The following is a 57,671-nucleotide window of genomic DNA, read 5'->3' as shown; positions in this document are numbered from 1 at the left end:
TGAAGCCGCCGGTGCCCCAGCCGCAATTGACGTAAAGCCCGGGAACCGGCGTCTTCGACTGGATCGCCGAACGGTCCGGCGTATTGTCGACGATGCCGCCCCATTGCCGCATCATCTTGACGCGCCGGAACATCGGGAAAAGTTCGCAGATGGCATCGAGCGTATGGGTGATGATCTGCAGCCCGCCGGTCTGCGAGTAGGAATTGTACTGGTCGGTACCGGCGCCGATGACGAGCTCTCCCTTGTCGGACTGGGAGATATAGGCATGCACCGTGTTCGACATGACGACGCACGGGAAGATCGGTTTCAGCGGCTCGGAAACCAGCGCTTGCAGCGGGCTCGATTGCAGTGGCACACGCACATCAGCCATCTTCATGACCGTCGTCGTATGGCCGGCCGCCGACACGCCGATTTTTCTGGCGCCGATGAAGCCGCGCGAGGTCTCGACACCGGTCACCCGTCCGTCAGGACCGCGACGGATGCCCGTCACTTCGCAATTCTGGATAATATGGACCCCGCGGTCGGATGCCGCCCGCGCATAACCCCAGGCAACCGCGTCGTGACGCGCCGTGCCGCCGCGCCGCTGCAGTGCTGCGCCGTTGATCGGGTAACGCGCGCTGGCCGAGATGTCGAGCGGCGGGCAGTAGGCTTTCGCCTGTTCCGGCGTCAGCCATTCGTTGTCGATGCCATAGAGCCGGTTGGCATGGATGTGCCGCTTGAAGGACTGCTGGTCGTGAATATTGTGCGAGAGCATCATCACGCCACGCGGCGAATACATCACATTATAGTTGAGCTCCTGAGAAAGCCCTTCCCAGAGCTTCATCGAGTGCTCGTAGATGTGCATGCTCTCTTCATAGAGATAGTTCGAGCGGATGATCGTGGTGTTGCGCCCGGTATTGCCTCCGCCGAGCCAGCCTTTCTCGATCACCGCCACATTGGTGATGCCGTGCTCTTTGGCAAGATAATAGGCGGCTCCGAGACCATGGCCGCCGGCGCCGATGATGACGACGTCGTACTCGGCGCGCGGCTCGGGTGAAGTCCACTGCTTCTCCCAGCCTCTGTGGCCACGCAGGGCCTCCCGCGCCACGGCAAAAACCGAATATTTCCGCATCCGCCTACTTCTCCTTCGGGAAAGGGCTGTTCTCCGCGCCAATACAAATCGCAAATCCAAATGCGGCACAACGGTTCTTTTGCGACGCGCGAGAGCCCTGCTTTTGACACTGAACGACATGACGTCGAAAACTGCACGGTTTTCGACCGGCGCCATGCTCGGCCTGCGGATCTCGGGCGATTACCCCTCGCAAGGGGAACGCAAAAGCCCGTGCGCAGGCTCGACCGCCGATCCCGCGTAGCCCAACTGGGCGAGAAGACAAGCAGTTACTAAAATGTTAATTCTCCCTAGGTTCCGGGGTACGTGTATCATGTCGGGTCGGCGTTCATTCATCGCGGCGCTTTCCATCGCGCTCGCCAGTGCGCAGCCCGCGCCCGCCGCCGAGCCAGTCGGCCAGGCCGTCGTCATCAAGACCGAAGTGACAGGACAAGACGGCCCGATCGAGGTCAACACGAGTGTTCACCGCGACGAGCGCATCCGGACATCGCAATCCGGCCTCGGCCAGTTCCTGTTTCGCGACGGCACCAAGCTGGCCGTCGGCTGGGGTTCTTCGGTCGTCATCGACAAATATGTCTTCGACGATTCACAATCCGTGAGGAAACTCACCATTAGGGCCGCGAAGGGAACCTTCCGCTGGGTCAGCGGCAATTCGCAATCCTCCGCCTACCAGATCCTCACGCCCGCGGGCACGATCGGCGTGCGCGGCACCGCATTCGATTTCTATGTCGATCGGGACGGCACCACCGCCGTCGTGCTGCTGAACGGCGCCGCCAGCTTCTGTGGCCCGGGCGGCTGCCGGCAGCTGCAGCAGCACTGCGATTGCGTCATTGCCAAGCCGAACGGCAACATGACGGCGACCCGCCCCGCCGATCGCCGCGTTCTCGCGGCGCTCGGAAATCAGCGCGCCCTGCCCTTCCTTTCCGGCAACCAGCAGCTTTCGGGCCGTCTCGGCCTGCTCGGCGGCTGCAACATGGCTTCGGCCGCGCCGGAAAGAAGCGACAGACCTGCGCCAAATCAGGCCCCCACACCCAGCCCGCCGAGGCAGGACCCGCCGCAAGAACGCGCCGAGCCGCAGAAGGAACGGTCCGACAAGCCTGACAGACCGCATCACGACAAGCCGGATAAACCCGACAGGGATGACGGGCATGATAAGCCGGACGGCCACGGAGACCACGATCATCACGACAGCCCGGGCGGCCACGACGATGGTGACCATGGTAACTACGGAGACCGCGGGGATGACGGGGGTCGCGACCACAATCACGACCATGATGGAGATCATCATCGCGGCGGAGACCATGATGGCGATCGAGGCGGAAACCACGACCGCGACAGGGACCGGAATTTCGGTCACAATCGCTAAGACCGTCAATCGGCGGCGCTCTTTTCGACCTCGTCCGGCACTTCCCGGAAATGATCGGTCCTGCCCGATATTCGCTGGTAGAATTCCGCCAGACCGCCGATCACCTGTGCCGCCCTGAGCTTTGCCGTAGCGACAAGCTTCCTGCTGTTCCGCGAATGCGAATGCAGGGCCTGCGTCAGTTGCCGGTGAACGACCTCAAGTGCCGCGAAATCAGGGGATGCCGCGACACGCTCGTCGCCGACGACGGCAAGGATCTGCGTTCGGTTGCTCTTGCCCTTGAGCGGCAGGGCGCCGGCCTCGATCAGCGCCATTCCCTGCACCGACCGCGCCGTGCTGTCGGATATCAGGATATCAAAACCGACTTCCTTGCAGCATGACTCGATGCGTGCTGCGACATTGACGGCATCGCCGACCGCCGAATAGTTGAAGCGGGTCTTGGCGCCCATATTGCCGACGCAGGCAAGACCGGTATGGATGCCAATGCCGATGCCGACCTGCTGCCCCGGCCCGAAGCCGAAGCCGAAGGCGTCGCTGGCGTTCAGCTCGGCCAGCGTCTCACGCATGGCAAGCGCTGCGCGAACGGCCTTGCTTTCATGATCCGCCACATCGACGGGCGCGTTCCAGAACGCCATGATCGAATCGCCGATGAACTTGTCGAGCGTGCCTTCATTGGCCACCACATGACGGCTCAGCGCATCGAGCAAGGTATTCAGGAAGGCGACGACATCGGTCGGCGCCAGCCGCTCGCTGATCTCGGTAAAGCTTCTGACATCGACGAACATGACCGTCAGCTCGCGGTCGTCTCCGCCGAGGCGCAATGCATCGGGGTTATGTTCGATGCGGTGGAGCAGCGACGGGGAGAGATAATGGCCGAAGGCGCGCCGCACCTCGCGCCGCTCCCGGTCGATCACCAGGATGCGGAACGAAGTTGCGGCAAAATGCGTAATCGATCCGCTGATGATCGGAGCCAGCGGATCGAAGAGAAGCCCCGCATAGAGAAACGAGAACCAGGATGCCACAAGCGCCATGGCCGTGATCAACAGTCCGCAGATCAGAGCGACGGCAGGGCTGACAAAGGTCGTCACCACCACAAGCAGGCACCCGAGCACGGCGATCGTTAGGATCTCCAGCCCGTCCGCCCAGTCGGGCCGCGAGAGAAAGTGGCCGGAGAGGATCTGCTCAACGGCCTGCGCATGCAGCGAAACGCCGGGAACGTTCTCCCCAAGCGCCGTGACGCGGATGTCCTGCAGGCCGGTCGCCGATGTCCCGACGAAAACGATGCTGCCGTCGATGGCCGCCGCCACCTCGGGAGAGGCTCCTCCGCCTGCAAGCACCTGCCGGGCGGATATATACCGCTCTGCCCGGTCAGGGCTGACATAGAGCCAGAGCTCGCCGGCCGCCGTCAGCGGTACGACGAAATCCCCGATCTTTACCGATGTCATGATGCCGGCGCGATCGGGCGCGCCTGACAGAACATAGGTCGATACCCCCTGGGCGACGCGCAGCGCCTCGACCGCGAGATTCGGATAGAGCTGCTTGCCGTCGGTCAGGAACAAGGGAACCGCCCGCACCACCGGCGAGGGATTGCCGGGATTGAGGCTGATATGACCGAGCCCCGCCGCATTGGCCTCCAATTGCGGCCGCAGCGGCGTCGAAGCGCCGAGATAGGGCGGAGCCGAGACCGGGCTTTCGCCGGTAAAGGCGAATCCCGCCTTCACCGGCGGCCGGTAATTACCCTCATTGGAAAGGCCGAAGCCGAGCACAACAGGTTTTTCGGCAATCGACCGTGCGAATATCTCGTCGTTGTCGGGCAGCGTCTCGGCAAGCGAAGGATCTATGCCTGCGACATCGCGGACGACATTGCGCGGCGACAGCCGGTCCGGCTCGGAGAAGAGAACATCGAAGGCGATGGCCGAGGCTCCCATGTCTGAAAGCCGGTTCACCAGCAGGGCCAGCCGGTCCCGCGGCCAGGGCCATTGGCCGAATTCCTGCAACGAGGCCTCGTCGATATCGATCACGCGGACCGGCATCGGCTCGAAGGTCCGGGGAACCAGCCGCTGATACTCGTCGAACGTCACGCCGCGGATCAGCTTGAAGATCCCGGGATCGCCAGCCCGCAGCATCGTGAGGAGAGCCACGATCGCCAAGCCGATAACGACACCGATTTGCTGCGCGCGCGTCATGATTTTACCGGCAGTCCCCTCCGCGGCCGGCGGGGCGATCCGCTCCTGCCGGCAGACAGGCTACGCCGCTTTCGCTTCAAACGCCATTCGCAGATAGGTCCCGATCCTCTCTTTCGGCCTGCCGTGCGACACTTCCGGTTTCGACTGGCCTTTTGCCGGGATGACAGGGCTTCGATCTTGCCGGGCACGCGGCGAAATGTTCTTGTAGCGATCGAAAGTCGGATGTTTTCCAGAGAAGAACGAGGGGTCGCCTTGATTTCCGAATCCGTCGCGCGCCGGAGCGGCTACTGGCTGATTGTCGTCGTGCTGGCAATGCTCGCAGGGCTGCCGCTTGCCGTCTGGCTGGATATCAGCGATCTCTCGGGAAATACGCTGCGGCGTCAGGCGCGCGACATGAGTTCGCTGATATCGAGCATCCGCGCCTATTATTCCGCGAATGTCGTGGGACGCGTTCTGGCCGCGCATGCCAGCGGCGCGATCGAAGGCACGGTCGTCTCCCACAATTACGCGAATATACCAGGCGCCATCCCGCTGCCGGCCACGCTTTCCCTGGAACTCGGCGACGTCATTAAAGAGCAGCAGGCCAATATCACCTACCGCTTCGTCTCCGATCTTCCCTTCAAGAGCCGCGCATCCCACGAACTCGACGACTTCGAGAGACAAGCGCTCGCAGCCCTGCGCGCCAATCCGCAGCAGACGCTGAACGACCTCACCCGCGTCGGATTGACCGATACGCTGCGCTTCATCACCCCTGTCGTCATGGGCCAGGCCTGCGTCGCCTGCCACAATACTCACCCCGAAAGCCCGAAGACCGACTGGAAAGTCGGTGATGTGCGCGGCATTCAGGAAGTCATTATCAGGCAGCCCTATGCGAGCAATGTCTTCGCCTTCAAATACCTGCTCTGCTATTTCCTTTTCGTCGCCGTCATCGGCATCAGCTTCATCGCGCTCCAGCGGCAGCAGACGCGCGCAATCCATAGCGCCAACCGGGATCTGGAAGCGGCGAACGAGTTCCTCGCCAGCGTTTCCCTGAAGATTTCGCGCTATCTCTCGCCGCAGATCTACAAGAGCATCTTCAGCGGCCAGAAGGACGTCGTCGTCCATACCGAGCGCAAGCGCCTGACGATCTTCTTCTCCGACATCAAGGATTTCACGGCGACCACCGAGCGCCTGCAACCCGAAGCCCTGACGGAGATGCTCAACGAATATCTGACGGAAATGTCGAACATTGCGCTCGAGCATGGCGGCACGGTGGACAAGTTTATCGGCGACGCGATGCTGGTCTTCTTCGGCGACCCGGAAACCAAGGGACCGGAGGAGGATGCGAAAGCATGCCTGCGCATGGCCGTCGACATGCAGCGCCGTCTCGGCGAACTCAAGGACAGATGGCGCAGGAACGGCACTGAAGAGCCTTTCGTCGTGCGCATGGGAATCAACAGCGGCTATTGCAACGTCGGCAATTTTGGCAGCAACGACCGGATGGACTATACGATCATCGGAGCGGAGGCCAATCTCGCCGCTCGTCTGCAATCGATCGCCCGGGGCGGAGAAATCGTCATCAGCTACGAGACCTATGCGCTGGTGAACGAAATCGTCGACGCCCATCCCCTGCCGCCGATCACGATGAAGGGTATACAGCGCGAAATCGTGCCTTATGCCGTCGACGGGCTGACGCTCGGCGCCGACCACAAGAGCCGCGTTCTCAGCGAGCATCTCTCCGGGCTCGACCTGCATCTGGATATGAGCCGGCTGGAGCCTGCCGACCGGCTGCGGGTCCGGACAGCGCTCAAGGAGGCGATTGCCGCGCTGGACGAAGCCCAGCCCGAAACCCCCGGATCGTAACCGGATATAGGGCGAGGTGTGATTTTTCCGGCCGCCTTCCCATATCCATCTGGACTTCCCGTACCTGATCTGCTATCCCGCATCACCAATCGCAAGGCTGCGGCCGCGCGAACGTTATTTTTTTGCCCCTGGCGCTGCGCCGCCTCAGGCATCAACCAACCAAAGGAACGTGATTCTCGTGCAGGTACTTGTCCGCGATAACAATGTCGATCAGGCTCTCCGCGCTCTCAAGAAGAAGATGCAGCGCGAAGGCATTTTCCGCGAAATGAAGATGCGCGACTACTACGAGAAGCCGTCGCAGAAGCGTGCTCGCGAAAAGGCTGAAGCTGTTCGCCGCGTTCGCAAGCTGGCCCGCAAGCGCGCCCAGCGCGAAGGTCTGGTCGCACGCTGAGCGTTGCCGTCGTTTTTTCGACGTTTTCAGATGCATTGTGGCGGGGGCGATAGGTTCGCCGCCGCCTTTTTAGTTTTGCCGCTGAAGAACGCATATCCGCAAACCGGATATGCCGCATGGGGAAAGCGAGCCCGAATGGCTGTTACCACCTTCAATCCATCCCGCGCGTCGCGCTTGCAGAAAACCGCGTTCCTGCCCGCTTTGGCGCTGGCTGCGATGTTCGGTCTCGCCGGCTGCGACACGACGTCCACCTCGGATGCCGTGATCCACATCGACAAGGCGCAGGGTTCGGAAGAGAACATTGCTTCGCTAACGGCCGTTATCAACGCCAATCCGAAAGATCCGGAAGGGTATAACGTCCGCGGTTCCGCCTATGGCCGCGCCGGCCAGTTCCGCCAGGCACTGAACGATTTCAACACGGCGTTGCAGATCAATCCGCGTTTCTTCCAGGCCTACGCCAACCGCGCCCTCGTCTATCGCAACATGGGTCAGCAGCAGCAGGCGATTGCCGATTACAACGCCGCCCTGCAGATTAATCCGAGCTATGACGTCGCCTATATCGGCCGCGGCAATGTCTATCGCATGGCCGGCCAGGACGATCCGGCCTTCAACGATTTCAGCAAGGCGATCCAGCTCGGCACCACCGATGGCCGCGCCTATCACAATCGCGGTCTGATCTACCAGAAGCGCAATCAGCAGGATAAGGCGATCGACGATTTCTCGAAGGCGATCTCGCTCGCGCCGAATTCGCCCGAACCTTATAATGGTCGCGGCATTTCCTATATCGCGATGAACGACGACGACAACGCCTTTGCCGATTTCAACCACGCGATCGAGCTCAACGGCAACATCGCCGAATCCTGGGCCAACCAGGCGCTCGTCTACGAACGCCGCGGCGACAAGGCGAAGGCCGCTCGCTCCTATCGCCACGCCGTCGGCCTCGATCCCAAATACCAGCCGGCTCGCGACGGCCTGGCTCGTGTCGGCGCCTCAGCCGGCTAAGGATATCGGAGGGCGGCCGGAGCATCAGCCGCCCACGACAGCCGCTTGCGGCAACGGCCGCCCTTTGGGGGTGCCGCTCCCGTCAATTCAATGGAATCTTCCGGCGGCGCCCTTCAAAGCATCCTCGATCCGGTGCAGTCCGGAGGCTACGGTCTTGCCGTGAAGGCAGGCCCGCCGCGTCAAAAGGCGCGCCGAAAACGACCGCCGTCCTCAGCAACATGTCATAGTATGTTGCAACCAGCTCTTGCTCCCCCTAACATAAGCCTGCTATCGGGCGTCCGAAAACCTGTCGAGGGCGGTTTGCGAGAGATGCGGATCTTTGCTTTCCCAACCGCAAGCGAAAACTGTTGCGGGCTACGCGTATGCGATATGGCGCAATAGATGAAGATCGTCGCGCTGTTCTTTCCCAAGGCCTCGATCGGCACCTATCTCGTCGCCATGGCGGTGGCGATCGCACTGCCGATCTTCGCCTTCGTGGCGCTGCTTCTGCTGCAGCTGGAGGACAACCAGCGTTCGACGCTGAAGCGCGAGACGGCGCAGGATGCGCTTGCCCTCTCACGCATCATCGACCGCCAGCTTCAGGATATGGCAACGACACTGCGGCTGCTGTCGAGCTCGCCGGAGCTGGAAAACGGCAACCTCGCGGCCTTCCACGAGCGCACGGAAACGGCCCTGCGCGACAATACGATGTTCGTCATCGCCGTCGACCGCAGCGGGCAGCAACTCCTGAACACGCGCCGGGCATTCGGCACGCCGCTCGACAAGGTGGCGAACATTCCTGCGCTCGAGTCGGCCATGGCCTCCGGCCGCATCGAGGCTTCCGACGTCTTCCGCGGGCGGATCAGCGGCGACTGGGTCTACAACGTCACCCTGCCGCGAGCCGACGATCGGGTCGCAGCCCTCATCATCACGCAGGACGCCAGGGATCTGGGCAAGCTCGTGACGACCGAGGGCCTTGCATCAGGCTGGTCGGCCGCCGTCGTTGACCAGAGCGGACACATCGTCGCCTCCACAGGCCCCACCCATCTCGAGCCCGGCACGCCCTTCGACCGGCGCATCCTGCCGGCGCTGACCGCTTCCCGCGGCGTCTTCCAGGACGAGGCGATCATGCCGCACATGTTGCTTGGTTATGCCAAGATCCCCGGCTGGTCGTGGAAGACGGTGATCTGGGGACCGATCGCCCAGGCTTCGATCCTCAGCACCTGGCGCTTCCTCATCATCGGCGGCGTCGCACTGGTGCTCGTCGCCGTGCTGGGCGCCTATGCCGTCGCAAGGCAGGTGCGCACCACCATCCGCGAGATCGCCGACATGGCAAACCGCATGGGCGAGGGCCACATTGTCTCGCCGGTCGAGACCAGCGTCATCGAGGCGAACCAGGTGGCAATCGCCCTTTCGAACGCTTCCTTCGATCGCAGCCAGACCGAGGATCGGCTGCGCTTCGTCATGCACGAACTCGTTCACCGCACCAAGAATCTCCTGACGCTCACCCAGGCAATGATGCGCCAGCTCGCCAAGCAGGCCGACAGCGTCGAGAGCTTCAGTGCCGCCGTCTCCGATCGCCTCCAGGGGCTCGTGCGCTCGATCGAGCTCCTGACCAGCGAGCAATGGGGAGGTGTGTCGCTGCGGCGGGTCGTCGACATCCATCTGCAGGCCTTCCCGCAATCACGCGAGCAGATAGAAATCAGCGGCGAAGATTTCGTGCTGAAACCGGATGCCGTACAGAATCTCGGCCTTGCCTTGCACGAACTTGCCACCAACTCGGTGAAATACGGCGCGCTCTCCGTGCCACAGGGCCGTGTCCGCTTCCAATGGCGAGATGTCAGGGAGGAAGACAAGCCGGAGGCGCTGCTTCGCTTCAGCTGGGAGGAGAGCGGCGGCCCGCCGGTCGTGGAGCCATCGCGCTCGGGCTTCGGCACAACCGTTATCAAGGCTCATGCCGCCGCTGCCTTTCGCGGCACGGTGGAGGTCGATTACCGACCCGAAGGCCTGTTGTGGGTGCTGACGGCGCAGCGCAACACGCTGGAGCGGGAGTAACTCAAGCGCGCCGCGATCCTTCAGGTTCACTTGCCGCACTTTAAGTGTTTTTCGCATGTCTTTGCGCAAAACCGCCGCACAGTTTGCGCGACATGCTTCAGGAACAATCGCCATCTGCACTCGTTTCGGACAGGTCATTCCAAAGGAGAAAGACCATGTTCAAGCAAAGTATGATCGCAGCCGTGGCCCTGGCGGCCGCAGCCTGGGTAGGCCCGGCGGGCGCGGAAGACTATGTCACGCTTGGCCGTCTCGTCTGCGGATCGGATGGCGGCCAGGGCTTGATCGTCACCTCGCAGAAGAATCTCATCTGCACCTATACGCCGGCCGCCGGCGGCGCAAAGGCGGTTTATGCCGGCAAGATCGAGAAGTTCGGCCTTGATATCGGCCAGACCGGCAAGAGCGTGATGATCTGGCAGGTGCTGGCAAAGACCGGCACGAATGTTCCGCAATTCGCCCTTGCCGGCGAATATTACGGGATCGGCGCCGATGCGAGTTTCGGCGCGGGCGCCGGCGCCAAGGTGATCGCCGGCGGCACCGACAAGGCTTTCATGCTTCAGCCGTTAAACGTCCAGGCCCAGGAAGGTCTTAACCTGGCGATCGGCGTCGAGAAGATGACGCTCGTGCCGGGCGAGATATAATAGACGCCGACCAGCACCCGATCTGAATCGAACAGCCGCCCGAGGGTGGCTGTATCTGCGTCGATCAATGCGCAATCGCCTTGTTGATATCCTCAGTCATCTTCTTCGCGTCGCCGAGCAGCATCATCGTGCCGTCCTTGTAGAACAGCGTGTTGTCGATGCCGGCATAACCCGAGCCGAGCGAGCGTTTGACGAAGAGGCAGGTCTTTGCCCGGTCGACGTCGATGATCGGCATGCCGTAGATCGGTGAGGTCTTGTCGTCGCGTGCCGCCGGATTGGTGACGTCGTTTGCGCCGATGACATAGGCGACGTCGGCCTGAGCGAATTCCGAATTGATGTCCTCGAGCTCGAAGACCTCGTCATAGGGAACATTGGCTTCCGCGAGCAGCACGTTCATGTGGCCGGGCATGCGGCCTGCGACCGGGTGGATCGCATATTTCACTTCGACGCCGTTCTTCTTGAGATTGTCGGCGAGTTCACGCAGCGCATGCTGGGCCTGGGCGACCGCCATGCCATATCCGGGCACGATGATGACCTTCGACGCATTCGCCATCAGATAGGCCGCATCCTCCGCCGAGCCGAGCTTGACCGTCCTGTCCGACGTGTCGGGTCCGCCGGACGCCGTTTCGCCGCCGAAACCGCCGAGGATGACGGAGACAAAGGAGCGGTTCATGCCCTTGCACATGATGTAGGAGAGGATCGCGCCCGAAGAACCGACGAGCGCACCGGTGATGATCAGCGCCAGATTGCCGAGCGTAAAGCCGATGCCGGCCGCAGCCCAACCGGAATAGGAATTCAGCATCGAGACGACGACGGGCATATCGGCTCCGCCGATCGGCACGATCAGCAGAACGCCGAGCGCCAGCGACAATGCCACCACCGCCCAGAAGTCGAAATGGCTTTCGGTGGCGGCAAGACCGATGATGAAGAGCACGATCAGCACCAGCAGGGTCGCATTGATCAGGTGCCGATAGGGCAGCAGGATCGGCTTGCCGGACATGCGACCGTCGAGCTTCAGGAAGGCAATGATCGATCCGGTAAAGGTCAGCGCGCCGATCGCGACGCCAAGCGCCATCTCGATGCGCGCCTCGGTGTGAATATGGCCGATTTCGCCGATGCCGAAGGAACCTGGGGTGTAGAGCGCAGACGCCGCGACCAGCACGGCGGCAAGACCGACCAGCGAATGGAAGCCCGCGACGAGCTGCGGCATCGAGGTCATGGCGATGGTGCGGGCGATATAGGCGCCGACGCTGCCGCCGATGGCAAGACCCAGAATGATCAGCACGAAGCCGCCGAAACTGGGCGTCGCCAGCACCAGCGTCGTCAGGATGGCGATCCCCATGCCGACCATGCCGTAGAGATTGCCCTTGCGGCTGGTGGCCGGATGCGACAGGCCGCGTAGCGCCAGGATAAAGAGGACGCCGGAGACGAGATAGAGGAAGGCTGCGATATTGGTCATCCGTCTCTCACCTGTCCTTCTTGCGGTACATCGCCAGCATGCGCTGCGTGACGAGGAAGCCGCCGAAGATGTTCACCGAGACGAGCACCAGGGCGACGAAACCGAAGCCTGTCGCGAGCCCGCTTGTGGAGATGCCGACCGCCAGAAGCGCGCCGACGACGATGACGGAGGAGATCGCATTGGTGACGGCCATCAGCGGCGTATGCAGAGCCGGCGTCACCGACCATACGACGTAATAGCCGACGAAGATCGACAATACGAAGATCGCGAGCTGGAAGACGAAGGGATCGATCGCTCCGCCGGTCGCGGCGCTTGCGGCTTCCGGCGCCTGCGCCGCCGCCGTGATCACGGCGGTCACGGCCTGATCGAGCTGCTCCAGCGCTTTGTCCATTGCTTCACTGGCCATCAGTTGTCTCCCTTCTTCGCGCCGCCGAAGGCGGGATGAACAACGTCGCCGGCATAGGTCAGCATCGTTGCCTTGACGAGCTCGTCGTCGAGATTGACGACGACGCTCCGGCTTTCCTTGTTGACCATGGTCTCGAGGAAGGTGACGAGGTTCTTGGCGTAGAGCGCCGAAGCGCTGGCCGCGACCCGGCCCGGCATATTGGCGAAACCGATCACCCTGACGCCATCGACATCGGCGATCTCGCCGGCGACGACGCCTTCGATATTGCCGCCGCGCTCGACCGCGAGGTCGACGGCGACCGCACCCGGCTTCATCGAGGCGAGCATGGCGCGCGAAACGAGCCGCGGCGCGGCGCGACCGGGAATGAGCGCGGTCGTGATGACGATGTCCTGCTTGGCGATATGTTCGGCCACGAGGGCTGCCTGCTTCGCCTGATAATCAGCAGACATCTCCTTGGCATAACCGCCGGCCGTTTCCGCGGCCTTGAACTCGTCGTCTTCGACGGCGATGAACTTGGCGCCAAGCGAGGCGACCTGTTCCTTGGCGGCGGGGCGGACGTCGGTGGCCGACACTGCCGCGCCGAGGCGACGCGCAGTCGCGATCGCCTGAAGGCCCGCGACGCCGGCGCCCATGACGAAGACCTTGGCGGCCGGCACGGTGCCTGCCGCCGTCATCATCATCGGCATGGCGCGGTCATAGACACCAGCCGCCTCGATGACGGCCTGGTAGCCGGCGAGATTGGCCTGGGACGAAAGCACATCCATGGACTGGGCGCGGGTGATGCGCGGCATCAGCTCCATCGCGAATGCCGAAAGCCCGGCGCTTGCCAGGGCCGCGATCGCTTCGTCATTGCCATAGGGGTCCATGACGGCGATGACCACGGCGCCGCTCTTATAGCCCGCGATCTCCGATGCGCTCGGACGGCGCACCTTCAGCACCACATCGGCGGAGATGGCATCGGCAAAACTGCCGATTCTGGCGCCCGCGGCCTCGAACTCGGCGTCCGGAATGCGTGACGGCACACCGGCGCCGGCTTCGACGACGACGTCGAAGCCAAAGCTCTTCATCTTCTTCACGGTCTCGGGAGAGGCGGCGACGCGCGTCTCCCCGTCCGTGAGTTCCCTCGCAACGAAAACAATATTGCCCAACTGCCCCCTCCTCCGGGTCAGCCAGACCGCCGCAGGCTCCCCCGCGCAGGCCAAGCACCTTATTCACAAAGCTTCGGAGAAGCTTCTCCTCCCCTCAGAGCGCCGTGCGGCCTTTCGGACGCGCAAAGGACGCTCTGACCCTCTGAATCTACGCGATCAGCGGAACAGGGCGATGCCGACGGCAAGAAGAATGATGAAGACGAAAAGGCCACCGAGAAGACCGGCGCCGCCGAAGAAACCGGCGGTCATGGCAAGCAGGAGGACGATGAGAAGCATCGAGCCGTATTTCGTGCCGGCAATGAACATGTTGTAGGTCTGCTCATGTTCCTTGTAATCCATCGGCGCGCCGGTCTCGACCGGTCCGGTATGATGTTCGGCCATAAATATCGTCTCCCTGAAATGCCTTTGCGCTGCCTGATTCCCTCGCTCGGGGCGAAGGAAATCCCTCTCGCAGGAATTACACAATGACAGGCGAAAGCGCAATGCATGAGAATGCCGCATGCGCGGGTCAAAAACACCTTCTCCCAGGCGGAAAAATTATGAGGGACGCCGACGGCTCGTCTCCGCTCGTCGTCGCCCCACAAGTGTCGTCTCTCCACCGGAAAGAGGAGAAATCACAGCGGCAGATCGGTGCCGAGTTCGCCTGGCGGCACGAAACGCGCCGTCGGAATGATGGTGAGCGGCGGCAGCGTATCGTTGGGATTGCGCGAGAACATCATGCGCTGCTCGCTGGCGCTGGAGATGAAGAAGGGATAGCGCGTCAAAAGCTTGCGCCCGACCTCGATCACATTCGTCGCCATCAGCGTCACGTCAACCCCGTAACTCTCCGCCAGTCGGCCGGGCACGATGGTATCGGCATAGAAAACCCGCTTGTAGAAGGCGGCATGCGGGGGCCGGACGGACTGAATAACGCGGTCAGCCCGGAAATACGCTGCCGCAACGATGGCGGGTCTCAGCGTCAGATAGGGAACCCATGGCATGTCGGCGGTGAGTTCGGGATCGGCCGCGAAACGCGCCGGGTCGATCAAGGTCAGCCCGGCGTCCAAAAGCTCATCCATCGCCTCGGGAAAGGCCTCTCCGGACCGGCTGACACGATGCTCCGGCGTCACATAGTGAAGTCGGATCGTACTGACCAGTTCGCCATAATAGTACAGACCGAAAATATAGGCATGGCTGTCGAAATCGACATCGTCCAATAGGCCTTCCGGGGCAAGCGACAGTGCGTCGTGGGCCTTGTAGGCCTTGTAGCGCAGCCGCTCCACGTCCTCCATGTCTTCGCTGCTTTCGACACGGCGATATTCGACGTGATCCAGAATTTCCAGAATTTTCCTACTGAAATCGCTACGCGTAAAAAGTGTGTCTGACATTCTCTCGATCCGCTCGTTAACGGATCATTAATCATACGCCAGCGACACGTAGGCAAGAAAATCTAAGAATTTGCGTTGAATTTAAATTATTAAGGTTAACGGGGCGCAAGATTTTCGGCTGGATAACCAGTCACTTGCAGGCGGCTCAGGCGACCTTGTTGCGGCGGCGCTGGACGGTGCGGCGGCCGATGCCCTCTTGCAGCAGCCTGATGTTCTGGGAAGGGACGGGCGGCGAGAAAACGTAGCCCTGTACCAGATCGGCACTGCGGTGCTTGTTGAGCAGCGTCAGCTGCTCCTCGGTCTCCACACCCTCGATGACGATCTTCAGGCCCAGTTCGCGGGCGAGATTGACGGTGCCGCGCAAGAGCTTGAGGCGGCGCGCATCCTCGACGATGTTGCGCACGAAGGAGCGGTCGATCTTGACGATATCCAGCGGCAGCGTGTCGAGATAGCTGAGGCTGGAGAAGCCGGTGCCGAAATCGTCGATGGCGATGGTGATGCCACGGGATCTGAGTTCCGCCAGGATGGCGCGCACCGCCGCCGGCTCGTCGATCAGGCAGCTCTCGGTGACTTCGAGATGCAGCCGCGCCGCGTCGAGGCCGGAATGGGCAAGCGCGTCGGCGACCACGGACAGGATGTCGGCATTGCGCAGATCCCGCGCAGAAAGGTTGACCGAGACGGCGATATGCTCCGGCCAGGTCATGCATTCGCTGCAGGCCTTGAACAGCACGAAACGGGTGATGTCGGAGATGATGCCCATATCCTCGGCGAGCCGGATGAAGACGTCGGGCGGGATCGAGCCTTTCTCCGGATGCACCCAGCGTGCCAGCGCCTCGGCGCATTCGATCCGTGCGCCGTCAGCCCGGAACATCGGCTGGAAGGCGAGATGCAGCGCCTGCGCCGAGACCGCGTCGCGCAGATCCGCCTTCAGCTTCTGCTGCTCGATATAGCGCCCGTCCATCTCGCGCTCGAAGCCTGATATGCCGCCCTTGAAGCGCGACTTGCTCTCGAACAGCGCGAGATCCGCCTTGACGCTCCATTCGTCCAGCGCAAATGCGTCACTTTCGAGGATCGCATAACCGGCGCTGAGCGAAACGAGGAAAGTCAACTCGTCGACCTCGTAGTTGCCCTGAATTGAGGCGTGCACCCGGCGAATCTCGAGGTCGAGCGAGGTTGGTTGCTTCGCATGCGGGAAGAACAGGATGAACTGGTCTCCCATCAGGCGGCCGAGGATAGCGTTGCCGGAGGCTTGCTTGATGCGGGCGGCGATCGCACAGAGCAGATGGTCGCCGGTGACATGACCGCGCATGTCGTTGACATGTTTGAACTCGTCGATATCGAGCACCATGAAGCCGAGCGGCCCGGACTTCCTCGGATGTTTGGCGAGATATTCCTGCACGAGCTGGCCGAAATATTGGCGATTCGGCAAGCCGGTCAGCGCGCCGAAGCGGACCATGTGCATGATCTTCTGTTCCGCCTTCACCCGGCTCGACACATCTTCGAAGATCAGCACGGCGCCGCCGTCGGCCCTTCGGCTGGCGGAGAATTCGAGCGACAGGCTCTCGGGAAAATGAATGAGCGTGCGCGACAGGCTGCCCTCGGCGACCTGGGTGAGCTGGCGCAGGATGAGCTCCGGCTGCGAGGCATCCATGAAGCTGTGACGCGCGCCGTAGCGCAGCACGGCGCCGAGATCGCGGTCCTTCAGCCGCTCCGGCGCACCGATCTTCAGAAGCTCGCAGGCCTTGCGGTTGATGACCTGGACGCGGTTTTCGGCATCGACCATGACGAGGCCGTGCGGCATGTTGTTGAGCGCCGTATCGAAACGGTCGGCGATGATAGTGATTTCCCGGCGCGCAATGACGTTCTCATAGAGAAACTCGCGCACGCCGTTCGCCATGGCCCGCGTCGTCAGCCAGAAAGGAATGAGAAAGATCGACAGCACGCCGCGATAGAAATCCATCGCCAGCAGGCTGCAGATGATCATCGGCAGGCAGCAGAAGAATGTCTGGAGGTCGACTGCGAAGCGCGAGCCGTAGTTGCGGCCGACGACGGAAACCATGGTCGCCATGGTGACGGAAATGCAGGCAAGCTCCGCAAAGGAATCGTGGACGACGAAGATGGCGTAGCCGCTGGCGAAGCCGAGAAGCGCGGTGGTGCAGGCTCCGCTGGCAACGAGAATGCGCTCCCAACGCTCGATTCCGGCGTGCGACAGGCTCTGCTTGTCGACACGGTCGAACTGCCGGAAGATGGCCATGCGAGCGCCGAAGACCAGAAGGAAGGCGACCGACAGCAGGATGTAGACGGAGTATTGCGTCTTGGCAGCCACGGCAAGGCACGTCGCAACGTGCACAATCACGCCGACAAGAAGCGTCATGCGATTCCCGGACAGGGAACTCACAAACGACAGATACACATCTAAAGGGACCCTGTTCGGGTTATCTGGCTTCATCCACACTTTCCCTGTGCGCGGGAATTCTAAGGCCAACCCTTTAAAAATTGATTTCAATGGAATCAAACATTTGGTCAAATTTTCTAAAACCAGAGCGTGAACCCTACATCCTACGCGAGACAATGCAGCCTACTCGCGAGATTACTGAAATAATTTATCCACGCCTGGGTTGTCCGAATATTCGGCGATCGCGCCGCCTGCCTGCTGCGCCTAAGACTATACTCCAACGCGAGGCATTTATCCTTCCAATTTCAGGGGCCGTGGTCTACATCGATTGCAAAGAGGGAAAGCTGCCGGAAACCGGCAGAACAAGAGCAAGGGGAGGCGAATGTCGGCACTTCTGGCCGCTAGCCGGCTGATCGACGCGATCAGCCGCTTCATGGGCAAACTTTCCGAATATATGGTGCTGTTTTGCTGCCTGATCAGCGCCGGAAACGCCATCGTCCGCTATGCCTTCAACTACAGTTCGAACGGCTGGCTTGAGATCCAATGGTATCTCTTCGCCTTCGTCGTCTTGCTCGGCGCTTCGCATGCGCTGCGCAACAACGAGCATGTCCGCGTCGATCTGATCTACGGCGCGGTTTCAGATAGGGCGAAGATCTGGATCGACATCATCGGCCTCATCCTCTTCCTCATCCCCGTCTGCGTCTTCCTCACCTGGCTTTGCTGGCCCTTCTTCGCGATCTCCTATCAGCAGGGGGAAATATCCGGCAATGCAGGCGGGCTGATCCGCTGGCCCGTCAAGCTGATCCTCGTCGCCGGCTTCGCGCTGCTTTCACTTCAAGGCGTTTCCGAACTGATCAAACGGATAGCAGCGTTGACCGGCACCATCCAGATCGACACGAAATACGAAAAGCCGCTGCAGTAAAGCGGACCGAGGGGAACGGATTTGTTTGATTTCGGTATCATCCCGCCGGCGATGTTCCTGGGCATGGTCATCTTCATGCTCTACGGCTTTCCGGTCGCCTTTTCGCTGGCCGCCGTCGGCCTGTTCTTCGGCATTATCGGCATCGCCACGGGCCATTTCGGTGAGGTCTTCCTGCAAGCCTTGCCGCTGCGCTTCTTTGGCATCGTTTCCAACGACCTCCTGCTTGCCATCCCCTTCTTCACTTTCATGGGAGCTATACTGGAGCGTTGCGGACTTGCCGAAGACCTGCTCGAAGGCACCGGCAAGCTCTTTGGCGCCGTTCCCGGCGGCCTCGCCTATGCCGTCATCCTCGTCGGCGCTGTGCTTGGCGCGATTACCGGCACGGTGGCTGCCTCGGTGATCACCATGGGGGTGATCTCGCTGCCGATCATGCTGCGCTACGGCTACAGTCCACGCCTTGCCACCGGCGTCATCGCCGCCTCGGGCACGATCACTCAGGTCATCCCGCCCTCGCTCGTGCTTGTCGTTCTCGCCGACCAGCTCGGCCGGTCGGTCGGCGACATGTATCTCGGCGCGATCGGCCCGTCGATCCTGCAGGTGGCGATCTTCGTGCTCTTCATCCTGGTGATGTCGATCATCCGACCGAAGTCGATGCCGCCGCTGCCGAAAGAGGTGCGAGGCGACTTCAACTGGGCGCTGCTCGTGAAGGTGCTGATGGGCATGGTGCCATCGATCGTGCTCATCTTCCTCGTGCTCGGCACGATCTTCATGGGCTTAGCGACACCCACGGAAGCAGGCGCGCTCGGCGTCGTCGGCGCCATGCTGCTCGCCGCCATGAATCGCCGCCTCACCTGGCCGCTTGTCCGCGAGGCGATGACATCGACCACCCATATCACGTCTATGGTGGTGATGATCCTGGTCGGTTCCACCTGTTTCAGCCTGGTCTTCCAGGGCATGGACGGCTCGCGCTGGATCGAGCACATGCTGTCGGGCATACCAGGGGGCCCCGTCGGTTTCCTCATCTTCGTCAACATCTTCATCTTCGTGCTCGCCTTCTTTCTCGATTTCTTCGAGATCGCCTTCATCGTCATCCCGATGCTCGCCCCGGTCGCCTCCAATCTCGGCATCGACCTGATCTGGTTCGGCGTCCTGATCTGCGTCAACATGCAGACGAGCTTCATGCATCCGCCCTTTGGCTTCGCGCTCTTCTACCTGCGCTCGATCGCCAGCAAGGACGTGAAGACCTCGGATATCTACATGGGCGCGCTCCCCTGGGTCGGCATGCAGCTCATTCTGGTCGCGATCGTGATCTTCTGGCCACAATCGGTGACCTACTGGCTGGACCACGGTCCGAAGGTGGATCCGAACTCCATCAAGATCGAAGTGCCGGGCTTCGGCGGCCAGCTCGGTCTGCCGCCCATGGGTGGCGGCAATGGCTCCCCGCAGATCCCGGGCCTTACCCTGCCGCCCCTGAACGGCCTGCCCGGAGCGCCGCCGGCACCCGCCAAATAGCGTGAAAAAGAAAATCCCCCGGACCGAAATCCGGGGGATTTGTTATCAGCGGACACGAAGCCCCGGCGAACGCCGCCGGCGAAAAGCTTAAAGCTTCCCGGCTCGCTGCTGGATCATCATGAACGTATCGAAGGTGTATTCCGACAGCTGCATCCAGAGATAGGCATCCCGCTTGAAGGCAGTCTGGTCGTCGTAGATCTTCTTGAAATACTGGTTCGTGCCGGAGATTTCGCTGTAGATGCCGGTCGCCGCCTGGAAGCAGGCTTCCATGATCTCCTGGCTGAACGGCCGCAGCGTCGCGCCTTCCGCGACGAGCTGCTTCAGCGCCGTCGGGTTCTTCATATCGTATTTCGCCAGCATGTTGGTGTTGGCGAAGGCGCAGGCGTCGGTGAGCGCTGCCTGATAGTGCTTCGGCAGGCTGCTCCACTTTTCGAGATTGAAGAAGGCATGCACTGTCGGGCCACCTTCCCACCAGCCCGGATAATAGTAGTACTTCGCCACCTTGTGGAAGCCGAGCTTCAGATCGTCATAGGGACCGACGAATTCGGCCGCATCGATCGTGCCCTTTTCGAGCGCCGGATAGATATCGCCGCCGGCGATCTGCTGCGGGATGACGCCAACCTTCTCCATGACGCGCCCGGCAAGGCCGGCGATGCGCATCTTGACGCCCTTGAGATCATCGAGCGTATTGATTTCCTTACGGAACCAACCGCCCATCTGCGCACCGGTATTGCCAGCCGGCAGCGCATACATGCCCTGTGTGGCATAGAATTCATTCATCAGCTTGTTGCCGTTGCCCTCGAAAAACCAGGCATTGGTCAGGCGGCTGTTCAGCCCGAACGGAATGGCCGTTCCGATGGCATAGGTGGGGTCCTTGCCGACGAAATAATAGGAGGTGGTGTGTGCTGCCTCGACCGTGCCGGCGGCTACCGCATCGACGGCCTGCAGGCCGGGCACGATTTCACCGGCCGCGAATGGCTGGATCGTGAAATTGCCGTCCGTCGCGGCAGCGACATGCTTGGCGATATCCTCAGCGCCGCCATAGATCGTGTCCAGGCTCTTCGGGAACGACGACGTCATGCGCCATGCGATCTTCGGATTCTCCTGCGCGATCGCAGGCGCTGCCAATGCCGTTGCGGCAACCGCTCCGGCCCCGGCGGTCCCCGCCTTCTTGAAAAACGAACGACGATCCATCAAAAACCTCCCGTATAGATGGCACTGCGCGGCCAATCTTCACCCCTACCCGCAGCGAGGGCAGAGCTAAGCATGGCCAACGCCGCGATTCAAGCTTCAGTCTATTAGCCTTTGGCATCAAGACGACAATAAGACAATACGAGCGCGCCTATCAAAATCAGCAGCTTAGCAGCAAACCGGGTGGCCATAGCGCCGCCTCCGCCGCAATTTGGTCATCGGACATAGCCAACCGTTGACTTGGCGTCCATTCTGGCGGCAAAACGACAGGCAGAAAGATTTTACCGGGGCAAACATGACGAAACCGATCGTTGCCATTCCTGCCGATATCCGCAGTTTCGACGGCGCGACCTGGCACGCCGTGCAGCATCAATATCTCAGCGCCGCGCTGAATGCGGCCGGCGTCATGGCCTTCATCATCCCCGCATTCGAGCAAGGCTACGATACCGACGCGATCCTTGATCGCGTCGACGGCCTCTTGGTTTCCGGCTCGGCCAGCAACGTCCATCCCTCGCTCTACGGTGCCGAGGCGACTGAACGGGACGGTCCCTTCGATCCCGCCCGCGACGCCACCAGCCTGCCGCTCATCCGCCGCGCCATCGACCGCGCCATCCCGCTGCTCGCCATCTGCCGCGGCATTCAGGAGCTGAACGTCGCTCTCGGCGGTTCACTCGCAACCGAGATCCAGGAGCAGCCCGGCATCTGGGACCACCGCCGGCCGGAAGGCGTCGACCGTGACGGCATGTACGCCATCCGCCAGACCGTCCACGTCAAGGAAGGTTCCTGCATCGCAGGCATTCTCGGCCCGGGCGAAGTCCTGGTGAATTCCCTGCATCGCCAAGCGATCGCCAGGACCGCGCCGCGCCTGCAGGTGGAAGCCATCGCCGAAGACGGCACGGTGGAGGCGGTCTCCGTCATCGACGCCAAGGCCTTTGCCGTCGGCGTGCAATGGCATCCGGAATATTGGGCGGAAACCGACAAGCCATCGAACAAACTGTTTGACGCCTTTGGCGACGCGGTGCGCAACCATGCCACCGGCAAGCTGCCAGCCGCCCCCGCACAGGCAATCGCCTGACCACAACGGCCGGGCGAGCCATCAGGTTCGCCCGGCCGTTGTGCAACAGCAAGTCTTCCAGAGACTTTCCCGATCAGTGGTGATCGTCGTCCTCGTCGTCATGCTCGTGCTTGAGCCAGGCGCAGAGTTCACTTGGCAGCAGTTTCTGGTAGGCGTCGTCGCTACCGACGAATTCGCCAAGATCCTTGACGCTGACGAAGCCGACATTCGGAAATTGTTCGGCCGCTTCGCGCAGGAAGTCGAAACGTTCATCGCCGATGCCGACCATAACGTAGTAGATTTGGGATTCGGCGTGTTCAGCCTTCTCCAGCAGTGCCCAGGCCGCATCCCGGTCAGCATTCTCGCCATCTGTGAGGAAATAGTTGATCGCGGGAACACCGGAACGTGTCTCCTCGCCGAATCGATCACGCCGCATGCCAAAGATCATGCCGAGCAAGCCGCCAGCAGTATCTTCCACCATCAAGCCGTAAGTCATCAGGTTCGACCGGATCACCGGGCCGTAATCGGTGCCGCCCCAGAGCACGCTTTGAAGCTCGGGATTGGTGATGATCTCGCGCGCGACATAACCTTCATAGTTTTTCGCTGTCGCCGGTGTGATCGATGCCATCCTCTCCTGATTGGAAAACACCCAGGTGTCGATACGCCCGTCATCATCGAAATAAAGAGCGACGGGAAGAATCCGCTCAAGCGCCGCCTGGACCGCGCCGGATTGAAAAAGACCCGTCATCGAGCCGGAGACATCGATGTTGAGCCCGACCTGTGCGGGAATGCGCTCGTGAATGCCCTGTTTCTGAAGGACGAAGCCGACGCGGCGAACTTCTTCCTCGGGCTTGTGCAGCTTGAATGTCGTCATAGTCATCCCTCCGGTCTGAGTTTTGCAAGAATGCGTGTGTGAATGTCGCGCAGCAGTGATCTGGCGCTTGTCTGCGCTGGCGGTTGCGCGGTCCGGGCCGCTGTCAGCGCCGCCGAATAGGCGGCATGCCAGGCCGGCAGTTCCTCATGCAGCAGGCCGTCCGCGGCGTGTCCTAGCGCGTTGACGTGCCGTGCAATTCCGGCAACGGTACGCATGCTCATGTCGATCGTCGCCTTCGTGGCCGAGAGGCTGGCGACCCTCATCTCGATTGCTTCGGCTTGCGAAGCGTAATGCGCCTGCCGCTCGCGATCGGGAAGCTGAACGCCGCCGACATAATCGACCAGGAAACGCCCCGCCAGGATATGAGCACAAAGATCGCGGTCGAGCGCCGCATAGGCTTTGCCGACCGCGCGAAGCCGCTTGGCGATCGCGACGATGTCGGGCGCAAGCGCATCGAGTTCTTTCGCCGAGGCCTGTACCTCGGGATAAAGCCGAAAAAAGAGATCGTCGGCATCGCGCGGCGCCGCCAGCGCCTTGATCGCCTTGAGGACGCCACCGCGAACGGCAAACACGCGGTCGGGGTCCAGATCGCCAAGGCGCTGGAGCAACTCGGCGCCGAGACGTCTCCCCTTCGCCAACGCCTCACTGTCGGCAAGGACGAGTTCTCTTTCGGCAAGCTTGCCGTGCTCCGTCTGCAGGCGGGCGCCGAAGCGCACCACATCGTCGAAATAATGGTCGTCGAGATTGGTCCCGTCGATGATGCGCAGCGCTGCCGCCGCAACCCCCTTTTGGCTACCCCCATGGATACGGCCTCTCCCGCACGGAGGGGTTGCGAATCCGGTTGTAAAAATCGACAGGAATGTAACCGAAGGTATCGCGCCCGGCAACATATCGCGCAGGAATTACAGTCGATTGACAGAGCCGCCATCGGCATCGAAGATCGGAACTGCGTCCGATGAATCAACTTCTATGCGCGCCTAGACCTTTTGCGGCGTCTCCGGCACCGGCGTCAGCGCCGCCCCCTTTTCGAACCAGGCAATCAGATTGTCGGCGACGAGATCGGCCATGGCATTGCGCGTCGGCACGGATGCCGAAGCGACATGCGGCAGCAGCACGGCATTCTCAGGTGTCAGCAAGCCGGCAGGAACGGTCGGCTCGTCGTAGAAGACGTCGAGGCCAGCCGCTCCGAGCGCGCCGGAAGCAAGGGCAGCACTCAAGGCTTCCTCGTCCACCGTCCAGCCGCGGCCGACATTGACGAGAATGCCGCCGGGACCGAGAGCGGCGAGAATATTGGCATCGATCGTCTTGTGTGTCTGCGGCGTCTTCGGAACGATGGCAATCAGCGTATCCACCGCTTCCGCCAGCCCCTTCAGCGTCAGATGATAATCGTAGGGCGCGTCAGCATGGCGCGAACGCGTGTGATAACTGATCTTCACCTTGAACGGCTCCAGCCGCTTGGCGATTTCGAGCCCGATGCGGCCAAGACCGTAGAGCCCGACATGGCGTCCCTTCAGCGAGAAACGCGACAGCGGATAGGCGGTGCCCGGTTTCCAGTTGCCGGCGCGCAGCCAAGCTTCGGCCCGCGGCAACTCGCGGATCGTGTTCAGGAGCAGACCCATCGCCGTGTCGGCGACCTCGTCGTTCAGAACATCGGGCGTATTGGTGACGACGATGCCCTTTTCGGCGGCACGCTTCACATCCATGCCGTCATAGCCGACGCCGAAACTGGCGATCACTTCCACATGCGGCAGCTGATCCATCCAGGCGCCGGGAAAGGCGCCCGAGACGGCGACGCCACGGATGCGGCCGGCGGTTTCGCCGTCCAGTGCAAGCAGCCTTTCCTCGCGCGCGACGGCGATAATCTCAAAACGATCCTTCAGCCTTTCGAGAACACGGTCGTGTATCTTCCCAGGAACGAGAATGGCGATGCGGGACATGGCTTTTCCTCTTGGATGGGGTCTTGATTCAAGCGCGGGGCCGATGAGGACTGGTGGACTGACGGATGCGCATTTCCGGCTTGATGAGATGCATGCCGTCAGGCTCGTGGCTGCCGGCAAGGCGATCGAGCAGCGCACGGGCGGCGAGCCGCCCCACCTCAGTCTGGCCGTTCCACACGGTCGTCAGCGCCGGAGTTGCGATCGAAGCCTCCTCGAGATCGTCATAACCGGTGACGGAAATGTCGCGTCCCGGCACCAGGCCAGCGCGCGCAATGCCGTTCATCAGACCGATGGCGACGAGATCGTTCCAGCAGACAGCCGCCGTCGGCTTCTGCGGCAGCGAGAGGAAATGGACTGCCGCTTCGAAACCGCCCTGCTTCGAGCGCGGGCCGGGGATGCGCAGGTTCGGATCGACCTCGATGCCGGCCTTGCGTAGCGCGTTGACATAGCCCTGGTAGCGGTCGCGGCCGGTGGATGTCTGGTCCGTGCCGCCGATCATGGCGATCGAGCGGTGGCCGAGGCCGATCAGATGGTTGGTGGCGAGCGAGATGCCGTAGCTGTCGTCGCCGCGATAGGTCGGCAGGTCCTGCCCTTCCATCGAACGGGCGACAAGGATCGCCGGCATGCCGTTTTCTTCCGCCAGCTGCACGTCCTCAGGTGGCGTGCCGATCGCCGGCGACATGATGACGCCGTCACCGCCGAGTTGCAGCAGCGTCTCGATGAAGGTGCGCTGCTTTTCGACATTGTCGTAGTGGTTGGAAAGGATGAAGGTATGGCGGCTGCGATCGAGTTCGCTTTCGATCGCCTTCAGGATCTCTCCGTAGAAAGGGTTCATGATGTCGTGCACGACGACGCCGATGATGCCGGAGCGCGAGGTACGCAGACTGGCGGCGCGGCGATTGTAGATATAGCCGAGCGCGCGGGCCTGTTCCTTGATCTTCTCCCTTGTGTTGCCGGCGACGAGCGGACTGTCGCGTAAGGCAAGCGACACGGTCGCCGTTGAAATGCCGAGCGTTTCGGCAATCGTCGAAAGCTTGATCTTCTGAACCACGCGTCCTCCTCCAGGCAGCATGCGAGACAGCAAGACCCTGCCGGCGAACCGACACGGCCCTTAAAATGTTTAATTAAAAGATTTAACCGCCGTAAGCAATTCGTCTTTCAACGGAAATTTCAGTCTTCGTCCGGTTCTTCGACATGAAGCGCTTCGGCCTGCAGATTGGCGTCGATCGCTTTCAGCAGGCGAACGAGATTGCGGATTTCCTTTTCGGAGAATTCCAGCGTCGCCAGCCGGTCGCAGGCTGAAGCCGCCATCTCGATTGCCTGCACGCTGCCGCGGCCGAGTTCGGTGAGATAGACCTTGGTGAGGCGCGCATCCTCCGCATCGGGCTTGCGCTCGAGGAAGCCCTGCGCCTCCATGCGGCCAATGGTCCGCGTCATCGTCGGCGCCTTGACGCCAAGCTTCTGGGCAAGGCCGCCAGCCGTCATGCCGTCGCTTTCGGCCAGCGAGAGAATGACGCCGTCCTGGCCGGCATAGAGCCCGCTTTCGAGCAGGTTGCGCGAGAGCACGGTGCGCATGGAACGAGCCGCCTGGGTGAGTGCCGGAGAAAGATCGATGAGCGTATACTCGGTCTGGTCCTTCTTCTTGGACTTGCTCTTTTTGCCGTCCTTGTGCTTCTTTCCCATAGCCATCCCTTTGATCTTTAAGCCCCGGCGCCATTGCGATATGACATTGCCCAGGATCTCGTCATAAACAAGAGGCAACCACCGGATGATGACGCCTTCGCCCCGCTTCGAAGACAGCGATCCGGCTTTTGCTCCTGATGGACGCCGCCCGATCGTCGTTCTGCCGCTCGGCGCTCATGAGCAACACGGCCCTCACCTGCCCTTCGAAACCGATACCCTGATTGCCGAAGGCATCGTCGGACGATTGAAGATGGCCCTGCCCGCCGGCCTGCCGGTCACCTTCCTGCCCGCCGAATCGGTCGGCTATTCCATAGAGCATATGGATGTTGAAGGAACGAAGACGCTTGCCTTCGACGAAGCGGTAAACCGCTGGCTCGGGATCGCCGAAGGGCTGGCGAAGCAGGGAATTCGTAAATTCGTGATGCTGAATGCTCATGGCGGCAATTCGCCTGTAATGACCATCGTCGCGACCGAGGCGCGGGTCCGCTTCGCCATGCTGGCGGTGGCGACGAGCTGGACGCGCTTCGGCGTTCCCGAAGGCGTGATCCCGCCGGAGGAAAAGGCGATCGGCATCCATGGCGGAGATATCGAGACCTCGGTGATGCTGGTGCTTCATCCCGACAAGGTTGATATGGCGAAGACGGCGAATTTCCCCTCGCGGCAGGCGGACTTCGCTGGCCGCTTCAAGCACCTGCGTGCCTACGGACCGCATGCTTTCGGCTGGAAGATGTCGGATCTCAACATGCAAGGCGTGGCAGGCAATGCCGCAGCTGCGACGGCTGAAAAGGGTGAGGCGCTCATCGCACACGCGGTGAAGGGGCTGGTGGAACTGCTGGAGGATGTCGATGCCTTCGACGTCACGCGGCTTCGGTGACGATCGACCATCCGCACCGGGTGGGCGATGTGATCTTATAACATTATAAAACCCTTTGAACTGCCGTGCCCAAGCCATTATATGAGACCAACTGTTCAAGCGGCCGATCCCAAGCCCCTCGGCCGCATGCTTCATCCTAGAGGTTCTCATGACCGACGCGATTTCCACTCAGAAGCCCATTCCCGTCACCGTGCTCACCGGTTATCTCGGCGCCGGCAAGACGACGCTGCTCAACCGCATCCTCTCCGAAAATCACGGCAAGAAATATGCGGTCATCGTCAATGAGTTCGGCGAAATCGGCATCGACAACGACCTGATCGTCGAGTCCGATGAGGAAATCTACGAGATGAACAACGGCTGCGTCTGTTGCACCGTGCGCGGCGACCTGATCCGCGTTGTCGAAGGCCTGATGCGCCGTCCCGGCCGTTTCGACGGCATCATCGTCGAAACAACAGGCCTTGCCGATCCGGTGCCGGTCGCCCAGACATTCTTCATGGATGACGACGTGCGCGCCAAGACCGAGCTCGACGCCGTCGTCGCTCTGGTGGACGCTAAGCACCTGCCGCTGCGCCTGAAGGACAGCCGCGAGGCCGAGGACCAGATCGCCTTCGCCGACGTCGTCGTCATCAACAAGAGCGACCTCGTGACTCCGGAAGAACTTGATGTCATCGAAGACATCGTCCGCGCCATCAACCCGGCCGCCCGCGTCTACAAGACCAGCCGTTCCGGCGTCGACCTCGCCCGAGTGCTCGATCAGGGCGCTTTCAACCTGGAACGTGCGCTCGAGAACGATCCGCATTTCCTGGAGCATGGCCATGACGATCATGTCTGCGGCCCGGATTGCGATCACGATCATCACCATCATGACCATGATCACGACCACCACGGCCATGACCATCATCACCACGGCGCAATGTCGGCGATCCACGATGTGACTGTGCAGTCGGTATCGCTGCGCGGCGGCGAGATGAACGCCGAACGCTTCTTCCCCTGGATCCAGAAGGTCACCCAGACGCAGGGTCCGAACATCCTCCGCCTCAAGGGCATCATCGCCTTCAAGGATGATCCCGAGCGTTATGTCGTCCAGGGCGTGCACATGATCATCGAGGGCGATCACCAGCGGCCATGGAAGGACGGCGAGAAGCATGAAAGCCGTCTCGTCTTCATCGGCCGCAATCTCGACCGCGAAAAACTCGAGGCCTCCTTCAAGGCTTGCGAGGCAGTAGCCTGATGCCAACAGTTGCACCGCTTGATCTCGACGGCCACGTTCTGGCCGTCGAATTTTTAGGTGATGTTCCCTTCTTCGCTAGCGCGGCCGGCACGTTTCACCGGCTGGACGGCGGCGTGAGGGTTTCAGAAGCCCACCAGGGCATGCTCACCGCGATCCGCGATCCCTATAGCGAAAGCCTGATTTCAGGCGGCGAGGACGGCAAGGTACTGCGCATTGCCTCAGACGGCAGCGTCAGCGAGCTCGCCACTGCCCCGCGCAAGTGGATCTCGCAGGTCGCGGCTGGCCCCCAGGGCGCCATTGCCTATTCCTACGGCAAGAGTGCGTTCGTGCGCCTTGCCGACGGCACGACCAAGGAATTTCCCGAGGAGCGCACCGTGGAAGGTCTTGCCTTCGCGCCTAAGGGCCTGCGCATTGCCGCCGCGCGCTACAACGGCGTGTCGCTGCACTGGGTCGGCATGAGCGCCAAACCGATCGATCTCGAGTGGAAGGGCGCGCATACCGGCGTCACCTTCTCGCCTGATGGCAATTTCCTCGTCACCTCGATGCAGGAAAACGCCCTGCACGGCTGGAAGCTCGATATCAAACCCGGTGCTGAAGCCCGCCACATGCGCATGACCGGCTATCCCGCCAAGGTGAAATCGCTCTCCTGGTCGGTCAAGGGCAAATGGCTCGCCTCTTCGGGCGCGCCGGCTGCCATCGTCTGGCCTTTCCAGGGCAAGGACGGGCCGATGGGCAAGGCGCCGCTTGAACTCGGCACCCGCGCCAATATCATGGCGACTTCGGTGAAGTTCCATCCGCTGGAGGACATACTCGCCATCGGCTTCATCGACGGCATGATTCTGGCCGTGCGAATCTCCGACAGTAAGGAAGCGCTGCTGCGCCGCCCCGGCAAGGGCGCGATCACGGCAATGAGCTGGAGCGGCAACGGCAAGCTGCTCGCCTTCGCCTCCGAAGCGGGCGACTGCGGCGTCATCGATATCTCGGCTTGAAGCCACCTTGCCTGGTATGGACGACGCCTTGACGGAACACGAAATCGTAGTGCTTGGCGCCGATCACATGCAGGCCGCAGCGAAGATCAGGCGTGAAGCGCTTTGGCAGCGGCTGCCCTGGCTGCCGGATCTGCATACGCCCGAGGAAGAAGAGCAGTATTGGCGGATGCATCTGCTGCCGAACTGCACGATCCTCGGCGCAGCCATCGGAACCCGTCTCGTCGGCGTCATCGCCTATGGCGACGACTGGATAGAACAGCTTTACGTTCTCCCCGATTTCCAGGCCATGGGCATCGGCTCCCTCCTTCTCGGCTGCGCCAAGGAGGAAATGGACGAGATCCGGCTCTGGACGTTCCAGCGCAATATCGGCGCACGCGCTTTCTACGAGCGGCATGGCTTTGCTGCCGAGGAAGAGACCGACGGCCTCGACAACGAGGAAAAGGAGCCTGACGTGCTCTATTATTGGCGCCGGCTTCCGGAGCTGACACTCAATCTGCAACCATCCAGCACTTAGAACATCGGATCACGCCCCAAAAGCACAGCTTGTCGGGGCTTGCCAAACGCCTTGCCGGGGCGAAACATGAACTGCGCGCAGAAATCGTCTTGCGCCGCGCCTGACGGAGGAACGGGAAATGCCGAAATCGACTGGCCTCGGTTCGGCCGAGCAACCGCCGCAGCCCCTGGGCGACGTATCCGTCTGGGTGGCAATCCGCGCCGAGGCGGCCGAGCTTGCCGCGCGTGAGCCGATATTGCAGCGGCGGCTTGCCGCGGAGGTAATGGACACCGCCGGCAACGATGAGATCATCGCCCGCGTGCTGGCCTCGCGGCTCCGCGCAGTACAGGTGGACACGGGCGACCTGTTCGATCTCATCCTGTCCACGCTGAACGACGATATTATGCGCAAGATCGAGGCCGATCTGCTGGCCGTGCGCGAACGCGATCCGGCCTGCACGACATTTCTGCACGCCCTCCTCAATCTGAAGGGCTTTCATGCGCTGCAGACGCACCGCATCGCCCACGCGCTCTGGGGCGCCGGCCGGCCGGAGATTGCCAGCTGGCTCGCCAACCTCGCGTCGCTGATCTTCGGGCCTGATATCCATCCGGCAGCAAGGATCGGCGCGTCCATCATGCTCGACCATGGCTCAGGCATCGTCATTGGCGAAACCGCGGTGATCGAGGATGAAGTGTCGATCCTGCAGAACGTTACGCTCGGCGGCACCGGCAAGGAGACCGGCGACCGCCATCCGAAGATCCGCCACGGCGTGATGATCGGCGCGGGCGCCAAGATCCTCGGCAACATCGAAATCGGCGCCTTCAGCAAAATCGCCGCCGGCAGCGTCGTGCTGAAGGCAGTTCCTCCGCATTGCACGGTCGCCGGCGTGCCTGCAGCCGTCGTGCGCATCCACCGCGCCGACGAAATCCCGGCCGAGACGATGGACCAGAATATCTAAAGTGCGTCGCGATCTTTCAGATTCGCTTGCCGCACTTTAGGTCTTTGTTTTCGCATGTCTTTAGCGCAAAACCGCTGCACACTTTTGTGCGACATGCTTTAGCCACTTTGGGATGGGGCGCCGCTTGCCCAATAAACAATCCGCGCCGCAACCACGGCAGGCCCGCCTGCCTCCATGGTCAAGCGGCGCGGACGTTGCCGGCCAAAGGGAAGGATTCCCAACCCCGGCCGGCCTGTCGGCCTTACGCATAACCTTCGCGCGCCTGAAGAGACGCGCGGCGCTTTCGCCTCAGGCTGCGCGGCGAACTGGCGCGCTCGCCAGCATGCGTCCCGAGGGAACGATCATGCCGGCCGCGCCGTCAAGCCAGCCTTCCGTGAGCTCCAGCGCAAGAAAGCGCGAGCGTTCGAACGGACCCGGCATGACAAGATGACGAGCCTTTTCGGCAAAGAAGCCGAAACGCTCGTAATAGGCTGCATCGCCGACGAGCAGGACGGCGCCGTGCCCACGATTTTTCGCTTCGAGGATTGCTGCGCGCATCAGCGCCGAGCCGATGCCCTTGCCACCGTGATGAGGCGCGACGGCGAGCGGACCGAGCAGCAGCGCGTTGATCGGCGTGCCTTCATCGTTGACGCCGGCCTCGATGTTCCAGAGCCGCACCGAGCCGATGACATGGCCGTCGCGGTCACGCGCGACGAGTGCAAGACCCTCGGCCGGAACGCGGTTGCGGCGAATCTTCTCCGACGACTTCTTGCGGCGATCCGGCCCCATGACGCGGTCGAGCAGGTTCTCGCGGGCAACGACATCCGAGGGATTTTCGGCGTCGATGATGAAAGTGGTAGGCGCAAAGAATGCGCGGACAGAATCAAGAACAGCGGCCATCTTGGCCTCCCGTACCCAATACCGTTATCAGCGGCGATGAAGGAAAATTGTGAAGTTGCCGCCCCGACTGGTTACGGGGCCGGCGGAAACGACCTTAGATGACGTAGGCCTTCAGCGGCTCGAAACCGTTGAAGGCGACCGCCGAATAGGTCGTCGTGTAGGCGCCAGTGCCTTCGATCAGGACCTCGTCGCCGATCGAAAGAGAGATCGGCAGCGGATAGAGGTTCTTCTCGTAAAGCACGTCGGCCGAATCGCAGGTCGGGCCGGCGATGACGCAGGGCTCCATCTCGTCGCCGTCGCGATCCGTGCGGATCGGGTAGCGGATGGCTTCGTCCATCGTCTCGGCGAGGCCGCCGAACTTGCCGATGTCGAGGAATACCCAGCGCGCATCGTCATTGTCCGACTTCTTCGAGATCAGCACGACTTCAGCCTTGATGACACCGGCATTGCCGACCATGCCGCGACCCGGCTCGATGATCGTCTGCGGGATCTGGTTGCCGAAATGCGTACGCAGCGCCTGGTAGATCGACTTGCCGTAAGCTTCCGCGGACGGAACGTCGCGCAGGTACTTGGTCGGGAAGCCGCCGCCCATGTTGACCATCTGCAGGTGGATGCCCTGCTTGGCAAGCGATACGAAGACGCGCTTGGCATCGGCGAGTGCGGAATCCCAGGCATCGACCTTGGTCATCTGCGAACCGACGTGGAACGAGACGCCATAGGACTGCAGGCCGAGCTGATGAGCGTAGACGAGAACGTCGACGGCCATCTGCGGCACGCAGCCAAACTTGCGCGACAGCGGCCATTCGGCGCCTTCGCCGTCCGTCAGGACGCGGCAGAAGACACGGGCGCCGGGAGCGGCGCGCGAGATCTTCTCGACTTCCTCGTGGCTGTCGACCGCAAAGAGGCTGACGCCGAGCGCATGAGCGCGAGCGACATCACGCTCCTTCTTGATCGTGTTGCCAAAGGAGATGCGGGCGGCGGTCGCACCGGCTTCGAGCGCCATTTCGATTTCGGCAACGGATGCGCAATCGAAATTGGAGCCGAGGCCTGCGAGCAGCTTCAGCACTTCGGGAGCCGGGTTGGCCTTGACGGCGTAGTAGATGGCGCTGTCCGGCATGGCGTGACGGAAGGCGTGGAAATTGTCTCTGATGACGTCGAGGTCAACCACGAGGCAGGGACCGTCGGGACGTCGGGTTGCGAGAAAGTCGCGGATGCGCTGGGTGGTCATATCGATTCCCTCTTCCAATTCCAGAGCTCCGGTATCAACCGGAGGACAAAGGGCATACGAGAACTCGCATTGGAACCAGCCGGTGGAGACCCCGGAACCATAGCAAGCGCTCGATGCGCGGATAGTGAACCAACGCCGCGGACGCGGTGTAAGTTCGGCTTTGTCTGCCATGGATTGGAGGGAGAATCCCAACCGCACTTCCGGCAATGATGGTGTGCCTCTTCAGTAACCCCCGCTGATGGAAAGCAGGGAGAGAACAAAAAGGCCCGCACCGTCGTTGCTTCAGGCGTCCTCGCATTTTCCGGTTGGCCGGAATAGCGACTGGAGGGGTTAATTCCAGGTACCTTACCGATTTCCTCACCAATTCGAGGGTTCGGCGGACACCCATGGGCACGTGCGACTTTGGGCTGAGTGGGAAATAAGAATATTCGCCTTCATAATCAAGCGTTTTTTTGATCTCGCCGCCAAAAAAATAATTGAACAAAACGTGCCGATTTGTTCAATATTCTAAAACGGCCTTTGAGGATTTCCATGGATACCTTGACCCGCATACGCGCCTTCATCGATGTCGTCGAGGCAGAAGGCTTTTCCGCCGCGGCGCGCCGCACCGGCCGCTCCAAGGCGCTGCTCTCCAAATATGTGCGCGAGCTGGAGGACGAGCTCGGCGCCCTGCTGCTCAACCGCACCACCCGGCAGTTCTCCATGACCGAAGCCGGCCACACCTATTACCGCACCGCCTCCGATATTCTGAAGGAGATCGACAACCTTGCCGATCTCGTGCGCGAGAACAACGCGCAGCTGAAGGGGCGCCTTCGCATTTCGGTGCCGCGCACCTTCGTCGATGCCGATGTCGGCCAGTCGCTGATCGATTTCGCCAAGGAGAACCCTGACCTCTCGCTGGAGATCGCCGCCGACGATCGATTCGTCGACCTGATCGAGGAGGGCTTCGACGTGGCGATCCGCGTCACCAAACTCGAAGACTCAGGCATGATCGCCCGCAAGATCTCCGATTTCCGCGTCCATATCTGCGCGACCCCTGAATTCCTCGAGCGCTATCCCAATATCGAGCACCCCAGCGATATTTCCAACGTGCCCTTCATCGTCGACACCAATGCCCGCACCCAGGCGAGCATCCGCTTCCACAATCCCGACAACACCTCGTTTTCCGTCGCCGTTTCCGGGCCGATAGAGGTGAACAGCCCGCATGCGACATTACGCGCAGCCCTTGCCGGCATCGGCATCGCCGTCGTCCCGGATTTCATCGCACGCAAGCCGATCGAAAGTGGCGAGCTTGTGACGTTGTTCAACGACTATATCCCGACCGACCGCGGTATCTATGCAGTCTATCCGCATCGGCGCTATCTTCCGGCCAAGGTGAGGATCTTCGTCGACTACCTGCACAACTGGTTCAAGAAGCATCCTTGACGCGGGTCTTTGCGCAGGGTGCGACATCGCTGCCTAACACCAGCGAATCCAAGGCGGGAGCCGGTCCCAATTCCGTCCCAATTTCTGGCAAGAAGTCACGGTCACCGAACAGGGCAGCGGGATAGATGAAACATTCGACAATACTGATGGCCGCGCTTCTGTCGCTGGTGCCGGCCGCCGCCTTTGCCCATCCGCACATCTTCGTGGAAGCGCGCCTCGAAGTCGTCGCCGGCAAGGATGGCAGCGTCGAGGAGCTGCGCAACGTCTGGCGCTTCGACGAAGTCTTCTCCTCCTCCGTCGTCATGGATTTCGACAAGAACACCGATCTGAAGCTGGAGCCGAACGAACTCGCGGAGGTCGGAAAAACGGTGAAGCAATCGCTTGCCGACTATGATTACTACATGAACCTGACGATCAACGGGAAAAACATCACCGTCCAGAAGCCCGATATCATCCATGTCGACTACAAGGACGGTCAGCTGCTGATGTTTTTTGCGGTGAAACCGGCGGAAAAGATGCCCCTCAAGGGCAGGCTCACCTTCGGCGTCTACGACCCGTCGCTTTATACCTCGATCGATTTCCCGACAGACAACGAACTTTCAATGGTTGGCGACGGTTTCAAGGCCTGCAAACATCAGGTGGTGCGGCCGGATGCCGACCAGGTGATCTCGCAAAACAAGCAGTCGTTGACGGACGCTTTCTTCAACGATCCCACAGGCACCAACATGTCCAAGCTCTTCGCCACCCGGCTGGAGGTGACATGCTGACGAATCGCCTACCCTTCACCCTTTCGGCTGCGATCCTCGCGCTCCTGACGGCGGCAAGTCTCGCCCATGCGCAATCGCCGCTCGGCATCGGCACGGCGGAGCCGAGCTTCCAGCCGACCGGCGGGCCGCTCGCACCGCTTTTGCTCTATGTGAACTACGAGCAGCAGGCTTTTTACCGGGCACTGACCGGCGCCTTGAAGGCGATGCGCCAGGACCCCTGGCAGCTGGCGTCGCTGATCGGCCTCTCCTTCGCCTACGGCGTCTTCCATGCCGCTGGCCCAGGTCACGGCAAGGCGGTCATCTCCTCCTACATGATCGCCAACGAGATCGAGCTGAAGCGCGGCGTGGTGATCTCCTTCATCTCGGCCTTCGTCCAGGGCGTGGTCGCGGTGGCGCTCGTCGGCGGCGCCTGGCTGGTGCTGCGCGGCACCGGCATCACGCTGACGGCGGCGACCCACGCGATGGAGATCGCCAGCTTCGTCATGGTCATTCTCTTCGGCGGCTGGCTGTTGTTTCGCAAACTGCGCTCGATGGTAGGCAATTTGCCGCGCCGCCGGCTGATGGCGACATCAGCCGGTCCGGTCTCCATGATGCTCGACTGGAAAGACAATGCGGCCGAACGCCAGGCCTATGCCTTCGACGGCAAGGCGCAGGCGGTGGAAGCCGGCCACACCTTCGTTCCCGGCATGGCCTGCGAGACCTGCGGCAATGCCCATGTGCCGGATCCGGCTCTGCTCGGCGGCGACAATTTCAGCGCCCGCGAAGCCTGGTCGGCCATCGCAGCCGTCGGCCTTCGCCCCTGCTCCGGCGCATTGCTTGTTATGACCTTCTCGCTGCTGAACGGGCTCTATCTCGGCGGCGTGCTTTCGGTCGCCGCCATGTCGCTCGGCACGGCGATCACCGTTTCGGTGCTTGCGACCCTTGCCGTCACCGCCAAGGGCGCTGCCGTCCGCCTCTCCGGGCGCGGCTCGACTGCCTCGGTCTGGGTCGGCAACGCCATCGAAATCCTCGGCGCCCTTCTCGTCATCCTGATGGGCGCCCTGCTGCTCGGCGCTTCGTTGCAGGGATAGGCCTACTTGCCCCTGCTTCTTTGGTAGCGCGCCCGCAGCCAGAAGACGGCGAAAAACGCCATGATCAGGCAGACGCCGACGAAGATCGCCAGCGTCGGCGAAAAATTGCCGATCCACAAAACGATGGTCGGCAGGAAATAGAGGACGAGGCCGGCGCCGAGCAGAATAATGGCGGCGGCGATCGCCTGCGAGCGGCTCTCCTGGTTCACGCGAGCCTTTCCTTTTCCAGATCGGCACGGATATCCTGCAGGCGACGCTTCTGGTCACCGGCATCGTTGAAATTCTCCGGCGAAAGCCAGGCTTCGAAGGCATCGTTGATCAACGGCCATTCAGCATCGATCATCGAAAACCAGGCGGTGTCGCGGTTGCGGCGCTTGGAGATCATGTGCTGGCGGAAAACGCCCTCGAAGCTGAAGCCATAACGGAGGGCCGTCGTCTTGCTCGCCTCGTTCTTGTTGTCGCATTTCCACTCGTAGCGGCGGTAGCCGAGCTCTTCGAAAACATGCTTGGCCATCAGATAATGCGCTTCGGTCGAAAGCGGCGACCGCTTCATCTCAGGGCCATGCGCCACCCCGCCGATTTCGACGACACCGTTTACCGGGTCGGCGCGCATGTAGTTCGCCATGCCGACAATTTTGCCGGTGGCGTTGTCACGGAAGATATGGGTGAGCCAGCCGGACTTGGTGTAGACGGTCTCCAGCCAGTTGGCGAAATCCTCGATCCCGGAGAAATCGTCCTGCGCGAAATAAAGAAGCAGCGGATTGATGCCCATGCCGCCGAGCCCGTCCCACAGCGCCTCGAGATGTTCGGCGCGCCGATAGGGCTCTATGGTGACGAAACGGCCCTTCAGCGTGACCGGCTTCGGCGCCGGGCAGCCCTTGAAATTTGCAAGATCGCGCATGTTCACTCCCCTTGTCTAGGAGTGGATAGGCCAGCCGCCCGGCAAAGGCAACCGGCCTGCTTGTTACTGTGACAAGGTAACCTTGGCGGAGGAGACCGTCGCCTCGATATGATCGACCAGCTGGTCGGCAAGGCCGAGCCGGCCGGCAAGCAGATCGAGGTAACCGCGCTCGGCGCGCGAATCCGGCTCGATGGTCAGCCGCGAAGCGGTGTAGAGCTCGACACGCTGTTCTTCCGTCGTCGCGGCGGCGACGAGCGCATCGATATCCGTCGGCGAAGCGAGCTCACGCTCGATGAAGGTGGCCGCTTCACCGCTGACATCGGCCGCCTTGATCTTGTCCATGATGAGGGCGCGTTCGGCATCGTCGATATGGCCGTCGGCCTTGGCGGCGGCGATCATTGCGCGGATTAGCACCAGCACGAATTCATTGCTGCCGGCAGGCGACTCCGGCCCGAAGCCGGATTCGGCAGGTGGCGGCAGGAGGATCGGATTGTTGGCCGATGGCGCATCCGAGGGAGCTGCGGGCGCCTGGCCTGCCTGGTAATTTTTGTAGGCCTGGTAACCGAGGCCGGCAATGGCGGCGAGGCCGCCGATCGCCAGCGCGTTTCCGGCAATGCCGCGGCCGGTCTTGGTGCCGAGAAGCACGGCCGCGATCGCGCCCGTCGCCAGCGGATTGTTCCTGGCCGTCTGCACGGCGTCACCCGCCCTGTCGCGGACCGTGCCGCCGAGACCCGGCACCTGCGAACCCAAGAACTGGTCGAGAAGCTTCTTTGCGTCGAACATTCCTCGTCATCTCCCTGTTTGAGGCTGGAGGAGAACATAGGTTTGCGACGGCTGAAATACAAATTGGAGGCTCGCCGAGAAGCTTACCCTCTATCTAAGAAATACGACATCAAGCCTTCAGCGCCGCGGCCTCTGCCGCAAGCTTGGTGATCCCTGCCCAATCGCCGGCTGCGACCAGTTCCTTCGGCGCCACCCACGAACCACCGACGCAGATGACGTTCGGCAGCGAGAGGTAATCATTGGCGTTCTTCAGCGAGATGCCGCCGGTCGGGCAGAACAGCGTGCCTGCCAGCGGCGAGGAGAGCGCTTTGAGATAGGCCGCACCGCCGGCCTGCTCGGCCGGGAAGAACTTCAGAACCTGGTAGCCTTCTTCGCGCAACGCCATGACTTCGCTGGCGGTTGCGGCGCCGGGAAGCAGCGGCACGTCGGAATCGGCTGCCGCGTCGAGCAGTTCCTGCGTCGTGCCCGGGCTGACGATGAATTTCGAGCCGGCCTCGACGGCGGCTTTCCAATGGGCGACATTGAGGATCGTGCCGGCGCCGACTTCGGCGCCCTCGACCTCGTTGGCGACGGCACGCACGGCATCGAGTGCCGCCGGCGTGCGCATGGTGATCTCGATCGCCTTCAGGCCACCTGCGACGAGCGCACGTGCCAGCAGCACGGCCGACTTCGCATCGTCGACGATAAGCACCGGAACGACGGGCTGGAGTTTCAGGATGGAAAGGAGCTTGTCTGTTTTCTCGCCCATGGCCGTACGGTTTCCTTGAAACGATTGAAATCCGGTTTCCGAATAACGCTCCGGCGTGACCTTGTCGAGATAAAACCAGACTTGCAACATGATGGGTAGGAAATGCGTGGGAATTGGGCTACCGTGCCTGGATCGTCACAAAAGGTTCACCGGTATGGCGAAAGAGATCGAGCGGAAGTTTCTCGTGCGCAGCGACGGATGGCGTTCCGCGGTGGAGACGAAGTCGAGCCTGAGACAGGGCTACATCGCCTCGATGGACGACCGTTCCGTGCGCGTGCGCATCCTCGACGGCAAGAAGGCGAGACTGACGATCAAGATCGGCCGCAGCGCCATCACCCGCGACGAATTCGAATATGACATTCCGGTCGCCGACGCCGAAGAATTGTTACAGGCCGCAATCGGCATCGTCATCGAGAAGACGCGCTACCGCGTTCCCTATGAGGGCTTCGTCTGGGAGGTCGACGTCTTTGCCGGCGAACATCGCGGATTGGTGATCGCCGAGGTGGAAATGACGTCGGAAACCGACAAGCCGGCCCTGCCCAGCTGGCTTGGCCGCGAAGTAACCGGCGATTTCCGCTATTCCAACCAGGCCCTCGCTACAGAATACGAGCACGACAGGCATGGGCTATCGCATACGGCCTGAGGCCGATTTCACCGAGGAATTCCGCATCGTTGCCACGGACCAGCTTTCCCGTGCCATCACTGTTCTCGACGAGCGACCGGATGGCGTCGACGAGGCAATCCATTCCTTCCGCAAGAACCTGAAGCGGCTGCGCTCGCTCTACCGGCTCGTCGCCCGCGAGGTGCCGGATTTCCAGAAACGTGAAAATGCAAGGCTGCGCGAGACGGCGCGGTCGCTGTCGGCAATCCGCGACGCGGCCGCACTCATCGGCACCGTGGAGTATCTGCGGCACACCGCCCGCAGCCCCGACGAGAATGAAGCGCTCGGCCGCATCATCACCGTTCTGGAAGGGCGCCGGGACTGGATTGCAGAGGCCGAACGCGGGCTGGAACAGCGGCTGAAGGAGGCCGCCGGCACGCTGAAGGAGGCGATCGCCTCGCTCGACACGATCGCCTTCGACGGCAACCACCGCAAGAATGCCCGCATGCTGGGCAAGAGCTGGCGCCGCACGAGCCTGAAGGCGAAGGCGGCGCTGATGGCCTGCCATGACGAGGGAACGGCCGAAGATTTCCATGATCTTCGCAAGCGCACCTACGACTACCGGCTCTACCATACTCTTTTGAGCGATGTCTGGCCGGGCGCCATGAAGGCCAAGCGCGATGCGGCCAAGACGCTCGTCGAGGATCTCGGCCATATCCATGATCTCGTCGTGCTCTCCGAACTCGTCGAAGCCGAACCGCAGCTCTTCACCCGCAACGACGACCTGACGCATCTGCTCGACGCCATCATCTTCCGCCAGCAGGAAGACCGTCGTCAGGCGCTCGTCAAGGCCGAAGCCGTCTTCGCCGATGACCCGGACGAGGAAGCGCAGCGCATCGAGCTTCTCTGGCTGGCGACCGGGAACTGAGAAAAGGCGCCATTGGCGAAGGCAATTGCGCGGCTCGCCGATTTTCTGTATTTCCGGCCCATGACCGACAGCCTGACACACACCAGCCCGTTCCTCGTGGCGGCGCTCTACCATTTCGTTTCCGTGCCGCGCTTTCAGAGCCTGCAAGGCCCGCTGCAGGCGCTCTGTGAGGAGAACGGCGTCAAGGGAACGCTGCTTCTGGCACATGAGGGCATCAACGGTACGATCGCGGGGCCGGATGCCGGCATTGTCGCCGTACTCTCCTTCCTGCGCGCCCAGCCGGAATTTTCAGGCCTAGAGCACAAGGAGAGCCGCGCTTCGAAAATGCCCTTCCTGCGCATGAAGGTGAAGCTGAAGAAGGAAATCGTCACCATGGGCGTTGAAGACATCGACCCCAACAAGGTTGTCGGCACCTATGTGGCGCCCAAGGACTGGAACGCGCTGATATCGGATCCCGATACGATCGTCATCGATACCCGCAACGACTACGAGACGGCGATCGGCACCTTTCGCGGCGCTCTCGACCCGAAGACGAAGACGTTCCGCGAGTTTCCCGATTGGGTGCGCCAGAATCCCGGTCTGCACAACAAGCCGAAGGTCGCCATGTACTGCACCGGCGGCATACGCTGTGAGAAGGCCACCGCCTTCATGAAGGCGCAGGGCTTCGACGAGGTCTATCATCTCAAAGGCGGCATCCTGAAATATCTGGAGGAAGTGCCGCAGGAGGAAAGCCTCTGGGATGGCGCCTGCTTCGTCTTCGACGAGCGCGTCTCCGTCGAGCACGGGCTTAGGGAAGGCGAACACAGGCTCTGCCACGCCTGCCGCAACCCGATCACCGCCGAGGAAATCACCTCGCCGCTCTACGAGGAAGGCGTTTCCTGCAGCCACTGCTATCACACGCGCACGGAAGAAGATCGGCTGCGCTACCGTCAGCGGCAGCACCAGATCGCACTCGCGAAAAAGCGCGGCCAGCGGCATATCGGCAGCTGAATCCGGATTCTTTTTGAGTCCGGCCTGCCGAAGCCCCCCGTAGCCGGTCAGGCAGCGCCGAGACGACGCCGGGCTTCTGGCTCCGCCGCCTGCCGCTCGTCCAGCATCTCCGTGATGAGATCGGCCGTCATCGGCTTTCCGAACAAATAGCCTTGCAGGCAATCGCATCCGAACAGGCGCATCGCCACCGCTTGCGCCTCGGTCTCGATGCCTTCAGCCGTGACAGGAATGTCGAGCGAGCGGGCAAGCGCCACCGTCGCCTGCAGCATCTCGCGCTGCCGTTTGTCCTCGTTGATATCAATAACCAGCGAGCGGTCGATCTTGATGCGGTCGAAGCCGAACTGTCTGAGATAACCGATCGAGGAGAAGCCGGAACCGAAGTCGTCGAGCGCCACCTTCACCCCCAGGCCCTTCAGCCGCTCGATCGACTGGCGGGTGCGCTGCGGATTCTGGATCATGTAGCCTTCGGTGATTTCGAGCGTGACGCGGCCGGCTCCGATCTCCGTCTGCTTCAGCACGTAGCGCACATAATCGGTGAAAGCAGGATTGCGGAACTGGCCGGGTGAGACGTTGACGGAGATGCCGAGGCCAGGCCATTGCTTGGCCGTCTCGCAGGCCTTGCGCAGCACGAACAGCCCGAGCGATTCGATTAGGCCGCTGGTCTCGGCGATCGGAATGAAAACTTCGGGTGAAACCGGCCCGTGGCCCGGACGATTCCAGCGCACCAGCGCCTCGACGCCGGTGAGCGCATGCGTCGTCGCATCGACCAGCGGCTGATAGGCGAGCGTCAGGTCGCCGCTTTCGATGGCGACCCTGAGGTCGATCTCCAGCGCATTGCGCTGCTCTCGATCGGTATCCATCGACGGATCGTAGAGCGTCATCCGCGCGCGGCCGGCCTCCTTGGCCTTGTACATGGCAAGGTCGGAGCGACGCACCAGTTCCTCGCGTTCGATGGCGCCCACGGGCGACATGGCAATGCCGATGCTTGCCCCGACGACGACGACGCGGCGACCGATCTCCAGCGGCTCGGCCAGAAAATCGAGGATCTGTTCGGAAAGCTGGAGAGCCGCGGCGTTTTCGCCGTCGGAAAGAAAAGCGATGGCAAATTCATCGCCGCCGATGCGGGCGAGAACCGCGCCTTGAGGAATGAGCACGGCGAGGCCGGCTGCGACCGCGCGGATCAACTGATCGCCGGTACCGTGGCCGTAACTGTCGTTGACTTCCTTGAAGCCGTCGAGGTCGAGATAGAGAAGCAGTACGTTGCGCTTGGTCTGGCGTGCCTCCACCACGAAACGGTCGACCGCGAGCCCGAGACCATCGCGATTGGAAAGGCCGCTCAACCTGTCGCGCAACGCGTCCTCGCGGGCATTGTTTTCCTCGCTCTTCAGCCGGCGGCCGGCAAGCCAGCCGATGACCAGCAGCACTATGAAGAACAGCCCGACCAGTCCGAGCGCCTGGATGACCATCGGCCGCACCTGTGCGTAGCCGACATCGCCAGGCGAACGCGAGGTCCAGACGAGTTTGGCGAGCATCGCCCCCGCAGGATCGGCGATCGGCACGAAATAATCGGCTTCGAGGGCCGGCGGCGCCAGCCTCAGCCCGCCGATGACATAGGTCTGGCCGAGCCCGGCCACCCTGTCGTCATCGAGATGGCGGGCGAAAATGAGATAGCGGTGCTGACCGGCCGGCACATCCAGCGCACCGGATTTTTTCCGCACCAATGCGACGCCGACTGCGGCAATGCCGCGCTTGGTGGCGACGAAACCGACCGCCTGGGGACGATCGGCAGGACCGGCCGACTTGACCGTGTCGAGAAGGGTCCAGAGCGACGGTTGAAAGAAATCCGCCGGCGGCTCCTCCATCGGCTGCCCGTCGCGATAGGCGAGGATCGCCTTCTTCTGATCGTCAATGACGATTGCCATATCGAAAAGCGAACTGTTGAGCGACATCTCGCCGTAGTTGCTGACCGTCCATGCCATGCCCTCGGGCGCATAGACGTTGACGGCGGCGTCGTCCCAGGCGGCGTAGTCGTCGAGTGTCGCGCCGAGCTGATCCTCGAAAGTCTTCAACGCGCCGATCGTCGTTTCGCGCGAGCGCTCGTCATCGAGAAGATTGGCATTTTCAGCCACGCGTTCGAGCGCCGTCAGCACCATGATGGTGACGACGGCGACGATGACGGCGAAGGAGAAAAGCACGCCCGTGACGGTGATGTGACGGCCTATTCCCGATCCCTTGCTCTGCGACTTTGCGACTGTCTGCATTACGGCTCCCTGACGGTCGAATTCTGCCAGTCAAGGGTTCAAAAACGTTTAAGCAACCGCCTGTTGAAGATTTTACGGCGGTCTATTTTTGCCTTTGCCGTTGATGCAAAGCTTCATTCAAGCAATGTCAGCCACTTAACGGGGATGAGGCCTAACCTGCTTTGTGGTTTCCCTTCGGGAATTGCGCCGCCAAGTCGCTGTACCACTTGCCGCTCTTCTTCACCGTGCGCACTTGTGTCCCATAATCGACATGGACGAGGCCAAAGCGCATGCGATAGCCTTCCGCCCATTCGAAATTGTCCATCAGGCTCCAGGCGAAATAACCGCGCATGGGATAACCGTCTTTGATGAGGTCGGCAACGACGTCGAGATGGTCGCCGACATAGTCGAGGCGCATCGTGTCGTCCACCTCGCCATCGACGACGTCGGTGTTGTCGCAGGCGCCGTTCTCGGTGATGTAGCATTCCGGCAGTTGGTAGCGGCGGTAGAGATCCTCGACCAGGAGCTTCAATCCCGGCGCATAGATTTCCCAGCCGATATCGGTTTTGACGTCGCTTACCGGCGGCGCTTCCAGCGTCCAGGGGAAATCGCCCTTGCGGTCGGCACCGTCGAAAACACGCTCGGGCTTGTAGTAGTTCAAACCCCACCAATCGAGCTTCTGGCTGATGAGCTTGAGGTCGCCCTCCTCGATGACAGGCATGCGGTCGCCGAGCGCCTCGACGAACTCCTTCGGATATTCGCCCTTGAAGACGGGATCGAAGAAGGCGCCATTGTGGAACTGGTGCGCCCGCTCGCCGGCGGCAAGATCGGCCGGGCTGTCGGAGCCGGGAATGATCGAGGCAGCGTTGAGCACGAGCCCGACCGGCACATTGGGGGCTTCGGAGCGGATCGCCTCGACGCCGAGGCCATGGGCGAGGTTCATGTAGTGCATGGCGTGAAGGGCGGCCTGCATGTTGCGCTCACCCGGAGCATGGATGCCGTAGAGATGGCTCAACCAGACGATGCACCAGGGCTCGTTGAAGGTGGCGACCCTATCGAGACGGTCGCCGAGGCGGTTCATGACAGTCTTGGCATAGCGCTGAAAGGCATAGGCGGTCGAGCGCGCCGTCCAGCCGCCGTCGCCGGCAAGCAGCAGAGGCAGGTCCCAATGGTAGAGCGTTGCGAAAGTCTTGATCCCACGTGCCTTGCAGCCGTCAACCAGCCGATCGTAGAAATCGAGACCGGCCTCGTTTACCGGACCGGCACCGTCAGGGATGATGCGCGGCCAGGCAATGGAAAACCGGTAAGCTTCGACACCCATGTCCTTGATGAGATCGAGGTCCTGCTCCAGCCGATTATAGTGATCGCAGGCGACATCGCCGTTGTCGCGATTGTAGACACGGCCGGGCATATTGCAGAAAGCGTCCCAGATCGACGGCTTGCGGCCATCGGCCTTGCTGGCGCCTTCGATCTGGAAGGCGGCGGTGGCCACGCCGAAGGTGAAGTCGCCAGGAAAGCGCTCTGCGAACTTTTTCGGATCGATCATCTCTAAAATCCTGTCTCTAAAGCATGTCGCGCAAAAGCGTGCCTCGGTTTTGCGACGACGACATGCGGAAAATCAAAGATCTCAAGTGTGGCAGGTGAATCTGACAGACCGCGCCACGCTTTGGGTTGAGGTCGTTATGCGGGATTTAGCCAAGCCCAAAGGCAAAGTACAGGGTGGCGGCGAGAAAAACTACAACGTTGCAGGAGGGGCCCTCCTTCCAGTCCTTCGCACGCTGATCGGCAATGTCAGCAGTCGTGACTTGCTGTCGAGACCACGATCCTTACACGGGAGATGGCTCACAAAACCCTTGCGGCCGCAGGTGCCGGACCGGTGAAAGTCGATAATTTGCTAAAGCGCGGCCACGCTGTTGCTGCCTGACCGAAAGCAAAACAAAGACGCCGAGGTGGCCTGGAGCCACCTCGGCGTTTTTCAATACGCGCCGCTCGCAGCGGGGATCGGTAAAATCAGACCTTGACCCATGCGCCGTTCTTCTTGGAAGACGCGACGCAGGCTTCGACGAAGGCGACACCTTTCACGCCATCATCGACTGTGGGGTAGATCACCGCTTTGTCGACTGTCTTGCCCTTCTTGCGGGCGTTGATCGCATGCGCGGCTTCCGTATAGATCGTCGCAAACGCCTCGAGATAACCCTCCGGATGCCCTGACGGCACACGCGTGACGCGGCCGGCAGCCGCGCCTGCGCCGGCGCCGCCGCGGGTGATCAGCCGCTTCGGCTCGCCGAAAGGCGTGTACCAGAGGTAGTTCGGATCCTTCTGGGTCCATTCCAGCCCGCCCTTAGTGCCGTAGATGCGCACCATCAGGCCGTTCTCATGGCCGGGCGCCACCTGGCTGCACCAGAGCATGCCCTTTGCCGGCTTCTCCGAGCCCTTCGCCTTGAAGCGAAGCAAGACATGGGCGTTATCATCCAGCCTGCGGCCCGGAACGAAACTGTCGAGATCGGCGGCCAGGCTGTCGAGCTCAAGGCCTGATATGAAGGAGGCGAGGTTATAGGCATGCGTGCCGATATCGCCGGTCGAGCCGCCGACGCCCGACTGCGCCGGATCGGTGCGCCAGGCGGCCTGTTTCTGGCCGGTCTGCTCGACCGCTTCCGTCAGCCAGTCCTGCGGATATTCGGCCTGGACGACTCTTATATCGCCGAGTTCGCCGTTCGCGATCATCTCACGCGCATGGCGGACCATTGGATAACCGGTATAGTTATGCGTCAGCACGAAGAGAGCGCCGCTCTCATCGGCGACCTTCTTGAGCTTCTTGGCATCAGCAAGATTGGATGTCAGCGGCTTATCGCAGATGACATGGATGCCGCGCTTCAGGAATTCCTTGGCCGCATCGTAGTGCACGTGGTTCGGCGTGACGATCGCCACCGCCTCGATGCCGTTCTTCAGCTTCGCCTCGCGGATCGCCATCTCGCGGTAGCTGGAATAGGTCCGCGACGGGTCGAGGCCGAGGTCGCGGCCGGATTGAACGGCCTTATCAGGCGTCGACGACAATGCGCCGGCCACGAGGTCGTACTGGTCGTCGATACGGGCTGCGATACGGTGTACTGCGCCGATGAACGCGCCCGCGCCGCCGCCCACCATGCCGAGCCGAATGCGCGGCTCGCGGGTCTGTTCGGATGATGCTTCGATTGCCATTCTTGTCCTCCTGGAATTCAAACTTGGTGCGGATGCGGCCCCTCATCCGGCTGCCGCCACCGACCGGGGTCGAGCCACGGGTCTCGACCCGTCCTTCGGACCCCCGCCAGCGGGGCGAAGGGATATGCCGCGATGTCTACGCCCAACTCTACGGTTGGTACGGCAAGTCCCCTCTCCCCGTCAGAACGGGAGGTTAGGGTGAGGGGCAACAAACCGGTGTGCGCTGATTAGGAAAGCCCCAGCATCCGCCGGTTCGCCGCCTGGTCCGTGCCGCTGCCGGCAAAATCGTCGAAGGCTTTCTCGGTGACGCGGATGATATGCGCGGCCACGAATTCGGCCCCTTCGCGGGCGCCGTCCTCCGGATGCTTCAGCGCGCACTCCCATTCGACCACGGCCCAGCCGTCGAAATTGTTGGCCGTCATCTTCGAGAAGACCGCGCCAAAATCGACCTGGCCGTCGCCGAGCGAGCGGAAGCGGCCGGCGCGTTCCACCCAACCCTGGTAGCCGCCGTAGACGCCCTGGCGCCCGGTCGGATTGAACTCCGCATCCTTGACGTGGAACATCTTGATGCGGTCCTTGTAGATGTCGATGTTGTCGAGATAGTCGAGGCACTGCAGGACGTAGTGCGAGGGATCGTAGAGCATGTTGGCGCGCGGATGGTTCTTCACGCGCTCCAGGAACATCTCGAAGGTGATGCCATCATGCAGGTCTTCACCCGGATGGATCTCGTAGCAGACGTCGATGCCATTTTCGTCGGCATGGTTGAGGATCGGCGTCCAGCGGCGGGCAAGTTCGTCGAAGGCGGTCTCGACGAGGCCGGCCGGACGCTGCGGCCAGGGATAGATGAAAGGCCAGGCAAGCGCGCCGGAGAAGGTCGCATGCGCCTTGAGGCCGAGGTTTTTGGATGCGGTCAGCGCCATCTTGACCTGCTCGACCGCCCATTCCTGGCGAGCTTTCGGATTGCCGCGCACCTCCGGTGCCGCAAACCCATCGAAAGCTTCGTCATAGGCCGGGTGAACGGCGACCAGCTGGCCTTGCAGATGGGTCGAAAGTTCGGTGATCTCGATGCCGTTTTCGCGGGCCGTGCCGGCGAATTCGTCGCAATAGTCCTTGGACGTGGCAGCCTTCTTCAGATTGATCAGCTGGCTCGCCCAGGTCGGCACCTGGACGCCCTTGTAACCGATATCGGCCGCCCATTTGGTAATCGCGTCCCAGGAATTGAAAGGAGCGGTATCGCCCGCGAACTGGCCAAGGAAAAGGCCGGGACCTTTGATCGTCTTCATGTCAGATTCCTCCCTGAATATCGACCGTAAACGTTTCTGAAAACTTGTAGCACGCAATTTGGCGGGCGCAAGGCGCTTCCCGCCCTTGATTCACGGATTTGGCGCCAGGCCGGATACGATGTGGCTGCGAGCTAATCATGATGGGCATTGGCGGGCAAGAAGTACGTGAAGCATTTTCAACCGCATGTCGCATGCGGGCATAAAAAATGCGCCCATCCTTTCGAATGGGCGCATCGTCCAGTCAGCGGATCAGAACGGAGAATCCGGGAAGTAGAAGTCCTTGGCATTCTCCTTGGTGACGAGCGTCGCATCGAGAATGTAGCTGCCGTGGACCGGGACCTGGTCGTAGAGCGCAGCAGCCGTCAGTTCCATCGCCGTACCGACCATTGCCGGCGGATAGAGAACGTCGACCGGGATCAGCTTGTCGCCGTCCATGACCTTCTTGACCATGTCCTTGGAGCCGGCGCCGGCGACAACATACTTGATGTCGGTGCGCTTGGCCTGCTCGATCGCCTGGAGAACGCCGACGGCCATGTCGTCATCCTGGCACCATACGACGTCGATCTTCTGGTACTTCGTCAGGTAGTCCTGCATGACCTTGAAGGCATCGTCGCGGTTCCAATTGCCGTATTGGCGGTCGAGAACCTTGACGTTCGAGCCGGCAATGCCCTTGTCGAAACCGTCCTGGCGCTGCTGGTCGATCGGGATCGGCAGACCGCGAATGACGACGACTTCAGCGTCCGGCGTGTTTTCCTTGATGTACTTGCCGGCGACTTCGCCGAGAGCCGGATTGTTGCCGGCGACATAGAGGTCGCGCACGGAGTTGTCGTTGTTGCTCGGCGCACGGTCGACGAGGGCGACGAACTTGCCCTTGCCCTTGACTTCCTTGATGGCGTTGACGAGCGGATCCGGGTCCGACGGCAGGATGACGAGCGCATCGATGCCCTGTGTCTCGAGATCCTGCACGGCGTTTGCCTGGCTGGCAGCATCCGGCGAGGTCTTGACGATAACGTTGAGGCCGGGATGTTCGGCCATCAGCAGCTTGGCGACACGTTCGGCGTGGAACACGACGCCCGAGGTCCAACCATGGTCGGCGGCCGGAATGGATACGCCGATCGTGAATTTCTTGTCCTGGGCGTAGGCGGCGCCGGCGAACGTCACTGCCGCGACCGCGAGACCCAACATCAATTTCCGCATGCTATTTCCTCCCAATGACTTCAGGGACTTTTCCATACCGGGACCGGACGCCCTGTAAACCCGGTCAAAATGCAAGCCGGTCAGATCATGATTTGCGCACCAGCGAGCGCTGGACGAACATCGCGATGATGATGATCGCACCCTGGATGGCGCCGATCAGGTATTCGCTGATGAAATTCGAAAGCAGCATGATGTTGCCGACGAGTTCGAGAATGAAAGCGCCGCAGATCGTGCCCCAGACCCGGCCGGCGCCGCCCTTGAGCGCCGTGCCGCCGACGACGACGGCGGTGATCGCCTGCAGCTCCCACAGGATGCCGGTCGTTGCCGACGTCGAGCCGAGACGCGGAACATAGAGCAGCACGGCGATCGCCACGCAGAGCCCCTGGATCACGAAGGCGATCGTCCGCACGCGGTTGACCGCGATCCCCGAATAGCGGGCAACATCGCTGTTTGATCCCACCGCGACGACATGGCGCCCGTATCGGGTGCGATAGAGGATGAAGGCCGCAACCGCCGTCACCGCCAGGATCACCACGATCGGCACCGGCACGCCGGCGATATTGCCGAAATAGGCGGGACGATAGAGCGTCTGGATATCGGGGGAGCGAAGAGTGATCGCACCGCCTTGCGACAGCCATGTCGTCAGGCCGCGATAGATGCCCATCGTGCCGAGCGTCGCGATGAAGGGCTCGATCTTGCCCACCGTGGTGATCAGACCGTTCGCCAGACCGCAGAGCGCGCCGGCGACGACCGTGAAGACGGCCGCGACCGTCAGCATCAGGGCTGGGTCTGCGATGGCCCCCGAATTCATCAGCAGGATCATCAGGCTGGCAACGAAGGCCACCATGGACCCCACCGACAGGTCGAGGTCTCCCGCCGATATCACAAAGGTCGCGCCGACCGCGATGATGGCGATGAAGGCGCTGCGCGTCGCGACATTGGCGAGGTTGGTGATGCCGATGAAGTTGGGATTGACCAGGGCTCCGACGATCAGCAGCAGGGCCAGGGCGACGAAGGGCGCAACCGCGCGCAAGTCGACATCCCGCCAGGACCGACGCCGGATTTGCCTGGTCTCCTCGTTGACGCTCATTTCCAAAACCAACCTCCCGTCCCGTCTCTGGGCATCTTATGTATCGTCCACACCTGCGGACCTGCTTGCGCTCTCAGGCGGCCGCCTTCTTCTTGAGCCCGGCGGCGTAGCGCATGATCTCCTGTTCGGAGATCTCCTCTCCCTCGAGCATGCCGACGATACGCCCCTCGCGCATCACCGCCACCCGCGTGCAGAGGCCGATGACCTCGGGCATCTCCGATGACACGACGATGATCGACCGGCCGTCCCGAGCGAGCGCCGAGATAAAATGATAGATCTGCTGCTTGGTGCCGACATCGATGCCGCGCGTCGGCTCGTCGATGATGATGATATCGGGCTCGGTTTCCATGACCTTGGCCAGCAGCAACTTCTGCTGGTTTCCGCCTGACATGCGGCCGGCGACGATATTGCTGTCGCGAACCCTGATATCGAAACGACGCTTGGCCTTCGCAAGCGCCGCCGCTTCGCTGCCCGGGCTGAGATAGCCGTGACGAGAATGTCTTCCGAGCGATTGCAGCGTCAGATTGGTCATCATGCCGGACCGCAGCAGCAGTCCCTTCGACTTGCGGTCCTTGGTCATATAGGCGAGCCCGCAGCGATTGGCAGCATGGACGTCGCCGGAGGGAACCGTTTCCCCCTTGATCACCACCTCGCCCTCGAGACGCGTCCGCAACCCGGCGATTGCCTCCATCAGCTCGGTCCGGCCGGAACCGATGAGCCCGGAGAAGCCGATGATCTCGCCCTTGCGGACCTCGAAGCTCGCATCCCTGACATAGCCGGTCGATACCGACGAAACGCTGAGGACGACTTCCTCGTCGATATCGGGCTCGACCTTGGCGGGATAGAGGCTGGAAAGCTCGCGGCCGACCATCAGCTGCGCGATCGATTCCCCGTCCAGAATGGATGTCGGCGACGTCTTGATCCACTGGCCGTCGCGCAGGACCGTAACTCGGTCGGTCAGCTCCATCACCTCGTCAAGCTTGTGGGAGACGAAGACGAAGCTGGTGCCTTGGTCGCGCAGCTTGCGAACCTGCTTGAAGAGCATGCTGATCTCTTCCCGCGACAGCACCGCGGTCGGCTCATCCATGAAGACCACGCGCGCGTCGCGGCTGATCGCCTTGGCGATCTCGACCATCTGCTTGTCGGCGATGGAAAGCGTGCTGATCAGCGCATTCTCATCGACATGCGAACCGAGCACATCGAGAGCCTTGCGTGTCTCGGAACGCATGTATTTACGGTCGAGCACACCGAAACGCGTGACCTCGCGCCCCAGGAAAAGGCTCTCCGTCACGGTCAGATGTTCGGCCAGGTTGAATTCCTGGTGGATGATGACGATGCCGAGCGCTTCCGCGGCACCATTGGGCGGCAGCACGACATGCTTGCCATCGAGCAGGATCTCGCCGGAACTCGGCTGTTCAAAGCCCGACAGCACCTTGACGAGCGTGGATTTACCGGCGCCATTTTCACCCATGAGCGCATGGATTTCGCCGGCGCGGAGATCGAAATTCACGCTGAAGAGGACCTGCACGCCGCTGAAGGATTTGCATATGCGCCTGGCGGACAGCACCACGGGTGCGGTGTCGGCAATCTCCACGGTCATTCCTGCCCTCCCCCTAGAGCGTCACGCGTCCAGCGAGACGCGCCCAGGATGCTCCATCCCTTGAACGGACGCATATTCCTCTCCGAAAACCGGTCCTGATTTTCGGGTTATGCGCCAGCGGCTCCCGTCCGCTTTGGACCTTGTGTAAACCTTTACATACTGTATGTAAAGGTTTACATCGTGGATTTACACAGATCCGTTGGAAGCCTGCCTTTGACCTCCCGACAAGTCTGTGTAGTGTCGCGGCGAAGACAGCCCCAAGGCAGAGCTCAGTGTCGAATTCCACGCCCGCTACAATCGAAGACGTCGCCCGGATCGCCGAGGTCTCCATCGCGACGGTTTCCCGGGCAATCCATATGCCCGAGAAGGTCGCCAACTCGACGCGCCTCAAGGTCAACCAGGCGATCGCCATCACCGGCTATACGACCAATGCCATGGCGCGCAGCCTGAGACTCGGCCGCTCCAACATGATCCTCGTGGTCGCGCCCGATATCGGCGACCCCAATTTCTCCAACATTCTTGTCGGGCTGGAAAACGAGGCGCGCGCCCACGGCTACGGCATCCTGATCGGCCACACCCAGAACGATGCCCAGCGGGGCCTCGAATATCTGAAGTTCTTCAATTCCAATCAGGCCGCCGGCCTGATCCTCTTCACCGGCATCCTGCCCTTCGGCCATCAGACCATGACCGCCCGGCTGCCGCCGAGCGTCGGCGTTTTCGAACCGGTGTTTAACGGCGGCATTCCCTATGTCGGTGTCGACGATACCGAGGGCGCGCGAAAGGCCGTGGACCTGCTGCTGGCCGAGGGACATCGCAAGATCGCCTTTATCGGCGATTCCCGCACCCGGCTCGCCTATACCAGGCGCCGCATGGGTTACGATGCCGGTCTGGGCGCCGCCGGCGTCCCGCCCGACACCAGGATCGTGCTCGAAGGCGACGGCACGATCGAAAGCGGACGACATGCGGTCGAGCAGCTTTTCATGCGCGACACGCTTCCAACCGCCTTCATGTGCGTCAACGACCAGACCGCGATCGGAGTCATGGTCGGGCTTGGCGCGCGAGGTTACGATATTCCGCGGGATTTCTCGGTGACGGGCTTCGACGACGTGCCGCAGGCAGTCTTCATATCGCCTTCGCTGACCACGATCCGCCAGCCCAGAACGGCGATCGGCAAGCAGGCGATGGCGCTGCTCTTGGAACTCCTGTCCGACGGCCAGCCGGCCGAGACGGAAATTCTGCTGAGGCCTGATCTGGTGGTTCGCAATTCAGTCTCCGCGCCGTCGCGCAATTGGTTGAAGCGCTGAACCGACACGGCAGTAGCCGGCCGAAAGGATAACGCCGGCGACCAATGGCCGCCGGCGCCTGTCATCAGACGTAACGGTTGACGACGTTCTCGAGCAGTTCCTGCTTGCCGGATCTCGGCTGCGGATTGACGTCCTTGGTCTCGACCCAGTTCGCAATCTCATCCAGCGAATACTCGCCGCGGAAAAGCTTCTGCGCCTCGGCCGAATCCCAGCCGGCGTAACGATCGGCGAGCGGCTGTGACAGAGCCTTGTCCTCGATCATCTTGGCAGCGGCCTTGAGACCGCGAGCGCAGCAATCCATGCCGCCGATATGACCGATCAGCAGATCCGCCGGGTCGAGCGACTGGCGACGCAGCTTCGAGTCGAAGTTGGTGCCGCCGGTCTTGAAGCCACCGCCTGCCAGAACGTGGTAGTAGGCGAGCGCCATTTCCGGAACATTGTTCGGGAACTGGTCGGTATCCCAGCCGGACTGGTAATCGTTGCGGTTCATGTCGATCGAGCCGAAGATGCCGAGCGCATTGGCAAGCGCCAGCTCGTGCTCGAAGGAATGGCCGGCAAGGATCGCATGGCCCTGCTCGATATTGACCTTCACCTCGTTTTCGAGACCGTGATTCTTGAGGAAGCCGTAGACGGTTGCGACGTCATAATCATACTGGTGCTTGGTCGGCTCCTGCGGCTTCGGCTCGATCAGGATCGTGCCCTTGTAGCCGATCTTGTGCTTGTATTCGACGACGAGGTTGAGGAAGCGGCCGAGCTGATCGAGCTCACGCTTGAGATCGGTGTTGAGCAGCGTCTCGTAGCCTTCGCGGCCGCCCCACAGCACGTAGTTCTCGCCGCCGAGCTTCTGCGTGGCGTCGATGCAGGTCTTTACCGTCGCGGCTGCGAAAGCGAAGACATCGGGATCGGGGTTGGTCGCCGCGCCCGACATGTAGCGGCGGTTGGAGAAGAGGTTCGCCGTGCCCCAGAGCAGCTTGGTGCCGGTTGCGGCCTGCTTTTCTGCGAAATAGTCGACGATCTCGTTGAGGTTCTTGGTGTTCTCGGCGAAGCTCTTGCCCTCAGGACGCACGTCGGCGTCGTGGAAGCAGTAGTAGGGCGTGCCAAGCAGCGAGAAGAATTCGAAGGCGACATCCGCCTTGAGCTTGGCAGCCTTCATCGTGTCTTCGAACCAGGGACGCAGGAAGGTCTGGCCGCCGAAGGGATCGCCGCCCGGCCAGGTGAAGGTGTGCCAATAGGCCACGGCAAAACGCAGATGGTCTTCCATGCGCTTGCCGAGGACGATCTCGTCCGGCTGGTAGTAGCGGAAGGCCAGCGGATTGGTGCTGTCGGGGCCTTCGTATTTTACTTTCTGGATATCGCCGAAAAATCCGGTGCTCATGTCACGTCTCCTTGGGTTCGTATTTCTTAACAGTTCTGAATTGTCGTATGCGCCAGAGGCGGCTCCCTCATCCGCCTACCGGCACCTTCTCCCCGCTGGGGAGAAGAAACTTGTGGCAACGTCGCGTCGCCTTCAGATACGGACGCTACGGACTCCCCCTCTCCCCTCGGGGAGAGGGTAGGGTGAGGGGGCGCCCGATCTCAATGCGCCAGCGACTTGATCGCCGGGTAGAGCGCACGATAGCGCTTGTAAGCATCCTCATAAGCGCCGCTCAGGGAAACAACCGGCTCGATCGTTCCTGCCGTCACCGGCGGCGTGCAGACCGCGATAGGATCTGCCCCCGTTGCCGCGATCAGGCCGAGGCGCGCCGCGCCGAAGGCCGCGCCGAAATCGCCGTCGGCCGGCAGATCGACCGGAACGCCGAGCGCGGTCGCGATCGAGGCCAGCCAGTAACGCGAGCGAGAACCGCCGCCGATGGCCGTGACGCGGGAGATGCCGGTGCCGGCCGAACGCAACGCTTCGAGATTGTCGCGGATCGCAAAGGCCACACCTTCGAGCACGGCCTGGGTCAGCACAACGCGGCTGCTTTCATGTTCAAGGCCGATGAAGGCGCCGCGGATGACGGCATCGTTATGCGGCGTGCGCTCGCCGGAGAGATAGGGCAGGAAGGTGACGCCGGTCGGCGCCTTCAGCGTCTCGCCGAGTTCGCCTGTGAGATCGGCGGCCGATTTGCCGGTGACGCTGGAATGCCAATTGAGTGCATCGGTGGCCGACAGGATGACGCCCATCTGATGCCAGGTGTTTGGCAGTGCATGGCAGAAGGCATGCACGGCGCTTTCCGGCTTCGGCAGGTAGGAGCCGTTGGCGGCAAAAAGTACGCCCGAAGTGCCGAGCGAAACGAAGGCAGCGCCATCGCTGACCGTGCCCATGCCGCAGGCCGAGGCCGCATTGTCGCCCGCGCCGCCGGCAACGACGACGTCGCCCGAAATACCCCATTGCGCCGCCAGTTCGGACCGGAGTTTGCCGGCCTGTTCGGTGCCCTCGACAAGCGCCGGCATCTGCTCTTCTGAAAGGCTGGTGGCGGCAAGCAATTCCGAGGACCAGGCGCGCTTGCCGGTGTCGAGCCAGGAGGTGCCGGCCGAATCCGACATTTCGGAAATATATTCACCGGTCAGCCAGAGACGCAGATAGTCCTTCGGCAGCAACACCTTGGCGACCTTTGCGAAAACATCCGGCTCATGCTTCTTGACCCAGGCGAGCTTGGGCGCCGTGAAGCCAGGGAAGACGATGTTGCCGGTGAGTGCGCGAAAGCGCGGATCGGCATCGAGCGCTGCGGCCTCGACATAGCTGCGCGTATCGTTCCAGAGGATGCAGGGACGCAGGACCTTGTCGGCAGCGTCGATGAGCGTCGCGCCATGCATCTGCCCGGAAAGGCCGATACCCCTGACCGCGGCAAACTCCTTGGGATGTTTTGCCTTGAGGCCGGCCACGGCCTCTTCCGTGGCGCGCACCCAGTCGGCCGGCTCCTGCTCCGACCAGCCGGAATGCGGGCGCGAGACGTCGAGTGAACCATTGGCAGAGCCGACGATCTTCTGATCGCCGTCGATCAGCATCGCCTTGACGCCGGAGGTTCCGAGATCGAGACCGAGATACATCTGGTATTCTCCTTTGCCGTTACGGCAGATTGTCTTTCAGGAATATGTCGAGGCGGATGCGTTCCTGCGCTTCGATGACGGCAAGCCCGTCCGCCTTGGCTTTCAGCACGCGCACCGCGCTGCGCACCTCATGTCCAGCATCCTGGTTGAGGATCGCATCGATCGTGTGGTCGAGCAGCGCCGCACGCGTATGGGCAGTCAGTTCGTGGGCAATAACGGTCAGCGTCCGGTCGACGGCCTTCTCCTTCAGCGCCCGGATGAGGCCGCGATTGCCGGCGCCGAGGCTGTAGACGCCGATGATACCGGCATTTCTCGATAGCGCATCGGCAACGAGCATATGAGCGATCTCGGGATCGTCGCGGCCTTCAAGAACCGGCAGGATCGTAAGATCTGGAAATTCCTCCGCCATCACAGAGGTAAACCCCTCCAGCCGCTCGCGATGGTCGCGCACCAGCATGGAGCCGGCAAGCACTGCGATCTCACCTTTTCGCGGCCCGAGAAACCGGCCGAGCAGGCGCGCGGCCGTGCGGCCGGCAGCGATATTGTCAACGCCGGCATAGTGATGGCGAAGCGACCCGGTGAGGTCGGAAACCAGCGTGACGATGGGAAAGCCTGCGCGCACCAGCCTGTCGACGATGGCGCGCACTTCGGGCGCATCGGTCGCAACCATCGCGATGCCGCAGGGCTTCTCCCGGGAAAGTTCTTCGAGCACTGAGACGAGGGCGGCGGGATCGAAGGCCGGCACCTCGATGGTGCGGATGTCGGTGCGCTCCGCCGGCGACCGGAGGATCGCCTGCCGGATCTCGGCATTGAGCCCGTACATGAAGGAATTGTCGCTGGCCGGCAAGATGAAGACCAGCGAATAGGTGCGCCCCTTGGCGAGATTGGCGGCGGCGACGTCCCTGATATAACCGAGCTCACGGATTGCGGCCTCGACCTTTTCCCGCGTGACATGGCGCACACCGGGACGCTGGTTGAGAACCCGGTCGACAGTCGCGAGACTGACACCCGCTGCAGCGGCGATATCGTGAACAGTTGGCCTCATCATTCCTCCTGACGAGACCATTAGCGCCAATTCTGATGTACGTAAATCAAAAAATCGAAGGAGACGGTTTCCGCGTCGTTTTTCCGGCTGTGCCGGCCCGCTTGAACCCATTCACCAAGCGGTCGCGCACGTGATGACACAACAGCCGGAAAGCGGCAAACAAAAAGGCCCTCCGGAGAGGGCCTCAGACTGCTGACAAACCCGTCGATTTTTTCGGCGGGTTTTGCTTTTTTGGCGATAGGATTCTTTGCCGGTCGTGTTGGCAGAGGGCGAAGAAGGAGGTTTCGGCTTACGCCGTGGCCGGTTT

Annotated in this window: 52 protein-coding genes (1 of these 52 running past the window's edge); 21 read left to right on the top strand and 31 right to left on the bottom strand. The window is 61.8% G+C overall.

The annotated features are described in order from the left end of the window. On the bottom strand, positions 1–1,111 hold the 5' portion of the coding sequence (locus EFD55_RS25315) for a sarcosine oxidase subunit beta family protein (protein ID WP_125848599.1). Its footprint begins 143 nt before the window's first position; 1,111 of the gene's 1,254 nt are visible here — the first part of the coding sequence; the start codon lies at positions 1,109–1,111; the stop codon falls past the left edge of the window. Between the two features lie 310 nt (positions 1,112–1,421). Between EFD55_RS25315 and EFD55_RS25310 the strand changes: the two genes are divergently transcribed. Continuing rightward, a complete protein-coding gene (locus tag EFD55_RS25310; protein WP_125848597.1) occupies positions 1,422–2,474 on the top strand; it encodes a FecR family protein in 1,053 nt (350 codons plus the stop codon). Positions 2,475–2,479: 5 nt separating this feature from the next. Here the strand turns inward: EFD55_RS25310 and EFD55_RS25305 are convergent, their stop codons facing one another. Then, entirely contained in the window at positions 2,480–4,657 is a 2,178-nt protein-coding gene (locus EFD55_RS25305; RefSeq protein WP_125848596.1) for a CHASE2 domain-containing protein, read from the bottom strand. A gap of 222 nt (positions 4,658–4,879) precedes the next feature. On the opposite strand from EFD55_RS25305, the gene EFD55_RS25300 reads away from it, so the two are divergent. The 5 genes from EFD55_RS25300 (at position 4,880) to EFD55_RS25280 (ending at position 10,564) form a co-directional block, all read left to right on the top strand. Continuing rightward, on the top strand, positions 4,880–6,499 hold the full coding sequence (locus EFD55_RS25300; RefSeq protein ID WP_125848594.1) for an adenylate/guanylate cyclase domain-containing protein: 1,620 nt from the start codon (positions 4,880–4,882) through the stop codon (positions 6,497–6,499). A 178-nt stretch (positions 6,500–6,677) separates the two neighbouring features. Further along, entirely contained in the window at positions 6,678–6,890 is a 213-nt protein-coding gene (gene rpsU, locus EFD55_RS25295; RefSeq protein WP_003585885.1) for a 30S ribosomal protein S21, read from the top strand. A gap of 135 nt (positions 6,891–7,025) precedes the next feature. Continuing rightward, positions 7,026–7,892, top strand: a complete 867-nt coding sequence (locus EFD55_RS25290) for a tetratricopeptide repeat protein (protein WP_125848592.1) — start codon at positions 7,026–7,028, stop codon at positions 7,890–7,892. Between the two features lie 381 nt (positions 7,893–8,273). After that, complete coding sequence (locus EFD55_RS25285; RefSeq protein WP_125848590.1) at positions 8,274–9,926, top strand: sensor histidine kinase; 1,653 nt, start codon at positions 8,274–8,276, stop codon at positions 9,924–9,926. A 155-nt stretch (positions 9,927–10,081) separates the two neighbouring features. Beyond that, positions 10,082–10,564, top strand: coding sequence for a DUF992 domain-containing protein (locus EFD55_RS25280; protein WP_125848588.1), 483 nt, complete (start codon positions 10,082–10,084; stop codon positions 10,562–10,564). Positions 10,565–10,628: 64 nt separating this feature from the next. On the opposite strand, the gene EFD55_RS25275 is transcribed toward EFD55_RS25280, so the two are convergent. The 6 genes from EFD55_RS25275 to EFD55_RS25250 form a co-directional block, all read right to left on the bottom strand. Further along, complete coding sequence (locus EFD55_RS25275) at positions 10,629–12,023, bottom strand: NAD(P)(+) transhydrogenase (Re/Si-specific) subunit beta (protein WP_125848586.1); 1,395 nt, start codon at positions 12,021–12,023, stop codon at positions 10,629–10,631. Positions 12,024–12,030: 7 nt separating this feature from the next. Further along, a complete protein-coding gene (locus EFD55_RS25270; protein ID WP_125848584.1) occupies positions 12,031–12,429 on the bottom strand; it encodes a proton-translocating transhydrogenase family protein in 399 nt (132 codons plus the stop codon). Further along, positions 12,429–13,577, bottom strand: a complete 1,149-nt coding sequence (locus tag EFD55_RS25265) for a Re/Si-specific NAD(P)(+) transhydrogenase subunit alpha (protein WP_125848582.1) — start codon at positions 13,575–13,577, stop codon at positions 12,429–12,431. Before EFD55_RS25265 ends, EFD55_RS25270 begins: the two co-directional genes overlap by 1 nt. 156 nt (positions 13,578–13,733) lie before the next feature. After that, entirely contained in the window at positions 13,734–13,958 is a 225-nt protein-coding gene (locus EFD55_RS25260; RefSeq protein ID WP_125848579.1) for an aa3-type cytochrome c oxidase subunit IV, read from the bottom strand. A gap of 233 nt (positions 13,959–14,191) precedes the next feature. Then, positions 14,192–14,944 (bottom strand): N-acyl amino acid synthase FeeM domain-containing protein, encoded by a 753-nt coding sequence (locus tag EFD55_RS25255; RefSeq protein WP_125848578.1) that lies wholly within the window; start codon positions 14,942–14,944, stop codon positions 14,192–14,194. 145 nt (positions 14,945–15,089) lie between these two features. Next, positions 15,090–17,393, bottom strand: coding sequence for a putative bifunctional diguanylate cyclase/phosphodiesterase (locus EFD55_RS25250; RefSeq protein ID WP_125848576.1), 2,304 nt, complete (start codon positions 17,391–17,393; stop codon positions 15,090–15,092). A gap of 328 nt (positions 17,394–17,721) precedes the next feature. Between EFD55_RS25250 and EFD55_RS25245 the strand changes: the two genes are divergently transcribed. Beyond that, positions 17,722–18,261: a TRAP transporter small permease subunit gene (locus tag EFD55_RS25245; protein ID WP_125848574.1), complete on the top strand. Its 540-nt coding sequence runs from the start codon at positions 17,722–17,724 to the stop codon at positions 18,259–18,261. A gap of 21 nt (positions 18,262–18,282) precedes the next feature. Next, on the top strand, positions 18,283–19,773 hold the full coding sequence (locus tag EFD55_RS25240) for a TRAP transporter large permease (protein WP_125848572.1): 1,491 nt from the start codon (positions 18,283–18,285) through the stop codon (positions 19,771–19,773). Positions 19,774–19,860: 87 nt separating this feature from the next. Here the strand turns inward: EFD55_RS25240 and EFD55_RS25235 are convergent, their stop codons facing one another. Further along, on the bottom strand, positions 19,861–20,967 hold the full coding sequence (locus EFD55_RS25235; protein ID WP_125848570.1) for a TRAP transporter substrate-binding protein: 1,107 nt from the start codon (positions 20,965–20,967) through the stop codon (positions 19,861–19,863). 292 nt (positions 20,968–21,259) lie between these two features. Between EFD55_RS25235 and EFD55_RS25230 the strand changes: the two genes are divergently transcribed. Continuing rightward, a complete protein-coding gene (locus EFD55_RS25230; RefSeq protein WP_125848568.1) occupies positions 21,260–22,039 on the top strand; it encodes a gamma-glutamyl-gamma-aminobutyrate hydrolase family protein in 780 nt (259 codons plus the stop codon). Positions 22,040–22,112: 73 nt separating this feature from the next. On the opposite strand, the gene EFD55_RS25225 is transcribed toward EFD55_RS25230, so the two are convergent. From EFD55_RS25225 to EFD55_RS25205, 5 genes are all read right to left on the bottom strand, one after another. After that, the gene (locus EFD55_RS25225; protein ID WP_125848566.1) at positions 22,113–22,892 is read right to left on the bottom strand and encodes a VWA domain-containing protein; all 780 of its coding nucleotides are present in this window, start codon (positions 22,890–22,892) and stop codon (positions 22,113–22,115) included. A gap of 2 nt (positions 22,893–22,894) precedes the next feature. Continuing rightward, entirely contained in the window at positions 22,895–23,608 is a 714-nt protein-coding gene (locus EFD55_RS25220) for a hypothetical protein (RefSeq protein WP_245438544.1), read from the bottom strand. Positions 23,609–23,869: 261 nt separating this feature from the next. Further along, a complete protein-coding gene (locus EFD55_RS25215) occupies positions 23,870–24,829 on the bottom strand; it encodes a 2-hydroxyacid dehydrogenase (protein WP_125848565.1) in 960 nt (319 codons plus the stop codon). Between the two features lie 28 nt (positions 24,830–24,857). After that, positions 24,858–25,880 carry a LacI family DNA-binding transcriptional regulator gene (locus tag EFD55_RS25210; protein WP_003590238.1) on the bottom strand — a complete coding sequence of 341 codons (1,023 nt, stop codon included), beginning with the start codon at positions 25,878–25,880 and terminating at the stop codon, positions 24,858–24,860. A gap of 119 nt (positions 25,881–25,999) precedes the next feature. After that, a complete protein-coding gene (locus EFD55_RS25205; RefSeq protein WP_125848683.1) occupies positions 26,000–26,512 on the bottom strand; it encodes a MarR family winged helix-turn-helix transcriptional regulator in 513 nt (170 codons plus the stop codon). An 85-nt stretch (positions 26,513–26,597) separates the two neighbouring features. Between EFD55_RS25205 and EFD55_RS25200 the strand changes: the two genes are divergently transcribed. The 5 genes from EFD55_RS25200 (at position 26,598) to cysE (ending at position 31,057) form a co-directional block, all read left to right on the top strand. Beyond that, positions 26,598–27,386: a creatininase family protein gene (locus EFD55_RS25200; protein ID WP_125848563.1), complete on the top strand. Its 789-nt coding sequence runs from the start codon at positions 26,598–26,600 to the stop codon at positions 27,384–27,386. Positions 27,387–27,534: 148 nt separating this feature from the next. Then, positions 27,535–28,617, top strand: a complete 1,083-nt coding sequence (locus EFD55_RS25195; RefSeq protein ID WP_125848561.1) for a CobW family GTP-binding protein — start codon at positions 27,535–27,537, stop codon at positions 28,615–28,617. Then, entirely contained in the window at positions 28,617–29,606 is a 990-nt protein-coding gene (locus EFD55_RS25190) for a WD40 repeat domain-containing protein (RefSeq protein ID WP_125848559.1), read from the top strand. Before EFD55_RS25195 ends, EFD55_RS25190 begins: the two co-directional genes overlap by 1 nt. A gap of 16 nt (positions 29,607–29,622) precedes the next feature. After that, positions 29,623–30,120, top strand: a complete 498-nt coding sequence (locus tag EFD55_RS25185; RefSeq protein WP_125848681.1) for a GNAT family N-acetyltransferase — start codon at positions 29,623–29,625, stop codon at positions 30,118–30,120. 118 nt (positions 30,121–30,238) lie between these two features. Next, positions 30,239–31,057: a serine O-acetyltransferase gene (cysE, locus tag EFD55_RS25180; protein ID WP_125848557.1), complete on the top strand. Its 819-nt coding sequence runs from the start codon at positions 30,239–30,241 to the stop codon at positions 31,055–31,057. A 288-nt stretch (positions 31,058–31,345) separates the two neighbouring features. On the opposite strand, the gene EFD55_RS25170 is transcribed toward cysE, so the two are convergent. Both EFD55_RS25170 and odc2 read right to left on the bottom strand, forming a co-directional pair. Next, a complete protein-coding gene (locus EFD55_RS25170; RefSeq protein WP_125848553.1) occupies positions 31,346–31,936 on the bottom strand; it encodes a GNAT family N-acetyltransferase in 591 nt (196 codons plus the stop codon). 94 nt (positions 31,937–32,030) lie between these two features. Then, complete coding sequence (odc2, locus tag EFD55_RS25165; RefSeq protein ID WP_125848551.1) at positions 32,031–33,164, bottom strand: ornithine/lysine decarboxylase; 1,134 nt, start codon at positions 33,162–33,164, stop codon at positions 32,031–32,033. A gap of 531 nt (positions 33,165–33,695) precedes the next feature. Here odc2 and EFD55_RS25160 point away from each other — a divergent pair. From EFD55_RS25160 to EFD55_RS25150, 3 genes are all read left to right on the top strand, one after another. Then, complete coding sequence (locus EFD55_RS25160; RefSeq protein ID WP_125848550.1) at positions 33,696–34,589, top strand: LysR family transcriptional regulator; 894 nt, start codon at positions 33,696–33,698, stop codon at positions 34,587–34,589. A gap of 125 nt (positions 34,590–34,714) precedes the next feature. Next, on the top strand, positions 34,715–35,356 hold the full coding sequence (locus EFD55_RS25155) for a DUF1007 family protein (RefSeq protein WP_125848548.1): 642 nt from the start codon (positions 34,715–34,717) through the stop codon (positions 35,354–35,356). Then, positions 35,350–36,426 (top strand): nickel/cobalt transporter, encoded by a 1,077-nt coding sequence (locus EFD55_RS25150; protein WP_125848546.1) that lies wholly within the window; start codon positions 35,350–35,352, stop codon positions 36,424–36,426. Before EFD55_RS25155 ends, EFD55_RS25150 begins: the two co-directional genes overlap by 7 nt. 2 nt (positions 36,427–36,428) lie before the next feature. Here EFD55_RS25150 and EFD55_RS25145 read toward each other — a convergent pair whose 3' ends face one another. The 4 genes from EFD55_RS25145 to EFD55_RS25130 all read right to left on the bottom strand — a co-directional run bounded on the left by EFD55_RS25145 (position 36,429) and on the right by EFD55_RS25130 (position 38,858). Further along, positions 36,429–36,635: a hypothetical protein gene (locus EFD55_RS25145; RefSeq protein WP_125848544.1), complete on the bottom strand. Its 207-nt coding sequence runs from the start codon at positions 36,633–36,635 to the stop codon at positions 36,429–36,431. Beyond that, complete coding sequence (locus tag EFD55_RS25140; protein ID WP_125848542.1) at positions 36,632–37,327, bottom strand: GNAT family N-acetyltransferase; 696 nt, start codon at positions 37,325–37,327, stop codon at positions 36,632–36,634. Before EFD55_RS25140 ends, EFD55_RS25145 begins: the two co-directional genes overlap by 4 nt. Before the next feature lie 63 nt (positions 37,328–37,390). Next, positions 37,391–38,110 carry a tellurite resistance TerB family protein gene (locus EFD55_RS25135; protein ID WP_125848540.1) on the bottom strand — a complete coding sequence of 240 codons (720 nt, stop codon included), beginning with the start codon at positions 38,108–38,110 and terminating at the stop codon, positions 37,391–37,393. 109 nt (positions 38,111–38,219) lie between these two features. Beyond that, positions 38,220–38,858 carry a 2-dehydro-3-deoxy-phosphogluconate aldolase gene (locus EFD55_RS25130; RefSeq protein ID WP_125848538.1) on the bottom strand — a complete coding sequence of 213 codons (639 nt, stop codon included), beginning with the start codon at positions 38,856–38,858 and terminating at the stop codon, positions 38,220–38,222. A gap of 154 nt (positions 38,859–39,012) precedes the next feature. On the opposite strand from EFD55_RS25130, the gene EFD55_RS25125 reads away from it, so the two are divergent. From EFD55_RS25125 to trhO, 3 genes are read left to right on the top strand one after another with little or no spacing between them, the layout of a single operon-like run. Continuing rightward, positions 39,013–39,501, top strand: coding sequence for a CYTH domain-containing protein (locus EFD55_RS25125; RefSeq protein WP_125848536.1), 489 nt, complete (start codon positions 39,013–39,015; stop codon positions 39,499–39,501). Beyond that, a complete protein-coding gene (locus tag EFD55_RS25120) occupies positions 39,479–40,387 on the top strand; it encodes a CHAD domain-containing protein (RefSeq protein WP_125848534.1) in 909 nt (302 codons plus the stop codon). The genes EFD55_RS25125 and EFD55_RS25120 overlap by 23 nt, the downstream gene beginning before the upstream one ends. A gap of 60 nt (positions 40,388–40,447) precedes the next feature. Continuing rightward, entirely contained in the window at positions 40,448–41,377 is a 930-nt protein-coding gene (gene trhO, locus EFD55_RS25115) for an oxygen-dependent tRNA uridine(34) hydroxylase TrhO (RefSeq protein WP_125848679.1), read from the top strand. 47 nt (positions 41,378–41,424) lie between these two features. On the opposite strand, the gene EFD55_RS25110 is transcribed toward trhO, so the two are convergent. From EFD55_RS25110 to EFD55_RS25080, 7 genes are all read right to left on the bottom strand, one after another. Next, positions 41,425–43,638 (bottom strand): putative bifunctional diguanylate cyclase/phosphodiesterase, encoded by a 2,214-nt coding sequence (locus tag EFD55_RS25110; protein ID WP_125848532.1) that lies wholly within the window; start codon positions 43,636–43,638, stop codon positions 41,425–41,427. A 151-nt stretch (positions 43,639–43,789) separates the two neighbouring features. Beyond that, positions 43,790–45,163 carry a GH1 family beta-glucosidase gene (locus EFD55_RS25105; RefSeq protein WP_125848530.1) on the bottom strand — a complete coding sequence of 458 codons (1,374 nt, stop codon included), beginning with the start codon at positions 45,161–45,163 and terminating at the stop codon, positions 43,790–43,792. 464 nt (positions 45,164–45,627) lie between these two features. After that, the gene (locus EFD55_RS25100; protein WP_125848528.1) at positions 45,628–46,815 is read right to left on the bottom strand and encodes a Gfo/Idh/MocA family protein; all 1,188 of its coding nucleotides are present in this window, start codon (positions 46,813–46,815) and stop codon (positions 45,628–45,630) included. Positions 46,816–47,042: 227 nt separating this feature from the next. After that, complete coding sequence (locus EFD55_RS25095; RefSeq protein WP_125848526.1) at positions 47,043–48,098, bottom strand: sugar phosphate isomerase/epimerase family protein; 1,056 nt, start codon at positions 48,096–48,098, stop codon at positions 47,043–47,045. Positions 48,099–48,347: 249 nt separating this feature from the next. After that, positions 48,348–49,295 carry a substrate-binding domain-containing protein gene (locus EFD55_RS25090; protein ID WP_125848524.1) on the bottom strand — a complete coding sequence of 316 codons (948 nt, stop codon included), beginning with the start codon at positions 49,293–49,295 and terminating at the stop codon, positions 48,348–48,350. 85 nt (positions 49,296–49,380) lie between these two features. After that, on the bottom strand, positions 49,381–50,385 hold the full coding sequence (locus EFD55_RS25085) for an ABC transporter permease (RefSeq protein ID WP_125848521.1): 1,005 nt from the start codon (positions 50,383–50,385) through the stop codon (positions 49,381–49,383). Positions 50,386–50,458: 73 nt separating this feature from the next. Further along, complete coding sequence (locus EFD55_RS25080; protein ID WP_125848519.1) at positions 50,459–51,985, bottom strand: sugar ABC transporter ATP-binding protein; 1,527 nt, start codon at positions 51,983–51,985, stop codon at positions 50,459–50,461. 272 nt (positions 51,986–52,257) lie between these two features. On the opposite strand from EFD55_RS25080, the gene EFD55_RS25075 reads away from it, so the two are divergent. Beyond that, on the top strand, positions 52,258–53,289 hold the full coding sequence (locus EFD55_RS25075; RefSeq protein WP_125848518.1) for a LacI family DNA-binding transcriptional regulator: 1,032 nt from the start codon (positions 52,258–52,260) through the stop codon (positions 53,287–53,289). A gap of 64 nt (positions 53,290–53,353) precedes the next feature. On the opposite strand, the gene xylA is transcribed toward EFD55_RS25075, so the two are convergent. The 4 genes from xylA to EFD55_RS33510 all read right to left on the bottom strand — a co-directional run. Continuing rightward, on the bottom strand, positions 53,354–54,664 hold the full coding sequence (xylA, locus tag EFD55_RS25070; RefSeq protein ID WP_125848516.1) for a xylose isomerase: 1,311 nt from the start codon (positions 54,662–54,664) through the stop codon (positions 53,354–53,356). A 200-nt stretch (positions 54,665–54,864) separates the two neighbouring features. Beyond that, complete coding sequence (gene xylB / locus EFD55_RS25065; protein WP_125848514.1) at positions 54,865–56,319, bottom strand: xylulokinase; 1,455 nt, start codon at positions 56,317–56,319, stop codon at positions 54,865–54,867. Positions 56,320–56,338: 19 nt separating this feature from the next. Next, the gene (locus tag EFD55_RS25060; RefSeq protein ID WP_125848512.1) at positions 56,339–57,364 is read right to left on the bottom strand and encodes a LacI family DNA-binding transcriptional regulator; all 1,026 of its coding nucleotides are present in this window, start codon (positions 57,362–57,364) and stop codon (positions 56,339–56,341) included. Between the two features lie 20 nt (positions 57,365–57,384). After that, positions 57,385–57,671 (bottom strand): hypothetical protein (locus EFD55_RS33510; RefSeq protein WP_208653552.1); only part of this gene is annotated, 287 nt, incomplete at its 5' end.

This window comes from Rhizobium pisi (genome assembly GCF_003938655.1).
GTDB lineage: Bacteria > Pseudomonadota > Alphaproteobacteria > Rhizobiales > Rhizobiaceae > Rhizobium > Rhizobium pisi.
The sequence above is the reverse complement of the archived record's forward strand: the minus strand, read 5'-3'. Positions and strand labels throughout refer to the sequence as shown.

Bases quoted from the DNA above. Each gene is read 5' to 3' on its own strand.
- EFD55_RS25310 (WP_125848597.1), top strand. From the start codon at position 1,422: ATGTCGGGTCGGCGTTCATTCATCGCGGCGCTTTCCATCGCGCTCGCC.
- EFD55_RS25305 (WP_125848596.1), bottom strand. From the start codon at position 4,657: ATGACGCGCGCGCAGCAAATCGGTGTCGTTATCGGCTTGGCGATCGTG.
- EFD55_RS25300 (WP_125848594.1), top strand. From the start codon at position 4,880: ATGTTTTCCAGAGAAGAACGAGGGGTCGCCTTGATTTCCGAATCCGTC.
- EFD55_RS25290 (WP_125848592.1), top strand. From the start codon at position 7,026: ATGGCTGTTACCACCTTCAATCCATCCCGCGCGTCGCGCTTGCAGAAA.
- EFD55_RS25285 (WP_125848590.1), top strand. From the start codon at position 8,274: ATGAAGATCGTCGCGCTGTTCTTTCCCAAGGCCTCGATCGGCACCTAT.
- EFD55_RS25280 (WP_125848588.1), top strand. From the start codon at position 10,082: ATGTTCAAGCAAAGTATGATCGCAGCCGTGGCCCTGGCGGCCGCAGCC.
- EFD55_RS25275 (WP_125848586.1), bottom strand. From the start codon at position 12,023: ATGACCAATATCGCAGCCTTCCTCTATCTCGTCTCCGGCGTCCTCTTT.
- EFD55_RS25270 (WP_125848584.1), bottom strand. From the start codon at position 12,429: ATGGCCAGTGAAGCAATGGACAAAGCGCTGGAGCAGCTCGATCAGGCC.
- EFD55_RS25260 (WP_125848579.1), bottom strand. From the start codon at position 13,958: ATGGCCGAACATCATACCGGACCGGTCGAGACCGGCGCGCCGATGGAT.
- EFD55_RS25255 (WP_125848578.1), bottom strand. From the start codon at position 14,944: ATGTCAGACACACTTTTTACGCGTAGCGATTTCAGTAGGAAAATTCTG.
- EFD55_RS25250 (WP_125848576.1), bottom strand. From the start codon at position 17,393: ATGAAGCCAGATAACCCGAACAGGGTCCCTTTAGATGTGTATCTGTCG.
- EFD55_RS25245 (WP_125848574.1), top strand. From the start codon at position 17,722: ATGTCGGCACTTCTGGCCGCTAGCCGGCTGATCGACGCGATCAGCCGC.
- EFD55_RS25235 (WP_125848570.1), bottom strand. From the start codon at position 20,967: ATGGATCGTCGTTCGTTTTTCAAGAAGGCGGGGACCGCCGGGGCCGGA.
- EFD55_RS25230 (WP_125848568.1), top strand. From the start codon at position 21,260: ATGACGAAACCGATCGTTGCCATTCCTGCCGATATCCGCAGTTTCGAC.
- EFD55_RS25225 (WP_125848566.1), bottom strand. From the start codon at position 22,892: ATGACGACATTCAAGCTGCACAAGCCCGAGGAAGAAGTTCGCCGCGTC.
- EFD55_RS25215 (WP_125848565.1), bottom strand. From the start codon at position 24,829: ATGTCCCGCATCGCCATTCTCGTTCCTGGGAAGATACACGACCGTGTT.
- EFD55_RS25205 (WP_125848683.1), bottom strand. From the start codon at position 26,512: ATGGGAAAGAAGCACAAGGACGGCAAAAAGAGCAAGTCCAAGAAGAAG.
- EFD55_RS25200 (WP_125848563.1), top strand. From the start codon at position 26,598: ATGATGACGCCTTCGCCCCGCTTCGAAGACAGCGATCCGGCTTTTGCT.
- EFD55_RS25195 (WP_125848561.1), top strand. From the start codon at position 27,535: ATGACCGACGCGATTTCCACTCAGAAGCCCATTCCCGTCACCGTGCTC.
- EFD55_RS25190 (WP_125848559.1), top strand. From the start codon at position 28,617: ATGCCAACAGTTGCACCGCTTGATCTCGACGGCCACGTTCTGGCCGTC.
- EFD55_RS25185 (WP_125848681.1), top strand. From the start codon at position 29,623: ATGGACGACGCCTTGACGGAACACGAAATCGTAGTGCTTGGCGCCGAT.
- cysE (WP_125848557.1), top strand. From the start codon at position 30,239: ATGCCGAAATCGACTGGCCTCGGTTCGGCCGAGCAACCGCCGCAGCCC.
- EFD55_RS25170 (WP_125848553.1), bottom strand. From the start codon at position 31,936: ATGGCCGCTGTTCTTGATTCTGTCCGCGCATTCTTTGCGCCTACCACT.
- odc2 (WP_125848551.1), bottom strand. From the start codon at position 33,164: ATGACCACCCAGCGCATCCGCGACTTTCTCGCAACCCGACGTCCCGAC.
- EFD55_RS25160 (WP_125848550.1), top strand. From the start codon at position 33,696: ATGGATACCTTGACCCGCATACGCGCCTTCATCGATGTCGTCGAGGCA.
- EFD55_RS25155 (WP_125848548.1), top strand. From the start codon at position 34,715: ATGAAACATTCGACAATACTGATGGCCGCGCTTCTGTCGCTGGTGCCG.
- EFD55_RS25150 (WP_125848546.1), top strand. From the start codon at position 35,350: ATGCTGACGAATCGCCTACCCTTCACCCTTTCGGCTGCGATCCTCGCG.
- EFD55_RS25140 (WP_125848542.1), bottom strand. From the start codon at position 37,327: ATGCGCGATCTTGCAAATTTCAAGGGCTGCCCGGCGCCGAAGCCGGTC.
- EFD55_RS25135 (WP_125848540.1), bottom strand. From the start codon at position 38,110: ATGTTCGACGCAAAGAAGCTTCTCGACCAGTTCTTGGGTTCGCAGGTG.
- EFD55_RS25130 (WP_125848538.1), bottom strand. From the start codon at position 38,858: ATGGGCGAGAAAACAGACAAGCTCCTTTCCATCCTGAAACTCCAGCCC.
- EFD55_RS25125 (WP_125848536.1), top strand. From the start codon at position 39,013: ATGGCGAAAGAGATCGAGCGGAAGTTTCTCGTGCGCAGCGACGGATGG.
- EFD55_RS25120 (WP_125848534.1), top strand. From the start codon at position 39,479: ATGGGCTATCGCATACGGCCTGAGGCCGATTTCACCGAGGAATTCCGC.
- trhO (WP_125848679.1), top strand. From the start codon at position 40,448: ATGACCGACAGCCTGACACACACCAGCCCGTTCCTCGTGGCGGCGCTC.
- EFD55_RS25110 (WP_125848532.1), bottom strand. From the start codon at position 43,638: ATGCAGACAGTCGCAAAGTCGCAGAGCAAGGGATCGGGAATAGGCCGT.
- EFD55_RS25105 (WP_125848530.1), bottom strand. From the start codon at position 45,163: ATGATCGATCCGAAAAAGTTCGCAGAGCGCTTTCCTGGCGACTTCACC.
- EFD55_RS25100 (WP_125848528.1), bottom strand. From the start codon at position 46,815: ATGGCAATCGAAGCATCATCCGAACAGACCCGCGAGCCGCGCATTCGG.
- EFD55_RS25095 (WP_125848526.1), bottom strand. From the start codon at position 48,098: ATGAAGACGATCAAAGGTCCCGGCCTTTTCCTTGGCCAGTTCGCGGGC.
- EFD55_RS25090 (WP_125848524.1), bottom strand. From the start codon at position 49,295: ATGCGGAAATTGATGTTGGGTCTCGCGGTCGCGGCAGTGACGTTCGCC.
- EFD55_RS25085 (WP_125848521.1), bottom strand. From the start codon at position 50,385: ATGAGCGTCAACGAGGAGACCAGGCAAATCCGGCGTCGGTCCTGGCGG.
- EFD55_RS25080 (WP_125848519.1), bottom strand. From the start codon at position 51,985: ATGACCGTGGAGATTGCCGACACCGCACCCGTGGTGCTGTCCGCCAGG.
- xylA (WP_125848516.1), bottom strand. From the start codon at position 54,664: ATGAGCACCGGATTTTTCGGCGATATCCAGAAAGTAAAATACGAAGGC.
- xylB (WP_125848514.1), bottom strand. From the start codon at position 56,319: ATGTATCTCGGTCTCGATCTCGGAACCTCCGGCGTCAAGGCGATGCTG.
- EFD55_RS25060 (WP_125848512.1), bottom strand. From the start codon at position 57,364: ATGAGGCCAACTGTTCACGATATCGCCGCTGCAGCGGGTGTCAGTCTC.